Below are 55,076 nucleotides of genomic sequence, written 5' to 3' on the forward strand. Positions count from 1 at the left end.
GCCCCGAAGGGCGACTCCACGCCGGTGGATGGCGGCGCACGGCCGGGGTACCCGGGGCACATGCCCCACGAGAGTCACGAACCACTGCTGCCCCCCGCCCGGGGGCCGGTCTCGGCAGCCGTCGCGGAGTACCTGCGGGGCGCCGGACCTCTTCCGGACCACGAGGAGGTGGCGGGCGCCGCCGTGTACGGCGACGACCTCCAGCTCGCCCTGTACCTCTGCTACGAGCTGCACTACCGCGGTTTCGAGGGCGTCGCCCCGGACCGCGAGTGGGACCCCGACCTGCTGCGCACCCGCGCCGCGCTGGAGCACCGCTTCCTGGCCGCACTGCGCGCCGACACCGCCGTACACGAAAGCGTCGACGACGCGCTCGCGGAGCTGCTGGTCGAACCCCTCGACGGGACGGGCGTCAGCCACTACCTGCACAAGGAGGGCGAGCTGTGGCAGCTGCGCGAGTACGCCGCGCAGCGCTCGCTGTACCACCTCAAGGAGGCCGATCCGCACGCCTGGGTGCTGCCGCGGCTGTGGGGCCGGGCCAAGGCCGGGATGGCGGCGGTGGAGTTCGACGAGTACGGCGGCGGCCGCCCCGACCGGGTGCACGCGCGGCTGTTCGCCGACCTGATGACCGACCTGGGCCTCGACACGACGTACGGTCACTACCTCGACGCGGCCTGCGCTGAGCTGCTGACCACGGTGAACCTCATGTCCTTCTTCGGTCTGCACCGATCCCTGCGGGGTGCCCTGGTGGGCCACTTCGCCGCGGTCGAGATCACGTCGTCGCCCGGTTCCCGGCGGCTGGCCGAGGCGATGCGGCGCACGGAGGCCGGACCGGCCGCCGAGTTCTTCTACGACGAGCACGTCGAGGCGGACGCCGTGCACGAGCAGGTCGTACGCCACGAGGTCATCGGCGGGCTGCTGGCCGAGGAGCCGCATCTGGCGGCCGACGTGGCCTTCGGTATCGACGCGACGGAACACGTCGAGGGCCGCCTGGCCGCCCGGCTGCTCACCGACTGGCGGGCAGGGCGATCGTCGCTGCGCGCACCCCTGGTTTCCGAGATGCGCCATATCTCCTGATTGTCGGGGTACCCGAGCGACGTGAATCCTTTGGTCTTTCCGCTGGTCCTCCCCGGTGTCTACGCCCCTCAGGAGGACACCGCCCTGCTGGCCGGGGCCCTGTCCGAAGAACCGCTTCCGCCGGGCGCGGACGTCCTCGACGTGGGCACCGGCTCGGGTGCGCTGGCGCTGGAGGCCGCGCGCCGCGGCACGCGGGTGACCGCGGTGGACGTGTCGTGGCGGGCGGTGGCCACGGCCCGGCTGAACGCCTGGAGGGCGGGAGTGCCGGTACGCATCCGGCGCGGCAACCTCTTCGGCCCCGTAAGGGGCCAGTCCTTCGACCTGATCCTGACCAACCCGCCCTACGTGCCGGCACCCATGATGCGGTTGCCGCGCGGACCGGCCCGGGCCTGGGACGCCGGCCGTGACGGGCGGTTCGTACTGGACCGGATCTGCCGGGAGGCACCGGAGCTGCTGCGCCCAGGAGGCGTCCTGCTGATCGTGCACTCCGCGCTGAGCGACCCCGGCCGGACGCTGGAGCATCTGCGCGGGGCCGGGCTCAAGGCGTCGGTGACCCGCCGTCGCCGGATCGCGTTCGGTCCGGTGCTGCGCGGGCGGGAGGACTGGCTGCGGGACCGCGGGCTGCTGCCCCCCGCCGAGAAGCAGGAAGAGCTGGTGGTCGTCCGTGCCGAACTCCCCGTCTGACACACCTCGTCGGATCACCGTGCAGCGCCGGGGTCCGCTACTGGTGGAGGGCCCGGTGGAGGTGGAACTGGAGGACGGCACCACGGTGCGCTCCGACCGCTTCCGGGTGGCTCTGTGCACGTGCCGACGCAGCCGGCGATATCCCTGGTGCGACACCAGCCACCGCGATCGGAGCCAGAAACAGACGGACAGCCGGAAACGGACGGACGGCCAGCAGCAGGAAGACCGGAGAAGAAAGTGACCCAGGGGGTCGGCAGGCGGCCCCACTCCGCCCGCCGACCCCCCGGTGCGGGATCACAGGTCTCCGCGAAAGCGGCGCGCACTCCCCATCTGCGGGCCCCTCGGGACATTCCCGGAGAACGTGCGATCCCGGTCCCTCAGAACGTGAAGACGCTGCTCCCCTGGAAGCTCTTCACGCACTCGTTGGCGAAGGTGCGCTCGTAGGAGACGCGTTGACCGCGCCAGACGCCGTCGACGGTGACGACCACGGGGTCGTACTCCTTGGTGCACAGGACGCCGTCTCTGACCGCCAGGGCGTCGAAGTCCCCGTCGGCGGCGCGCAGTTCCGCGCAGGCGGACGCGGCGACAGGGTGGGTGCCCGAGGCGGTGGGGGCGCAGGTGAGGGTGACCGCCCGTTCCGGGGTGACGGTGGCGGCGCTTTCGCCGTGACCCATGGTGAGGACCAGGGCCGAGGGCGCGTAGAGCGCGGTCGGGGTGGTGGAGGGTTCTGCGAGGGCGGCGCCCGTCAGGGGTCCACAGACGGCGGTGGCCGCAAGGCCCAGGGTCGCTGCCCAGCGCGCGGTGTTCGGCATTGTGTGCATCCTTCCGCTCGATTCGACGAGATGTCGGTATGCCGCGATCCGGCTCGGTCGGTGCCGGTGCGGCGAGCGCGAGTCTGCCGAGTCCAGCCCCGAATCTCACATCGACCCCACCGGTTTCAGTAACCTTGCGTATTGAATCAGTGGCGCGAAGTAACGGAATTCGAACGCGCCCGCCCTGCAATCGCACGGTGCTCGATCTCCCGTTCCGGCCGGATGGCCGGATTCCCCCCGCCCCTTAATAGGCCTGAAACATTCCGCTTCAGCCCTCGGCGCACTCCCCCTTCCGTCCCTTGCGTTCCCGCTTCAGCGGAGTAATGCTGATTACATGATTACAACAGAGCAGCAAGAGAAGCTGCGCGGCTGGTTCGCCGGCCGACTGCCGGACGACCTCTTCGAGGCACTGGTCGAGGTGACGGCCGACCGCGAGGAGATCACCGTGATCGGCCGCATTCCCGAACCCCGGCTGGCGGAGGACGTCTCGGCCGCCGAACGGGAGGCTGCCGTCCAGGGCCGGGTCCAGGAGTTCCGGGAGCGCACCCGGGAGACCCGGATCGCGGTGGCGGGCGAGGCCGAGCACCGGTTCCGCCGGAAGGTGTCCTGGGGCGTGGAGTGCGGCGGGGAGCGGGTCCTGTTCACGCATGTGGCGGCGCCCGTGATGACCCGGCTGCGCCAGCCCGAACGCCAGGTCCTCGACACCCTCGTGGCCGGCGGTGTCGCTCGCAGCCGCAGTGACGCCCTCGCCTGGTGCGTCCGCCTGGTCCAGCGCCACACCGACGACTGGCTCGCCGAACTGCGGGACTCCCTCGAACACGTCCAGCGGGTGCGGGCCCAGGGGCCCGACGCCGGGCCGGAGGACTCCTCGGCGGACGGTGAGTGACCGGGAGGTGGACGATTGCTCCAGTCACGCTCCGAAGGATGGATGAACCGTCCTCTGGTGCGGATCTCGCGCACGGCCTTATGGTCGGCAGATCCCGAAGAGGACGGCATCCGCTCGCATCCCCCACCCCGGCGACAGCGAACGGCCGTCCTCGCCCCGCGCACCACGCGCCGCACCGCGGTCGCCGCGGCTTGAGCCCTCTTGCGATGCTGCGGCGGTTTCCCGAACCGCGGTCCGCGTACGGCCCCGAGGGGCGGCTCGCCCGTCCCGTCGGCACCCCCGGTGCCACCGATCACCGGCCCCGACGGGCGGACTGCCGTTCTCGCCGACGAGGTGGCGTCGGCGGATCCCTCCGGCCATGTCGCGAGCGTGACTCATCTTCTTGATGCCGGTCCGGCCGAGCGGCCCCGTGCCGGAGGCGATCGCCGCGCGCGACGGCTTCCGCCCGCCGCTGGCCGGGCTCGCGCACGCATTCAGGGGCCGGAGCTGGTCGAGACGGGCACCGGCCGCCGGCCGACGTCCTCGCAGCCACTCCACCTGGTCCGCCCCGCACGAGTCGCGCCGACGGCCTGGGCGGCCGCTCGTACCGGCCGAGGCACTGGACCCGGCGCGGGGCGCCGAGGCGGTCGCCGCGCAGGCACCGGCCCGGGAGCCCGGGCACGGACCCTGACACCTCGTCCGCCGCGGCGGGCGGAGCTTTGCCTACTCGCCGGTATCGTCGGGGCGACGCTGCTCGACGAGGAGAGGCGGGGCCGTACTGATGGGCAAGCACTGGGCCGACTTCCAGTACGAGATCTACCTGAACGGGATGTCGGGCGCCGTACCGCGCCTCCCCACCGATCTGACCCGGCTGGAGGAGCTGACCGAGCAACGGCTCGGCCCCGGCCCGGTCGGTTATGTGGCGGGCAGCGCGGGCGACGGCAGTACGGCCCGCGCCAACCGGGCCGCCCTGGAACGTCGCCGGATCGTGCCGCGCATGCTGCGGGACGTCCACGAACGGGACCTGTCCGTCGAGGTGTTGGGCCGCGCCCTGCCCGCGCCGCTGGCCCTGGCGCCGGTCGGCGTGCTGTCGATCATGCACCCGGAGGCCGAGCCGGCCGCCGCCCGGGCCGCCGCCGCGCAGGGCGTGCCGTACATCCTGTCGTCGGCGTCCAGCACGCCGATGGAACAGGTCGCCGAGGCGATGGGCGACGCCGAGCGCTGGTTCCAGCTGTACTGGCCGAAGGACCCGGAGGTGGCCCGGAGTTTCCTGCACCGGGTGAAGGCGGCCGGTTTCACCGCGCTGGTCGTCACGCTCGACACGCCGCTGCTGTCCTGGCGTCCGCGCGATCTCGACCAGGCGTATCTGCCGTTCCTGCACGGCGTGGGCACCGCCAACTACTTCTCCGACCCGGCGTTCCGAGCCGGCCTGGCCAAGCCGGTGCACGAGGACCCGAACGCGGCCGTGATGCACTTCGTCGGCATGTTCGCCGACCCCGGCAAGACCTGGCCGGACCTGGCGTTCCTGCGGGAGAACTGGGACGGCCCCATCGTCCTCAAGGGCGTGCTGCACCCGGACGACGCCCGCCTCGCGGCCGACGCCGGGATGGACGGCGTGGTGGTGTCCAACCACGGAGGCCGTCAGGTGGCCGGATCGGTCGCGGCGGCCGACGCGCTGCCGCGGGTCGCGGAAGCGGTCGGCGACCGCCTGACCGTCCTGTTCGACAGCGGCATCCGCACGGGCGACGACGTCTTCAAGGCCATGGCCCTGGGCGCCCGGGCGGTCCTGGTCGGACGGCCGTACGTCTACGGCCTCGGACTCGACGGCCAGGCGGGCGTCGAGCACGTGATCCGCTGCCTGCTCGCGGAGCTGGACCTCACCCTGGCCCTGTCCGGACACGCCACACCGGCGACCGTGGGCCCGGCCGACCTGGTCGAGGAGCTGGCATAGGAGCCGGGGAGCCTCCGCCGGTCAGGCCCTAGGTGTGCTGCCGGTGGCTTGGGGGGCTTGGGGGGCTTGGGGGGCTTGGGGGGCTTGGGGGGCTTGGGGGGCTTCCAAGATCTCCCACTCTGAGCATCGTTGCAGGTCAGCGACTCGCGAGCTCCGTTGAGTCACCGGCATTGGTGCTATTTGCGGTAGCCGAGGATGGTCATCATCCCGGATTCGGAGTGGTACTGGTTGTGGCAGTGGAGCATCCACAGGCCCGGGTTGTCGGCGTTGAAGTCGACGACGAGCTTGCGGTGCGGCAGTACCAGGGCGGTGTCCTTGCGGGCTCCGGCCGCGTCGATGCCGGTGAGGGCGAAGGTGTGGCCGTGCAGGTGCACGGGATGCCACATGTCGGTGGCGTTGATCAAGGTCAGGCGGACCCGTTCGCCCTCTCGGAGCGGGTGGCGTTGTTCGATGGAATAGGGCCGGTGGTCGAAGCTCCAGTCGAACTTCCCCATGGTGCCGGTGAGTCTGAAGCGCAGCTCGCGGTCAGGGGCGCGGTCGCAGAGGGCTACGGATTCGTCCGGCACGAGCCGTCTGGCCGGAACGACCCTGCCGTCGAGTTCCTCTGGATGCGCGGAGGGCCCAGGGAGGCCTCCGCTGGCGGTACGCAGGACTGCCAGGGCCCTCGCGTTCTTGCCCTCGGCCAGCGCGACCAGTGGGAACACCCCGTCCTTGGCGGTGATCAGTACGTCGTAGCGTTCGCCCATTCCCAGCAGCAGCGCGTCCGTCTCCCTGTGCTCGACCGGGTAGCCGTCCGTGTGCGTCACCGTCATCTCGTGGCCGCCCAGTGCCACCCGGAAGGCCGTGTCGCCCCCGGCGTTGATGATCCGCAGCCGGATCCTCTCCCCGGGACGGGCCCAGAAGACCGAAGGGGCCTGCGAGAGTCGGCCGTTGACCAGGTAGTACGGGTAGTCGACATGGCCACCCTCGCTGCGCAGCATGCGGCTGTGCGAGTGCCGCAGGACGCGGGAGGGGCCGGCGGGCTTTCCTGAGGCCGAGTCGTGCGCGCCGGCGGACATGTCGTGGCCGGAACCGCCGTGTGCGGTGCCCTCACCCATGTCCATCGGCACACCCTTGCCGTTGTGCAGCTGCGCCAGCACGGCGTCCGGGGTGGAGCCGCCCACGCCATCCACCCAGTCGTCCAGGACGACGACCCACTCCTTGTCGTAGGACAAAGGTTCCCTGGGGTCCTCAACGATCAGCGGGGCGTACAGGCCGCGGTCGAGCTGCATTCCCGAGTGTGAATGCAGCCAGTACGTGCCCGGATGCGACACGGTGAAGCGGTAGGTGAAGTCCGCGCCGGGCTTGATGGAGGCCTGGGTCAGGCCCGGTACGCCGTCCATGTCGCAGCGCAGACGGACACCGTGCGAGTGCAGCGTCGTCGCCGCGGGCAGGTGATTGGCGAGCGTGATACCGAGAACGTCGCCCGCGGTGACCCGGACCTCCCTGCCGGGCAGCATGTCGCCGTACGCCCATGACCTGACGGTCCGCCCGCCCAGGTCGAGGGACGTCTCGGTGGCGGTCAACGTGAACGTGCGGAGGGGGCCGGACCCGCGTTCCTTCTCGGCGGCGACGACCTCAGGATCGGACGGGTTCACGTATCCAGTGGGCCCTTTGGGGACGAAGCCGCTGCCGCTGTGACGGTCGGCCCCGAGAGCCGCCGGGTGGGGGCCGGACTCGGGGCGCGAGCCGGACACCGATTGCGAGCCGGACTCGGAGTGGGAGCCGGAGCCGGAGTGGGAGCCGGAACCGGAGCCGGAACAGGCGCCCGGGACTCCCGAGCCGGCGGCCACGATCGAGGCCCCGAGCAAGGTACGCCGTGTATGTGTGTGCATGACTGAATAACACATGACTTATATTCATATATGGGAGAACTTGGGGCGGCGCGTCTCACGATCGCGTGCGCCACACCCGACGAGGCTCCCGCTGAAACCCGGGCGGTCGAAGCCCTGAAGGACGGGCGCCGTATGCCAACGCCGGTACCGCTCTTGCCGCCCGCACCACCGACGACCTGCGCCCCGCCCGACTGTCTTTCGTGTGGCGAGGGGGTCAGGGTCAGGGCGCCTGCGGGCGAGGGGCTGGGCGGCTGTCGTGGCGTGTGCCGACGACCGCCCAGATCGGCCGGGCAGGCCGACGGCTGGGCGTTGAGCCGTATGAGGGCGCTGTTCGATCCTGGGGAAGCACCGGCGCAGGAGCCGGCGGCCGCGCTCTACGCCCAGCGGTGGGAGATCGAGACCATGCTGGACGAGATCAAGATCCACCCCGGGCACTGGCCCGCACCTGGCGGAGATCGCCGAACGCCTGCTGCCCGCATGCCGCCACCGGACCTGCCCCCGAGTGATCGAACGCAGGATGTCCAACGGGCCGCCCAGACGGGCCGAGGTTCACAACCGGACTCCACCCGCACCAGACACCGTCACCATCACTCGGCAGGACAGAACCCAGGTCACCGGCACCGGCCCTAGGTCCGGTCCGCCAGCCCCACCACCCTCGCGCCGGGTGTCTGCGCCCCGGTGACCGACAGCGAGCCGGGGGTGGCCGTCGACGCCGGGTCGGTCAGCCAGTTCTGGTCGGTGGAGCCGTCACGGACCTTGACGACGATGTCGGCACCCGGTTCGGCGGTGGTGAAGGTGAGGGCCAGCTGCTCGTCCCAGCGGGGCAGCAACTCGCCCTGCACGGTGAGGTCGTAGCGCACGTCGTCGGCCCGCTTCGCCTTCTCGCCCGCGCACGTGCCGAGAATGACCACACCGGCGTCGGCGTGCGAGTCGAGACACAGATCGGGCTCGGCCACGCTGCGCAGCAGCCCGTCGCTCTCGTACGACCACTGCTGCGTGGGCACGGACGAGCATGCCGCCAGTTCGGTCCCGGCTCCGGATCTGGGTTCGCCCGTGACGTCGAGGCACAGGTCGGCGCCGATGTTGCGCAGCCTGATGCGGCCCGGCGCGACGGGAAGTTGGGCGGTGCCGGAGGACGCCGTCGGCGGGGCCTGGCTGCCGGCTCCCGGTGCCGCGCCCACGCCGCCGTTCGCGCTGGTGGAGGCGGCCGGGTCGACGCCGTCCTCGTCCGACCACAGGCTGGCGACGAGCACGGTCGCGAGCAGTCCGGCGGAGGCGAGGCCGACGCCCGTCAGGAGCGTCCTCGAGGAGCGCAGCCCGCCCAGGGGCCGGCGGCCGGGCGCGGGGATCCCTGGCAGCAGCCGACGGCGTCCGCCGCCGTGCCGGGAGGAGCTGCGCGTGCGGGGCGGCTCCTGCGCCCGGTTCGGCCGGGACTCGAGATAGCGCCGGGCGCCCCAGCCGAGCACCGCCTCGGCGAGCAGTACGCCCAAGCCGCCCTCGAAATGGCTCAGTTGTTCGGCGGCGTTTCGGCAGTGCCGGCACTCCCCCAGATGGTGCTGGACATCCGGCAGCAGGGCACCGCCACGTCGAATCGGAACGTCGAGGAGACGGTTGTAGAAGCGGCAATCCTTGGTCGGTGCGAGTTCCCGATGGGCATGTACACAACCCTCACGGAGTTTTTCACGCGCTTGTTCGAGAGCTGCCGACGCGGTGTCGGTATCCATGCCGAGGAGGGCGGCTGGGACGGCTATCCCCTCCGCCTCGACCTCGACGTGCCACAGCAAACACCGGGCGAGTCCGGGAAGCGCGTGGAATGAACGCTCGGCCAACTTGCGATTTTCGGGCGTCAGCGACTTGGCCGCACGCATACCGCGGCCTCCGGAGGGTTTTCCCAACTCCGGCAGTACCCCGGATATGTGCTCGTCGGCCGACCACTGTCCGACGGTGTCCCGCACTGTCACGAGTAACCGCGGACGCAAGGCCACGGCCGGCTCGCCGAGGGTGAGCCGGTCGAACACCTGGTGGAAGGCGGCAGCGGTGACCATGGAGGCGGTGCCCTCGGGAGAGGCGAGACAGATCCCCGCGTACTCGTGGACCGGCTGCCAGTGCCGCGCCATGAGCAGCGCGACGGACTTGCCGACCTCGACGTCCGAGCGGCCTCTCAGCGCGGCGCCGAGACCCTCGTCGGATTCTTCGGGAACGCCACCGACCGGGGGATAAGGCGGGCGAGCGGGGTGGGGGGCTGGCACTGAGCGGATTCCTTCCCACGCACATGGGGACACAGAAGTTCTTGCCGCCGAAAAGAAGCCCGGACCGGCGCTCACCTTTCGGGTGCGGACACGAGGAGCATGAATTCACCGGCTTCCTCCGCCCCGGTTCCCCACGGGACGAATGCGAGCCGACCCTTACCCCCCACACGGTTGTTCACCCTCGCACAAGTCACTCACGGCCAACAAGACACTTGGGAAACCTGGACATCATTGAAAGAAAGTCAGATACGGCCGTGGAGCAGACGCCAACTCATCGCGCCCGCACCGGTTTTCGCCTTCGCATGCGCCCCGTGTGATTCCCGCGCACGCGCCGGAGCGGTACGCACGCTCCCGGCGCACACCGCCGCGTAGTGCACTGGAACCGGCCTTTCCTCCGAGGCCCCCGCGCAGGACGGCGGCTCTCCCGCGCGCAGACGGCCGCCGACCCCGTTCCTCCCGCCCTCGGTCGGCGGCCCCGGGGGTTGGCGGTGGTTCGACGCCCGGGGAACGTCAGATCTGCCAGGAACGCAGCCGGTCGGCCGCGCCGTAGACGTCCGTCTTCCCGGAGATCAGGTCGCGGGCGAGGTCGACGAGGGCTCCGTAGGGCGGGTCGATGCCGACGCCGCTGACGAACATGTAGGCCACGGCCGTCGCACAGGCGAAACGGGCGTTGGCCGACGGCAGCGGCTTGAGCAGGGCGACGGTGTGCAGCAGGGCGGCGGCCCGCCAGGCCGGGTCGGAGTCCACGCCGAGGCGGGGCGGGTCGACGCGGTGCCGGGCCACGGCGGCGACCAGGGCGGAGAAGTCGTTGATCGTGGGCTGGTCGGGCAGAACCTCTTCGTGCCGCTGGAGCAGCCAGGGCACGTCGATGTGAACGACGGGAGCCATGGGTCAGGCGACCCGCCCCTCGCCCTTGACGGACGGTTCGTCGTCCGGGAAGGCCTCCGCGAACTCCTCGGCGTGGGTCGCGAAGAACCGGCGGAACGCCTCCGCGCCCTCCTGCAGTGCTCGGTGCCGGGCGATGTCGGCGGCGGCCGCCTCTCGCACGAGGGCCTTCATGGACGTACCCCGCTCCTTGGCGATCTGCCGCAGGTCCTCTAGCTCGCGGTCGCTGAACTCCACGTTGAGAGCTGGCATGTCCTCACGGTACCGCGTGGGTACTTACTCGTAAATATCCCCAGGTCAGGAAGGTATCGCAGCGGTACCGGAGGAGGCATACGACGGTGGCCGGCCCGCTGTCCCGCCGGGCCGCGGTCAGCCGCCGCCGGGAGACGTACGTCGTTCCGGCGACTCCGTGACCGGGAGCTGGTGCTGCACGGCCGGGAGGCCGGCGTGATCAAGCGGCTGCCGCACGGTGAGTACGTCGAGGTGCGCCAGCCGCTCGATCAGGCCCGGCTCCACACCCTGACCGCCCATGAGCGGCCGGGGGAACTCGTGGAGCACGAGCCCGCCCACTCCTATCCCTGGTCCGCCACGAAGGACGCCATCCGGGTCAGGGCCGAGTTCCAGTTGATGGTGTGCTCGTTCGTCGACCAGGACTGGATGTCGTCGATGTAGCAGAACTGACCGACGCAACCCTGGAGTTTGCTCTGTGCGTAGGGGTCCTGGATGCTCGAGTTCGGTCCGCCCGCGAGAGTCCCGTCGGGCGGGGCCGGCAGGCTGGGGTCGAGCTGGCGGGCGTACCAACGGCTGTGCTGGTTGTGGGAGTCGACCTCGCCGTAACCGGTCACGTACGACATGTTCAGCGCGTTGCGGCCGAGGATGTAGTCCATGCTCTGGACGGCGCCGTCACGGTACTTCGAGGCGCCGCCGATGTCGTACGCGGTGGCGATGACGACCGCGTTGTGCAGGATCTGGTGGTTGGAGCCCCAGTCGTAGAGGTTGTCGGCGGGGGCGTACGGCATGCCGTACGGATGGGCCTTGAGGGTGGCCAGGTAGCGGTCCGCGCCCTTGATCACGGACTGGCGCACCTTGTCCCGACCGGGCAGTTTGCTCGGTACGGTCGCGAGGTCGAGGCGGGCCGCTGCCGCCGTCCTGGCCCAGTCGTAGCCGAGGGGGCCGAAGATGTCGGCCGTGTGGACCGGCGAGGCGATGACGTGGTCCGCGAAGGTCTTCTCCCCCGTGGTCAGGTACAGCTCGGCCGCCGCCCAGTAGAACTCGTCGGTGGCGTCGGAGTCGGCGTAGGCGCCGCCGCCGATGCCGTCGTTCGGGTCGGCGTACATCGAGGGGTGGGCGAGGGCCGCCGTCCAGGCCTTGCGGGCGGCGGCGAGGGCCTTCGCCGCGAAGGCCTTGTCGTAGGGCGCGTACAAGCGGGCCGCCTGCGCGGCCGTCGCCGCCAGGTTCAGCGTGGCCTGGGTGCTCGGCGGGTGCAGTTCACGCTTCTGCGGGTCGTCGCTGGGCAGCAGCGGCAGGCCGGTCCACTGTTCGTCGTGCATCTTGTGGTGGGCCATGCCGGCCAGCGGCTGCCCGTCCGGCACCTGCATCTTCAGCAGGAAGTCAAGCTCCCAGCGGACCTCGTCGAGGATGTCCGGCACCTTGTTGCCGCTCTCCGGGATGGTGAGCGAACCGTCGCCGAGCTTGGCCGGCTGTCCGGTGCGGGCAGTCAGAGAACGCTCGTGGGTGCTCAGCAGCTCCCAGGTGGAGATACCGCCGTTGACGACGTACTTGCCGTGGTCGCCTGCGTCGTACCAGCCGCCGGTGACGTCGAGCGTGTAGTCGCAGACGCCCGGCTGACAGGGCACGTTCGAGTCGCCCTGGTTGGGCGCCACGTCGACGTGGCCGGCGGGGCGGGCGTAGCCGGGGCGCAGGTCGTCGCGGATCGCGAGGCCGCTGCGCTGCGTGTAGTAGTACTTCGCGGCGTCCAGGCGCAGTTTCTCGTAGGCGCTGGTGCCGATGTCGAAGGGGCGGCTGGTCTCGCCGTCCGCGACCAGGGTGAGGCCGGTGCCCTGCTTCCTGTAGGCGCCGAAGTCGACCGAGTGGACGTTCTGGCCGGAGGAGGCGTCGGTGCCGCGCGGCACGGTCCAGCCCCGGGCGACGACCGTGCCGCCGGAGTTCCTGAGCTGCCAGGGAAGTTTCGCGGTCGCGTCGGTGACGAGGGTCGCGTTCTTGGGGCCCGCGGGCAGATAGGCGACCTGGTTGACGCGCACCCGGGGCCCGGTGTCGGGCTCGTAGACCTCGGGTGGCACTCCACCCAGCAGCGACACGTCGTCCATGCAGAAGCGGAACGGGTCGGCGCTGCCGCCGAGTTGGAAGCCGACCTGTCCCTGGGCGGTGTCGACCGGCGAGGTGAAGGTGTAGGAGTACGAGTTCCCCGACACGCTCAGCTGCGGGCTCACCTCGAAGTAGGTGTCGTACGGGGCCGCCGACAGGCCCACGATCGCGCGCAGGACGTGTCCGTCGGGCGAACCGTTGGCGGTGAAGGAGAACCTGTACGACTCTCCCTTGACCAGGGTGAGGTCGTTCTGGCCGACGGCGGCGTCCCAGCGGTTGGCGGTGCCGCCGGGCACGTCCGCGCACAGCTGTCCGTCGGACAGGCCCGCGGTGACGTTGCTGGTGGTCCACCAGGGGGCGGTGGTGGTGTCGAAGGTGCCGTTCCTGACCTGCTCGACCTCGTCGGCGGCGGCCCCGGGCGCGGGGAGGCCCACGAGTGCCGCCCCTAGCAGGGTCGTCAGGGAGAGCAAGGCGGTTCTGCGTCGTTTCACGTCTGGGCTCCTCGGGGGGAGGTGCGGGTGACGCTCGGCATGGGAGCGCTCCCAGATGCGGACGCAGGCCATGTTTGTTGGAGGCATGACACCGAGTCAACGGTCCGGACGGGACTGGTTCCCGTCCGGACCGCACGACCATGGCTCAGCCGGCCGGAACCTCCAGCCTGCTGATGCGCACCGCACCCCGGGCCTCGCCGGGGTGGGCGCTGGTCAGCGTCAGTCGCAGCCGGGAGCCGCGGACGGCGTCGAAGGTGATGGCTGTCGGCTCGTCCGAGGCGGTGCCCCAGTCGACGGCCGCCCCTTCGACGGGCACGTACCGGCCGCCGTCCCACACCTCGGCCTCTACGGAGGCGGGCAGGCTGTGGGTCGCGCTCAGGGTGAAGGAGACCTCCACACGGTCGAAGGTCCGCGTCCGGCCGAAGTCCACGAAGACCCAGTCCTCGGCCCTGGCGCCGCTGAACGCGGGCAGCAGGGCGGTGGCCGCCTTGGTGAAGGCGTTGGACCAGCCGGTGGCCGGGTCGCCGTCGAGCATCGCGGCGGGAAGGGTGTCGGGCCGGCCGGAGTAACTGGCGTCCGCGTAAGGGTGGTTCGAGGGCGCCGGATGGTCGGGCCCGAAGGCCGCCGCCGGGGTGGCTGCGGCGGACCGGACGGGCGTGGTGCGCACGGTCGTGGTGTCCGAACGCAGTCCTTCCACGCGCGCGGTCACCTTCAGGAACCCCGGCTCGGTGCCGGACCGCACGATCGCGAGTGCCTTGCCTTGGAAGGCGGTGCGGGTGCTCGCCTGGTAGCGCTCGGCGCTCTCCTGACGGCCGTTGTCGAGCCCGGCGAGGGAGCCGCCCCTCACGTCGAAGGAGATCAGGTGCTCGGCGCCGGGCACGACGACCCCACGGGCGTCCACGATGTCCGCGGTGACGAAGGCGAGCGAACGGCCGTCGGCGGCCACGGACTTGCGGTCGGCGGTGAGGCGTACGGCGTGCGGCTTGCCCGCGGTGCGCAGGACGTCGGTGGCGACCACCCTGCCCCCGCGGCGGGCCACCGCCTTCAGCTCGCCCGGCCGGTAGGGCACTTTCCAGGTGAGGTGGAGTTTGCCCGCGCTGCCGTTCGGGCTGGTGTAGCTACCGGGGTAGGGGCCGTCGGTGAAGGTCTTGTCGTCGCCGGTCGCCTCGGTGGTCTCCAGGTACGCGCGGCCGTCGGTGGTCTTCTTCTCGTCGAACGTCCGGGTGCCGAGGGACTCGCCGTTGAGGAACAGCTCGACGGTGGCGACGTTGGAGTACGCCCACACCTCGACCGTGTCGCCCTTCTCGTGGTTCCAGGTCATGGGCAGCAGATGGACCATGGGCTCGCTGGTCCACTGGCTCTGGAAGAGGTAGTACATGTCCTTCGGGAAGCCGGCCGTGTCGACCGCGCCGAAGAACGACGCCTTCACCGGGAAGACGTCGTAGGGCGTGGGCTCGCCGATGTAGTCGATGCCCGACCACAGGAACTCCCCGGTGAACCACTTACGGTCCCGGTCCTTCTTGTGCCCGTACTCGCCGCTCATGGTCCAGGAGGCGAGGTTGTTGTCGTACGACGAGGTCGCCCGCTTGCCCGGCGTGTGGTTCTCGCCGGTGTTGAGGCGCTCGGGCTCCTGGTAGGTGCCGCGGGTGGAGGTCTCGGACGACGACTCCGACTCGAAGAGGAACAGGTGGGGGTAGCGGGCGTGCAGGGCGTCCACCGACTTGGCGGTGTTGTAGTTGAGCCCGAGCCCGTCGAGCTTGGCGAGGATCAGGTCGCCCGGGGAGCCCGCGGCGGGCACGGTGCGGTGCCGGTGGGAGCCGATCACGACCGGACGGGTGTCGTCGGACGCCTTGACCGCGGCGATCAGCCGGTCCGCCATGGCCAGGCCCGAGGTGGAGGTGAACTCGGAGATCTCGTTGCCGATCGACCACATGATGACGGCGGGCGAGTTGCGGGCGGCCAGCACCATCTCGGTGATGTCCCGGTCGGCCCACTCGTCGAAGAACCGGCCGTAGTCGTAGCGCGTCTTGGGGCTCTTCCAGCAGTCGAACGCCTCCACCATCATCACGATGCCGAGCTCCTCGCAGACCTCGATCATCTCCGGAGAGGGCGGGTTGTGGGAAGTGCGGAAGGCGTTGACGCCCATCGACTTCATGATGGTCATCTGTCTGCGTATCGCGTCGATGCTGACCGCGGCGCCGAGTGCGCCCAGGTCGTGGTGCAGGTCGACGCCCTTGATCTTGGCGTGGCGGCCGTTGAGGTGGAAGCCCTCGTCGGGGTCGATGCGGAAGGTGCGGATGCCGAAGGGGGTGCGGTAGGTGTCGACCGTCCTGCCGCCGACGCGGAGCTTGGTCTCCAGGGTGTAGCGGTGGGGCGAGGCGAAGTCCCAAAGCCTGGGTCTGGTGACGGTCAGCTCGTGGGCCTCGGCCGCCTCGGTGTCGACGGTGACCGTGGTGGCCGTACGGGCCACCGTGCGGCCGGCGGCGTCCTTGATCCGGGAGCGGATCTCGACCTCGCTCGGGGTGCCGGTCCCGTTCACCACCGAGGTCCGCACCTGGACGAGCGCCCGCTCCTCGGTGATGTCCGGCGTGGTGACGTAGGTGCCCCGGCGCGCCACGTGCACCGGGTCGGTGACCACCAGGCGGGCCTCGCGGTAGATGCCGCTGCCCGAGTACCAGCGGCTGCTGGGAAGCCGGTTCTGCACCTTGACCGCGATCACGTTCTCGGTGCTGCCGTCGGTGTGCACCAGGTCGGTGACGTCCAGGGCGAAACCGGTGTATCCGTAGGGGTGGCGGCCGACCTCCGTACCGTTGCAGTAGACGTACGAGTCCATGTAGACGCCGTCGAACTCCACCGAGATCCGCTTGCCCGCCAGGCCGGGCGGCAGCGTGAAGGCCAGGCGGTACCAGCCGAGGCCGCCGGGGAAGAACCCGGTGCCGCTGGTGGTGCCGTTCTGCGTGGTCGGGGCCAGCTCGATGCTCCAGTCGTGCGGCACCGCGACCTCGCGCCACCCGGAGTCGTCGTGACCCGGGGCGGCGGCGTCGGCGTACTCGCCCGTCGGGTCGGTGATCCCGCCGGGATTGACCAGCGCGAAGCGCCAGCCGTCGCGCAACGCGACCGTACGGCGGCCCGCGGCACTCCCGGCGGCCTCGGCGGCCCACGCCGCCGGGGTGCCCAGGAGCGCCCCGGCAGCCGGTGCTGCCGCGGAGGCGAGAAGAAGCGATCTGCGAGTGACCGTCATGGCGGCTCTCCCTCATTAGGGCCCAGAAGTACTCACAACTGATCGTGAACAAACAGATTCTGACGGTGTGCCACGTGAGCCCGTCAAGGGTGCGGTGGAGTGCTTCTGTCCCAGGCGTCACAACGGCCGGATTTCCCCCTTGACCGCGGCTCGATGGCGGCCTTTGCCGGCACCGGGGTTCCCGGTCCGCGAGTGGCCGTGACGCACTAGGCTGGGACCGATGTGGCGCGCCTGTTCACTGTGAGTGTCCGCGATGGAGTGGCGACGATGAGTCCGGAGTATCCGTTCGACGATGCCGCGACAGCGCGGGCCGTCATCGACGACGCGGGCACTGTGGTCGAGTGGAACGAAGGCGCCCGCCTGCTCCTGGGCTGGCCCACCGCCGACGTCGTGGGCCGCCCCGCCGCCGAGCTGCTGGCCGACCCGGGGGACTTTCCCACGCCGGGCAAGCACCGCTGGGACGGCACCCTCGCCCTGCGCCACCGCGACGGCTCGACGGTGTCCGTGTGGCTGCTCGCCCACCACAGGTTGCCGCAGGACGGCCCGGGCCACTGGCTCCTGGTCACTCCGCTGACCGGGGACGGCCCGCACGCGCCCGACGACCCGCTGGACAAGGCCGAGCTGGTCCAGTCCCCCTGCGCCGTCGCGGTCTACGACGAGCGGCTGCGGCTGCGCCGGATGAACGCCGCCATGGCCGAGGTGCTCGGGCTGCCCGAGGAGCGGGTGCGGGGCCTGCGGGTGCCCGAGATGAGCGGCAGACCGCAGAGCGAGGACATCGAGCGGCATCTGCACCGGGTGCTCGTCACCGGCCGGGGGCACGACGTGCGCACGTACGTGCCGATCGGCGGCGACGGCCGGATGAACGCCTGGCTGGCCCGCATGGCCCCGATCACCGACGCGAAGGGGCGGGTGCGGGGCGTGTGCGTCGCCGCCCACGACTTCACCGACCAGTACCTGGCCCGGGAGCGGCTCCAGCTGGTGAACGAGGCCAGCGTCCGCATCGGCACCACACTCGACGTCACCCGAACGGCTCAGGAGCTGGCGGACGTGCTCGTCCCCGCCGTCGCCGACTTCGTCAGCGTCGATCTGCTGGACCCGCCGGAGGCGGGGGGCGAGCCCTCCACGGCGAGGCTGACCGCCCCGGTCAGGATGCGCCGGGCGGCCCACCGGTCCGTGAGCCACGGCACCCCCGAGGCCGTGGCCAAGCCGGGCCAGGTCGACTTCTATCCCGTCCCCTCGCCCCAGGCCGACCCCCTCATGGTGGGCCACACCATCGTGGCGAGCACGGAGACCCGCGACCTCGCCGAGTGGCTCGCCTGGGACCCGGCCCGCCGGGATCGCGTCAAGGAGTACGGCATCCACTCCACGATGTCCGTGCCGATCCAGGCCCGCGGCCAGACCCTCGGCGTGGCCGTGCTGACCCGGTTCCGGCGGCCTGACCCGTTCACGCCGGACGACGTGCTGCTGGCGGAGGAGGTCACGGCCCGGGCGGCCGTCTGCATCGACAACGCGCGGCGCTACTCCCGCGAGCGCGAGACCGCCCTCGCCCTGCAGCGCAGCCTGCTGCCCCGGTCGCTGCCGCGCACCGCCGCCGTCGAAGCGGCCTCGCGCTACCTCCCGGCTGCCCGCGCCGGGGTGGGCGGCGACTGGTTCGACGTGATCCCGCTGTCCGGGATGCGGGTCGCGATGGTCGTCGGCGACGTCGTCGGCCACGGCATACAGGCCTCGGCGACGATGGGCCGGCTGCGCACCGCCGTCCGCACCCTCGCCGACATCGACCTGGCCCCGGACGAGCTGCTGACCCACCTCGACGACCTCGTGGTACGGCTGTCCACGGAGGCCGGCAGCGAGGGCCGCCCCGGTGAGGTCGGCGCCACCTGCCTGTACGCCGTGTACGACCCGGTGTCGCGGCGCTGCACGATGGCCCGGGCGGGCCATCCGGCGCCCGTGATGCTCCCGCCGGGCGGCGCACCCCGGGAGGTCGACATGCCCCCGGGGCCGCCACTGGGCCTGGGCGGCCTGCCGTTCGAGTCCACGGAACTGGAACTGACCGAGGGCACCGTGCTGTCCCTCTACACCGACGGGCTGATCGAGACCCGGGAGCGGGACGCGGACGCCAGCCACGCCCTGCTCTGCGACGCCCTGGCGGTGCCCTCCGCCTCGCTGGAGGAGACCTGCGACCGGGTCCTGCACGGTCTGCTGCCCTCGGGCAGCGCGCTGGACGACGTGGCGCTGCTGCTGGCGCGCACCCGAGGGCTGCCCGCGTCCCAGGTCGCCACCTGGGACATCCCGGCCGACCCGGCGCTCGTCGCCCCGATCCGCAAGCAGGTCGTCGCCCAGCTCGACCGATGGGGCCTGAGCGCGGCGCAATTCACCGCTGAGCTGGTGGTCAGCGAGCTCGTCACCAACGCCATCCGGTACGGCGCCCACCCCATCCGGCTGCGTCTCATCCACGACGCGACCACACTGATCTGCGAGGTGTCCGACACCAACCACACCGCCCCGCATCTGCGCCGGGCCAAGACCTGGGACGAGGGCGGCCGCGGTCTGCTGCTGGTGGCCCAGCTCACCGAGCGCTGGGGCAGCCGGCACACCACCGACGGCAAGACGATCTGGTCGGAGATCAGCCTGGTCGACGAGGAGTGAGCGCCCTGCGGGGTGCCCTCCGCGCGCGACCTGCCCTCCGCGCGCGACCTGCCCTCCGCGCGGCGGGCAGGTCGCGGCGCACGCCGTCCTCGTGGGCCCGGTCGCCGTCGGCGCTCTCGCCTTCGTCCCGGGGCGTCCTGGCGGCGGTCGGGGTGCCACTGCTCCTCGGGCTGCTCCGGGCGTCGTCGATCGGCGCCCACGGTGCGGCGGCGACCGCGTCCTGGATTCCCGTACGGCTCGACGAGCGGCGTGGTTCCCTGGAGTGACGGGCGAACGTTTCGGCCCCGGTCGCATCGGACCAACGTGACGGGGCACCCGGCGCCGTACGCCCGTGTGCCACGCGCGGTGGAGTTTCCGGGAGTGTGGACGACATGGCGAGAACGTCCCAGAGCCTGCCACGGGCGGCCCGGCTCGCGAGCGCGGCCGCGGTGCTCGGCCTGCTGACCGCCTGCGGCGGCGGTGACGGCACCACCAGTGCTCCGCAGACCGGCACGGCCGCGCCCGCGACCGACGGTCGTACGACCGCCTCGGCCGTGCCCTCCAGCCCCGGCCCGACCCCCACGCCGAGCCCCGCCCGGAGCGCCACGGCGTCGTCGCCCGCGGCCGGGGACTCCCCCACCTCGGTGAGCAGCCGCTGTCACACCTCCGAGCTGCGTGCCTCCGTCGGGCGCAACGATCCGGGGGCCGGGCAGGAGAACTTCCCGATCGTCCTGACCAACGCGTCCGGCCGTACCTGCACCGTGCGCGGGTACCCGGGCGCCGCCTTCCTCGACGCCTCCGGGAAGCAGCTGGGACCGGACCCGAGGCGTTCCGCCGACACGCCCGCGACGGTGAGGCTGGCGCCGGGGAAGAGTGCCTGGGCCGGACTGACGTTCTCCAACCCCGAGGTCAGCGGGGCACGGGCCGCCACTCCGAAGTCGCTGCTGGTGACCCCGCCGGACGAGCGGGACCCGCTGAAGGTGACGTGGACGGCCGGGCCGGTGCCCGTGTCCGGCAACGCGTCCTCGGTGCACCTGACGGTCTTCGCCGCCGGCACCGGCCCCTGAGCCGCCGACGGGAGGGCCGGTCGGGGCGCTCACCGGTCTCTTACCGGCGTCTGCTTCGATGGCGGGGCACCACCTGATTCGTTCCGAAGGATCCAGCACTGAACGCCCCGCTCGCCGAGACCCTGTCCGTCGCCCTGCTCGTCGCCGTCCTCGGCTGGGCCGTACTGCGCCCGCTGGGATGGCCGGAGGCGGTGCTGGCGGTCCCGGCGGCGGGAGTGGTGATCGCGACCGGGGCGATCTCGCTGGAGCACGCGCGGGCCGAGGCCGAGCGGCTCGGACCGGTGGTCGGTTTCCTCGCCGCGGTGCTGGTGCTCGCCCACTTCTGCGACGTCGAGGGGCTCTTCCAGGCATGCGGGGCGTGGCTGGCCCGACGGGCGGCGGGGTCTCCCGGGCGGCTGCTGACCGGGGTCTTCGTCCTGGCGTCGACGATCACGGCCGTCCTCAGTCTGGACGCCACCGTGGTGCTGCTCACGCCGGTGGTGTTCGCCACGGCCGCCCGGATGGGGGTCCGGCCCGGGCCGCACGTGCACGCCTGCGCACACCTGTCGAACACGGCCTCGCTGCTGCTGCCGGTCTCCAACCTCACCAACCTGCTGGCGTTCGCGGCGAGCGGGCTGAGCTTCACCCGGTTCGCGGCGCTGATGGCGTTGCCGTGGCTGGTCGCGATCGCTGCCGAGTACGCGGTCTTCCGGCGCTTCTTCGAGCGCGACCTGGCAGAGGTCACCCGCTCCCCCGACGCCGCCGAGGCGCCGGAGCTGCCGCTGTTCGCGCTCGTCACCGTCGCCTGCACGCTGGCCGGATTCGTCGTGACCTCCGCCCTCGGCGTCGAGCCGGCCTGGGCCGCGCTGGCGGGGGCGCTCGTGCTGGCCGGGCGCGCTGTCGTCCGGCGGCAGGCCGGCCCGCTGACCGTGGTGCGGGCGGCGGCGCCGGCCTTCCTGGCGTTCGTGCTGGCGCTCGGCGTCGTGGTGCGCGCGGTGGTCGACAACGGCCTCGCCGACGCGTTGCGGCACGCTTTGCCCGACGGGACCGGGCTGCTCGCGCTGCTCGGCATCGCCGCGCTGGCCGCCGTACTGGCGAACCTGATCAACAACCTGCCCGCGGTCCTGGTGCTGCTGCCGCTGACCGCCTCCGCCGGACCCGGCGCTCTCCTCGCGGTGCTGCTCGGCGTGAACATCGGCCCGAACCTGACCTACGCCGGGTCGCTGGCCACGCTGCTGTGGCGGCGTATCGCGCACGAGCACGGGCACGAGGTCGAGCTCGGGGAGTTCACCCGGCTCGGCCTGCTCGCCACACCGGCCGCGCTGGTGTCCGCCGTGGTCGCGCTGTGGGCGTCGCTTCAGGTCGTCGGGGTCTGAAGCGACGCCCAGACAGGAGAGTGGGCTCCCGTCAGTAGCCGTTGCGGCCGTCGCCGGAGCCGTACCCATAGCCGCCGTACCCGCCGCCGTACCCGCCGTACCCGCCGCCGTACTGGCCGTTCCCCGAGCAGTAGTAAGGGTTGTAGTAGCAGGGCCCGCTGGTGGGATACGGGTACGTGGGCGTCGGAGTCGACGTGGGCGAGGCCTTGGGGGTCGACGGCGTCGCGGACGGCGTGGGGGTGGGCTTCGGGGTCGGCGTCCTCGACGGCTCGGGCGTGGGGGCGGGTGCGGGCACCTTCGCCAGAGTGCTGTCCGCCCCCCAGTTGACCACCTCCATCTGGAGGTCGGTCTTCGAGGTGTCGATCACCCAGCGCTGCGCGGGGCTGTCGTCGCGGGTCTTGACGACCAGTGAGCCCGCTCCGTCGGTGGCGGCGGGGGTCAGGGCCAGGTCCTGGTCCCAGCGCGGCACCAAGGTGCCCTGGAGGGTGAAGTCGTAGCGGACGCTCTTGGCGGCCGCCTTGGCCGCGCCGGTGCACGGGGCCAGCCGCACCGAATAGCCGAGGTGGGAGTCCAGGCACAGGTCGGGGTCGTCCGCGTTGCGCAGCAGCCCGTCCGGGTCGTACGACCACTGCTGGGCGGCGGCCGAGGAGCAGTCGGTGAGCTCGGTCTCCGCGTTCTCGACGGCCTTCTCCCCCGCGACGCCGACGCACAGCCCGGAGGCCACGTTGTGCAGCCGGCCGCGCATGGTGCCCTGCTCTGCGTCGCCTGAGCCGACCCAGGACGGGTCGGAGGTCGCGGTGCCCGGGTCGCCGTCGGGCGCCTCGGAGGTACGGTCGCCGTCGGCCTGGGTGGTGTCGTCGGAGGAGCCGAGCGAGGACCACAGGACCAGCGGGAGGACGACCAGCCCGCTCACCGTCAGCACGGCCGCGGTCAGGTTGCGGCGGGACGCGCGGCGGGCGGCCTTGTGCGTGGAGCGGCGGGAGGCCGTGCGGGGGCCGACGGGGGGCGCCGATGCCGCCGGGGCGGACGCCTCGAAGGCCTCCCCCGGAGCGGGGGCCGGGTGCCGGACGTCCGTCGCCGGGACGAAGGACGCTGCCGGGGCGGCCTGGGGCCGAGCCGGCGTCGTCGCCATGAAGGACTCGCCCACCACGGCCGGGCGCTGGGCCTGCGCCTCCGCCTCGCGGGCGACGTCGTGCACGTGGCGGCGTGCCTCCACGTAGGCGTACGCGCCCCAGCCGAGCACCGCCTCGGCGAGTGCGCCGCCGAGGCCCGCGTTGAACTGGTGCAACTGGTCGGCGGTGTGCCGGCAGTGCTTGCATCCGTCCAGGTGTGCGCGCAGGTCGGTGTCGATGTCGGCACCGCCGCGCCGATAGGTCACGTCCAGCAGCCGGAGGTAGTGGCGGCATTCCTGCTCGGGGGCGAGTTCGCGGTGGACCTGGAGGCACTCCTCCCGCAACCGCTCGCGGGCGCGCCCCAGTTCGACGCGGGCGTCCTCCTCGTCCAGGCCCAGCAGTGCGGCGGGGGTGCCGAGCGGTTCGGCCTCGACCTCGGTGTGCCACAGCAGGCAGCGGGCCGACTGGGGCAGCCTCTGGAACGCCCCGGACAGCAGCCGGCGGTGGGCCGGCGGCAGCAGTCGGGTGGCGACGCGGTCCCCGCTGCCACCCGCGGTTCTCAGCTCCGGGTGCAGCATCTCGCGTCTGTGGTCGCCGTCCCACTCCGCCGCGATGCGCCGCACGGTGACGAGCAGCTGGGGGCGCCAGGCGGAGGTCGGCCCGTTCTGGCGCAGTGTTTCTCCGAAGAGCCGGGTGAATGCGGCGGTGGTGAGCATTCCCGCGGGGCGGGCGCCGTCGGTGCACAGCCGTGCGTAGGCGAAGGCCGCTTCCCAGTGCCGGTCGAGGAGTTCACCGACCGGCTGAAGGGCGGGTGTCGCCCCGCTCCACTTCTTGAGCTCGGCGCTCAGTTGCTCGTCCGTGGCGTCGGAGGGACGAGCGGGAGTCGGGGAATTCGACAGGCCTGCGTCTTTCACAGCGGCATTCCTCCGAGGGCGTTCTGTACCAAGTCCATACCAATGGGTATGCGGTGCCGCCGACGGGACGCCGAGGTTCATCCGCACAGGGTTCGGCATCTCGAACACCCGCCAGGGGCAACTCTTTTGAAGCATGGGGAGCGTACGGGAGCGGCCTCGTGCGCACAGGAGAGACGCTATTGTCCGTGCGCCGACAACGCACACCTTTGCACAGGTCAGCGAGTCGTAACAAGTGATCCCGCGGTTTTGTGCATTGCGTTCGGGTCGAGGGTATTTGACGACGGGTCAATAGCGTCCCCTTTGCGACACCTTTACAGATGCCGCGCTATCGCACTTGTAAATGGGAACGGTATTCACCTGGTTCCGCGTCGACTTCGCGCCAACCATTGAACGGCCACTCCACCGCACATCGGGCCCGCCTTACAGCTCACCTGCCAACCATTGGGACGCCGGTCCGGTAGGCGCCGGGCGGCATGCCGTAGCGCTCGTGGAAGACCCGGTTGAAGTGGAAGGGGCTGGCGAAGCCGGAAGCCGCGGCCACTCGTTCCACCGACAGGTCGGTGCTTTCCAGCAGCCGGGCCGCGTGGTGCAGCCGTACTTCGCGCAGGGCCCGCATCGGGGACCGGCCGAGCTGCTCGGTGAAAAGGTGGGCGAACCGGGAGGGCGACAACCGGACGCTCCCGGCGAGCGATTCGACGGTGTGCGGGGCTCCCGGGTCGGCCGCGAGCATCTCCTGGGCCCGGCGCACCCGCGGGTCGACACCCGGCGGCGGCGCGGTGGTGCGCGCGGCACCGGCGGTGAGCAGGACGACCTCCTCCAGCGCGCACAGGGCGAGCTCGCGGGCCGCGGTGCCGTGCGCCACGGCGACCTGCTCCCGGTCGGCGTCGGAGGCGGGCGGCGCCCCGGTGCCCGTCCAGCGGGCGTCGGTGAGCATGCGGTGGAAGGCCGCCTCGATCCGGGCGGATGAGCCGGGCGGAGTCGGGCTGACGACGTACATGCCGTCGCCGACGTCGTACGGGCGCAGCCAGGCGGGCCAGGACGGTCTGGCCTGGCAGTGCACCCACCAGAACCGCCAGTGCGGGGCGCCCGGTTCGACGCCGTAGTCGTGCCGGACGCCCGGGGCGAGCACGACCAGGTCCCCCGTGCCGGCCCGCGCCTGCGCCGATCCCTGACGCAGCCGGCCCTGTCCGCCGGTCGTCCAGGTGAACAGCCAGCTGTCGGCCCCACGGGGCCGGTGCACGCCGTACCCGGGCATCTGGTCGAAGTGTCCGACCACGACCAGGCCCGGCGGCGGTGCCGGATCGCCTGGTGCGGCAGTCTCGGGCAATCCGTCAGCGGTCACGGGCATCCTCCTCGGGGACGCGTCGGCCTAGCGTGTGGTACCGAAGACACCGAACCGAGGAGCGGATGCATGACAGCCACGGACATCGGCTCGACCGGCGCTCCCATCCTGCCCGACGACGGGCCGCGGCAGTTCGCCGAGGACGGCTTCACCGTCGTGCGCGGGCTGTTCCGACACGACGAGATCGACCGGCTGTGTGCCGCGTTCGCGGCACTGCACGCGGCCGGACCGGTGCCCGGGCACTTCGAGCCGCGCGCGTCGGCGGATCCGCTGCAGCGGTATCCGAGGGTGATGCACCCGCACGAGATCGACGAGCTGTCGCGGGAGGTGCTGCTGGACGCCCGGCTGCGCGAGGTACTGGAGACCCTGCTCGGCGAGGAGGTGCTGGCCGCGCAGAGCATGTTCTACTTCAAGCCGCCCGGGGCGCGGGGCCAGGCGTTGCACCAGGACAACTTCTATCTGCGGGCGGAGCCGGGCACGTGTGTGGCGGCCTGGATCGCCTGCGACGTCATCGACCGGGACAACGGCGGCCTGGAGGTCGTCCCCGGCACGCACCGGATGGAACTGTTCTGCCCGGAGGAGGCGGACGCCGAGTTGTCCTTCGCGCGGGAGTACGTGCCCCCGCCGCCGGGCCTGTCGCCCGTACCCGTCGACATGGAGCCGGGGGACGTCCTGTTCTTCAACGGCAGCCTGGTCCACGGCTCTCAGCCCAACGGCACCGCCGACCGGTTCCGCCGCTCGTTCATCGGCCACTACGTCGGCCGTTCCACCGAGCGCATCGGGCACTACTACCGCACGCTGTCGATGAGCGGCGACCGGGTGCCGCTGCCGATGAGCGCGGGCGCGGGTCCGTGCGGCACGGAGTTCGCACCGCTCGGACCGCACTGAGCGAAGGGCTCAGGAGTGACCCTGGATCGGGTGCGGGGAGTAGGGCCGCGCCAGCTCCTCGATCTCCTTGTCGCTGAGTTCGAGTTCGACGGCCGCCACGGCGTCCTCGATGTGCTGCGCCCTGGCCGCGCCGACGATCGGTGCGGCCACCGTGTCCTGGTGCAGCAGCCAGGCCAGGGCCACCTGGGCGCGCGGGACGCCCCGGTCGTCCGCGATGCGGGTGACGGCCTCGACGATGGTGCGGTCGCCCTCCGAGTAGAGGCGGCTCCCGAATTCGTCGTTGGCGCTGCGCTCGGTGACGGTGCCCCAGTCCCGGGTCAGCCGGCCGCGGGCGAGCGGGCTCCACGGCAGGACGCCGACGCCCTGGTCCGCGCAGAGCGGCAGCATCTCGCGTTCCTCCTCGCGGTAGAGGAGGTTGTAGTGGTTCTGCATGGAGACGAACTTGGTCCAGCCGTGGCGTTCGGCCGTGTACTGCATCTTGGAGAACTGCCACGCGAACATCGAACTGGCCCCGATGTAGCGCACCTTGCCCGCCTTCACCAGGTCGTGCAGGGCCTCCATCGTCTCCTCGACCGGGGTGTGCGGGTCGTAGCGGTGGATCTGGTAGAGGTCGACGTAGTCGGTGCCGAGGCGGCCGAGGCTGTGGTCGATCTCGGTCATGATCGCCTTGCGGGACAGTCCCGCGCCGTTGGGTCCGGGCCTCATCCGGCCGTTCACCTTGGTCGCGAGGACGATCTCGTCGCGGCGGGCGAACTCGGCGAGGGCCCGGCCGACGATCTCCTCACTGGTGCCGTCGGAGTACACGTTGGCGGTGTCGAAGAAGGTGATCCCGGCCTCCAGCGCCTGCCGGATCAGCGGACGGGACGCCTCCTCGTCGAGGGTCCACTCGTGCGCGCCGCGGTCGGGCAGGCCGTAGGTCATGCAGCCCAGACAGATCCGCGAGACGTCCAGGCCCGTCGAACCGAGCTTCACGTACTGCATCGTTGCTGCTCCTGCCTTCGGGATGGGTACGAAGGGGAGAGTACGACTTCGCCCGTGCTCGAAGTCCAGCGGCGACTTCGGCAGCGTCGGCTTCCCGCCGACCGGCACCGTCCGGCTCACCCCAGCAGGTCCAGCGCCCGCTCCCACGAGAACTCCGGGCGCGTGCCGTCCTCTCCCGGGTCACCGGAGTACGGTTCGCCGAACCTCACGCCCATGGCGCGCAGCCGTACGAGACTGTCCCGGTAGGCGGGGTGGGCGGCGAGCGCGTCGGCGACGCACGGCAGGGCCGCCACGGGGACGCCCAGGCCGTAGGTCTCGCACAGCGTCGCCACGGCGAGGGTGTCGGCGAGCCCGGCCGCCCACTTGTTGACGGTGTTGAAGGTGGCGGGAGCCACCACGACGGCGTCCGGCGGCGGGAAGGGGCGCGGGTCGCCGGGGCTGCGCCAGGCCGAGCGGACCGGCCGCCCGGTCTGCGCCTCGACGGCGGCGGTGTCGAAGAAGCCGTTCATCGCGACGGGCGTCGCGATCACCCCGACCTCCCAGTCGCGTTCCTGGGCGGCGGTGATCAGCTTGCTGACGTCCGCCGCGATCTGGGCGGCGCAGACGACGACGTAGAGGAAGGGTTTCCGGTCCGGTCCGGTCATCCCGGAACCCTACTGAAGCCGCCTGCCGGAGCATCGCCGAGGCCGGACGCGGGGAGCGTCAGCCCACCGTCTCGGACACCGTGATGGCGCTGACGGGACAGGCCCGGGCGGCCTCCCGGACCATGGGGTCGCCGCCGCCGTCCTCCCGGTCGGGCAGGAGGGCGCTGTAGCCGTCGTCGTCCTGGGTGAAGACGCCCGGGGCGGCCAGGGCGCACTGGCCCGCACCGATGCAGACGTCCTTGTCGATGTCGATGTGCATGACCGGAGCCCCTTACCAGGTCACGGGGAGTTCCAGCATCCCCTGGATGGTGTCGCCGGGCTTGAAGGGGATCTCGTCCGCGGGGGCGGCGAGGCGCAGGCCGGGCAGTCGCTCGAAGAGCGTGTGCAGGGCGATCTCCAGCTCGGCGCGGGCCAGGTTCTGGCCGAGGCACTGGTGGATGCCGAAGCCGAACGCGACGTGGTGGCGGGCGGACCGGTGCCAGTCCAGGGTGTCGGGGTCGGTGTACACCTCCTCGTCGCGGTTGATGACCGAGGTCGCGAAGACCACGCCGTCGCCCGCCCTGATCGTCGTGCCCGCCACCTCGATGTCCGCGGTCGCCGATCGCAGCAGACCGTCGGCGATCGACAGCATCCGCACGAGTTCCTCGACGGCGGTGGGCACGAGTGCGGGATCGTCGCGCAACTCGGCCAGCCGCTCCGGGTGTTGGAGGAGTGTGTAGGTGCCGAGTGAGATCATGTTGGCGGTCGTCTCGTGGCCCGCGACCAGCAGGACGATCGCCAGGGAGATCGCTTCCTGGCGGTCGATCTCGCCGTCACGCAGCTGCCGGTGGACGAGTTCGTCCAGCACGCCGTCGCCGGGCTCGCGCTGTTTCTCCTTGCGGTCGATCAACTCGCCGACATACGACTCGAGTTGGTCGCGTGCGTCCATGGTGTCAGCGGGCGTCGGGCCGCGCAGCAGGCGCCGGGACTGCCCTTCGAAAAAGTCGTGGTCGGCGTACGGGATGCCGAGCAGGGCGCAGATGACCGTCGACGGCACGGGCAGTGCGAAGGCGCTCACCAGCTCGGCGGGCGGCCCCTGGGCGATCATCGCGTCGATCCGTTCGTCCACGACCTGCTGGATGCGCGGGCGCAGTTCGGTGGCGCGTTTGAGGGTGAAGCTGGGGATCATCATCCGCCGCTGGGTGCGGTGCTCGGGGTCGTCGACGCCCAGCAGCGCGGTCTTCCGGTCCCGTACGGCCGCGAAGCGCGCCGAGAGCGCGGGGAATTCGGGCCGGGTCCGGTCGGTGGACAGGCGCGGGTCGGCCAGCAGGGCGCGGGCGGCGGCATGACCGCTGACCAGCCAGGCCGGGCGGCCGTCGAAGAGGGTGATCCGGGTGAGCGGCCGGGCGGTGCGCAGCGGATCGTAGGCGGTCGGCGGGTGGTAGGGACAGGTCCGGCTCTGGGGGAAGGCGACCGGTTCCGTTTCCGTCATGGCAGACCTCGCAGACGAAGGGTGCGGCGTGCGGATTCATTAGATGCCCCGGGCACCTAAGGGTCGACGAGAAGTTCGGCCAGATCGGTGGCGAAGGCGATATGGCCGGGGATCACCGCTCCCCGGGCGCACATCGGACGGCCGGATTCACCGTCCGGCCGGGGACCGTCGTCGCACCTCGGAAATTCGGTTGTCCCCGCACGGCCGCCGCCCCCAGGATCTGGCCATGCTGAAAACCGATGCCCCGCTGCCGCCGACCGCCACCGCCGTTCGTCCGGTGCGCGTCCAGCAGCAGCCCGGCCGTCCCTGGAGGCCCACGCCTGCGCGCTCATGACCGCCGCGCTCGTCGCGGGACTGCTCGCGGGGTACGGCATCGCCGTCCCCGTCGGCGCGGTCGGCGCCTATCTGGTCTCCCTCACCGCTCGTACGTCCCTGCGGACCGGAGCGTGCGCCGCGCTCGGCGTCGCGGCCGCCGACGGGCTGTACGCGCTCGTGGCCACCCTCGGCGGCTCGGCCCTCGCCGGCACGCTGCGGCCGGTGCTCGGGCCGCTGCGCTGGGCCTCCGCCCTGGTCCTGGTGGCGCTGGCGGCCCTGGGCGCGGTCACGGCCCTACGGCAGTACCGCGGCCACCGGCTCACCACCCGTGTCGACCCCCCTCCGCCGAGCCCCGCCCGGGCCTTCCTGGCGCTGCTCGGGATCACCCTGCTCAACCCCACCACCGTGATCTACTTCGCCGCCCTGGTGCTCGGCACCCGTGCCGAGGAGGCCGTACGGCCCCTGGAACAGACCGTGTTCGTACTGGCGGCCTTCGTCGCCTCCGCGAGCTGGCAGCTGCTGCTCGCCGGGGGCGGCGCCCTGCTGGGCCGGGCCCTGACGGGGTCCCGGGGGCGGCTGGCGACGGCGTTGCTGTCGAGCGGGGTGATGACGGCTTTGGCCGTGCGGATGCTGGTGGCTCCCTCGTGAGCGGGCCGAGCTGTCGTGCGGTGCGGCCACGCCCTTCCGTACGCGGTCGGCGCGGGCGATCAGCAGGAGAGCAACGGCCGGGACGCACTCTTCGGGACCATCGGGGAACGCTGTACGGATGAAAACCGTTCGTACCGGTGTTCAGCGCGGTACGGACGAGCCGTAGTCGACGACGATGGGACGGATGCCATGCCTCTCGAGGGCGAGTACGAACCCAGCCCGACGGAATGGGTGCGCAAGCAGGTCGAGGAGTACGAGAGCTCCGGCGGCACGAAGGGCACCACCATGATGGGAATGCCCGTCATCCTGCTCACCACCGTTGGTGCGAAGAGCGGAAAGATACGGAAGACACCGCTGATGCGCGTCGAGCACGAGGGGCGTTACGCCGCGGTCGCGTCCCTGGGCGGGGCGCCCAAGCATCCGGTCTGGTACCACAACGTCAAGTCCGATCCCCGGGTGGAACTCCAGGACGGTCCGGTGAAGCAGGACATGACGGCCCGTGAGATCACCGGAGCGGAGAAGGCCGAGTGGTGGGAGCGCGCGGTCGCCGCGTACCCGCCGTACGCCGACTACCAGAAGAAGACAGAGCGGGAGATTCCGGTCTTCGTGCTGGAGCCCTCGGACGGGAGCTGAATCTCCCGGAGAAAAACTCTCGCCCGGGGACGCATGGACCCGCGTCCGCCGGGCACCCGAGCCTCAGGCCCCGCCGCGTTCCCCCGTCGCGGCGGGGCTTTCCGCTGCCTCGACGGCGGGCCGGTCGGTCACGTCGAGGAAGATCTGGCCGGCCTCCGGGACGGTACTGGCGATGGACCGCTTGATGCGCACCGCGACCTCCTCGACCCGCTCACTGTCCAGTCCGGGCACCAGGTCGACGCGGGCCGCCACCAGAAGCGAGTCCAGCCCCATCTTCATCGTGAGCAGCGCCTCTACGCTGTCGATCTCCGGCTGCGCCTTCAGCAGCGCCCGGATCCTGCCGCTGGACTCCGGGTCGGCGGCCTCCCCGATCAGCTGGTCCCGTGCCTCGCGGCCGAGGCGGTAGGCCACGTAGACGAGCAGGGCGCCGATCGCCAGCGACGCGGACGCCTCCCACACGACCTGCCCGGTGACCATGTGCAGCGCCATGCCGATCATCGCGAGGGTCACGCCGAGCACCGCCGTGCCGTCCTCGGCGACGACCGTGCGCAGCGCCGGGTCGCGCAGGCCGTCCATGCCCCCGCCCTGCCTGCGTACCTGGTACAGGGCCCTGACCAGCGAGAGTCCCTCGGCGATGAGGGCGACGCCCAGCACGACGAGGCCCGCCACATACCCGCCGAGCGTCTCCTCCGCGCCGTTCCTGAGGGCCTCGATCCCCTGGAAGAAGGAGAAACAGCCGCCCATCACGAAGATCCCGACGGCCGCGAGGAGCGACCAGAAGAACCGCTCCTTGCCGTAGCCGAAGGGGTGGCGCCGGTCGGCGGGGCGGCGGCTGCGGCGCAGCGCGGCGAGCAGGAAGACCTCGTTCATGCTGTCGGCCACGGAGTGCGCGGCCTCCGACAGCAGTGCCGGCGATGCCGCGAGGAGCCCGCCGACGGCCTTCGCGACCGCGATCACGAGGTTGGCCGCGAGCGCCACCAGCACGGTGACGCGAGTCTTCCGGTCTGCCGTCTGTTCTGAAGATGTCCCTGTCACCTCCGCCGACTGCCCCGGTCGGTACGGCTCACACCGTGCCGTCGGCGGAAAACGGGGAACGCGTTCACCAGGGCAGCCCGACAGCGGGCAGCCGCAGAGCAGGGAGGAAACATGGGTGCCGGGGACGACGGCAACAGCGCGTACGGCAAGAAGGCCTTCACGCGGTCCAAGAGCCACTTCTCGGACCGGATCACCGCGGACGGCCGGGACGGCTGGCCGGTGGAGGCGGGCCGCTACCGGCTGGTGGCGAGCCGCGCCTGCCCGTGGGCGAGCCGCTCACTGGTCTCCCGGCGCCTCCTCGGCCTGGAGGACGCCCTGTCCCTCGCCGTCGCCGACCCGATCCAGGACGACCGCAGCTGGCGCTTCACCCTCGACCCCGACGACCGCGACCCGGTCCTCGGCATCCGCTACCTCAGCGAGGCCTACGACCGGCGGGAGACCGACTACCCGGGTGGCGTGAGCGTGCCCGCGATCGTGGACGTGCCGAGCGGGAAGCTGGTCACCAACGACTACCAGCGCATCACCCTGGACCTCGCCACCGAGTGGACGGCCCTGCACCGGGAGGGCGCGCCCGACCTGTATCCGCAGGCCCGGCGCGACGAGATCGACGCGGTGATGGCGGACGTCTACCAGGACGTCAACAACGGCGTGTACCGGGCGGGCTTCGCCACCGACCAGGAGGAGTACGAGGCCGCCTGCGCGGACGTCTTCCGCCGACTGGACCTGCTGACACCCCGGCTGGCCCGGCAGCGGTACCTGGTCGGCGACACGATCACCGAGGCGGACATCCGGCTGTTCACCACGTTGGTCCGCTTCGACGCCGTCTACCACGGCCACTTCAAGTGCAACCGCTGGAAGCTGGCCGAGAACGAGGTCCTGTGGGCGTACGTCCGCGACCTGTACCAGACACCGGGCTTCGGCGACACCGTCGACTTCGACCACATCAAGCGGCACTACCACCAGGTGCACACCGGCATCAACCCGACCGGCATCGTGCCCCTCGGGCCGGACCTGTCGGGCTGGCTGACACCCCATCACCGGGAGGAACTGGGCGGCCGGCCGTTCGGTGACGGGACGCCGCCGGGTCCGGTACCCGAGGGCGAGGAGGTCCCGGAAGACCACCGACCCATCCGCTGACCAAGGAGATTCACGTGGCCAAGAAGAAGAAGCTGCCCCTCGCCTACAAGCCCGTCGGCTTCGTGCTGGGCTGGACGAGCGGAACGCTGGCGGGACTGGCCTTCCAGAAGACCTGGAAGGCGATCCGACACGAGGACGACGCACCCGACGCCCTGGACCGGGACCGCGGCTGGGGAGAGATCCTGCTGGCCGCCGCGATCCAGGGCGCCATCTTCGCCGTCGTGCGCAGCGCGGTGGACCGCACCGGCGCCAAGGCCATCGAACGCTCGACCGGCGTCTGGCCGGCCGACGGCAAGGGCGGCCGGGACTGACGGCGGCCCGCGGTGACGCCCGGGCGGGGCTCGTCCCCGCCCGGGCGGCTCGGTCTGTTCGTACGGGGCTCAGCCCTGTTTGGGTGCCGTCGACGGGATCAGGCGCAGCGTGAAGGAGTGGCCGGCCGGATCGGCGTAACCGCGTTCCTCGTACGGTCCGGCCGCGTCCTTGGTCTCCAGGGGCCGCCCACCGAGCCCGATCACCTTGCGCTCCGCCTCGTCCAGGTCCTCCACCACGAAGTCGATGTGGGCCTGGAGGGCGTTCTCCGGGCGGGGCCAGCTCGGCGGCGTGGCGTTCACGTCGCGGCGGAAGGCCATGCACATCCCGTCGGCACTCCTGATCTCGACCCGGTTGGCACTCTCGTGCGTCTGCTCGGCGCCCAGCAGCTCCTTGTAGAACACGGCGAGCTTCTCGGGCTCGGCGCAGTCGAGCACGACCACGCCCGCTTTGACCAGTGCCATGTCTCCTCCGAAGGTCCGGGGCGCGGAACGGTGGTGTCCCGCCGCCCTGTACCTAGCGGATATCCCGACCTGGCCGATTCAGTCGGCCGCCGGGGTCAATCCCCCGCAGGCGGGGGCGCGTTGACACGTGTGGGAGGGGAGGGAGTATACGCAGCTCAACTGGCCTGTGCAGTAACGGACATCACGGCCAGGTCACGGTGTAGATCATTTACGCTCTGGGCAGCCTCGTAGCGCTTCTCGGTTCAACTTTCGGCCATGGAAGTCCAGTTCGAGTGCTCGGGCGGTCGTCGTGACTGCCCGCTCGCAGGGGCGGGGGGCTCTGCGTCACGTCTCCCGAAAGGAAGCACATGCCTCAGGACGTCCGGTTCGACCTGCCCTTCGACACCCCCGTCAGCGAACACCTGGAGTACGCCCGGGCGCGACATCTGCGCTGGATCTGGGACATGGGCCTGGTACGCAGCCTGGCCGGGTTCGAGGAGTACAAGTCCTGGGACCTGCCGCAGGCCGCCGCCCGCACCTATCCGCACGCCTCGGCGGACGACATGGTCGTCCTGATGAACTGGTTCTCGCTTGCCTTCCTCTTCGACGACCAGTTCGACGCGAATCAGCCGGACCGCGCGGACCGCATAGCCGAGGTCGCGCGCGAACTCATCGTCACACCGCTGCGGCCGGCGGGAATCCGCCCCCGGGTGGTCTGCCCCATCACGCTGGCCTGGGCGGAGGTCTGGAGCCATCTCTCCGACGGCATGTCCCTGACCTGGCGGACCCGGTTCGCGGCCTCCTGGGGGCGTTTCCTCGTGGCCCACTGCGAGGAGGTCGACCTGGCGGCCCGTGGCCTCGCGGGGACCCTGGGGCTCGACGAGTACGCCGAGTTCCGGCGCCGTACGGTCGGCATCCACCACAGCATCGACGCGGGAGAGCGCAGCCGCGGCTTCGAGGTGCCGTCGCAGGCGATGGCACATCCGGTGATGGAGCGGATGCGCGATCTGGCCGCGGACACCATCGGGTTCATGAACGACATCCACTCCTTCGAGCGCGAGAAGCGCCGGGGCGACGGTCACAACCTGATTGCCGTGCTGCACCGCGAGCGGTCCTTCTCGTGGAAGGAGGCGGCCGCCGAGGCCTACCGCATGACGACCGCCTGCCTCGACGAGTACCTGGAACTTGAGGCCCGCGTCCCGCGGATGTGCGACGACCTCGGCTTCGACGAGGACGAGCGGGCCCGGGTGCGGATGGGTGTGGAGGCCATCCAGCACTGGATCAACGGCAACTACGAGTGGGCGCTGGTGTCGGGCCGCTACTCGGCGGCCAAGGACGGTCCCACGGCCGCCGCCGAACTGGCCGGACGGGGCTCGGTGGACGACCTGCTGGCCGTCTGACGGGACAGCGCTGCCCGGTCGGGGGTCCGACCGGGCAGCGGGAGTGCGCGGAACGCGCGCCCTACACGGGGAACTCGACCGGCAGGCTGTCCAGCCGGAACTCCCATGTGGAGGCGGTCGAGCCGAGCTCCTCCGCCGGTACGGCCAGACGCAGGCCCGGCAGCCGGTGCAGCAGGACGTCCACGCCGATCTCGATGATGGACTGGCCGATGCTCTGCCCGGGGCACTCGTGCGGGCCCGCGCTGAACGCGAGGTGCGACTGGTTGCCCTGGACGGAGACCCCCGGATCGGGCCGGACCTCCGGGTCGACGTTGCCCGGTGCGAGCCCGAGGACGAGCAGGTCGCCCTCCTGGATGTGGTGTCCGCCGAGTTCCAGGTCGGTGGCGGCGAAACGCCCCGGCATGACCGCCAGCGGCGGCGTGTTCCACATGACCTCCTCCACCACGGCGGAGATGTTCAGCTGACCGCTGACCAGGCCGGAGAGCCGGGAGGCGTCGGTGAGGACCAGTTCCAGCACCCGGGCCAGCAGGTTGCTGGTGGTGGTGTGCGCGGCGATCAGCACCAGACGCAGATGGCTGACGACCTCCTCCATGTCGAGTCCGGCGTGGTGTTCGAGCAGGGCGGTCGTGAAGTCCGAGCCCGGCTCGGACTGCTTGCGTTCGGCGAGTTCGCCGAGGATCTCGATGATGCGGTCGTTGTGGGCGAGTGCCCCCTCGCCGCCCTTGAGGACCTGGGCGCAGGACTCGACCAGGCTGCGGCCCTCCGCGGCGGGAAGGCCGAGGATGCGGGTGAGGACCAGCATCGGCAGGTGCTCGGCGTACTCCGCCACCAGGTCGGCCCGCCCGGTGTCCGCGAACGCGTCGATCTGCTTGTTCGCGAAGTGCGTGACGTGCCGCCGGATCCCCCGGCCCGCCGCCGCCTGCAGCCCGTCGGTGACGGCACCGCGCAGCCTGCGGTGCGGTTCGCCGTCCTGGGAGACACAGTCGGGGCGCCAGCCGACCATCGGGATCAGCGGTGAGGTCTCCTCGACGCGGCCGTCCAGCCAGTCCCGCCAGATCCGGGCGTCCCGGCTGAACTGGCGGGGGTTGTCCAGCACCCGCCGGTTGTCGCGGTAGCCGAGGACCAGCCAGGCGGCCACGTCGCCTTCGAGCAGGACGGGGGCGACGGAGCCGTGCTCCTTGCGCAGCCGCTCGTAGATGCCGTGCGGGTCGGTCGCCGCCTCCGGACCGTACAGCCGGGCGGGATCGGTCCCGCCGTGGGCGACGGGGCAACCGCGCGGGGCGTCGGTGCCGTCTAAGGTCTGATCGTTCATCGGGGCTCCAGTGCGACGGCGGAGCGTTCCTTCAAGTGACGTATCAGGGCCACGAGTACGTCACGGCTGGAGGCCCGGTCGCGGGCGTCGCAGGCCACGATCGGGGTGTGCGGGGAGATGTCCAGGGCGTCCCGGATCTCTTCGACCGGGTGGTTCCTGGAGTCGGGGAAGACGTTCAGGGCGATCACGAAGGGGACGTTCTGCCGCTCCATCTCCTCGATCGCCCGGAAGCTGGAGGCGAGGCGGCGGGTGTCCACCAGGACGACCGCGCCGAGCGCGCCCTTGAACAGGCCGTTCCACAGGAACCAGAAGCGCTCCTGGCCGGGCGTGCCGAACAGGTAGAGCACCAGCTTCTCGTTGATGCCGATCTTGCCGAAGTCCAGACTGACCGTGGTCTCGGTCTTGTCGGCGACGCCGATGAGGTGGTCGTCGTCCGCGCTGGCCTGGGTGAGGGTCTCCTCGGTGGTCAGCGGCTTGATGTCGCTGACCGAGCGGACCATCGTGGTCTTCCCGGTCCCGAAACCGCCGGCGATCATCACCTTCACCGAGCGGGTGCCCCCGGCATCCGGCCCGCCGGGATGGTCAAAGCCTTTGAAGTCCACTGAGTACCTCCTCAAGGAGCGCGAGGTCTGGCCCGCGACCGGCGTCGTGCGCCGGAATGGGGTCACGGGCTTCGACGCGGCCTGCCTCGAGCAGATCCGCCAGCAGCACCGCGAGAATGTTGAAGGGCAATCCGAGATGGGCGCCGAGTTCGGCCACCGACAACGGATCGCGGCAGCGCCGAAGGATCTCCTCGTGCTCGTGCTGCATACCCGGTACGGGGGCGGTGCGGGAGACGACGAGGGTCGCCACGTCGAGACTCGACGCCGAACCGCCCGGTCCGCTACGTCCTCCGGTGAGGACGTAGTAGCGCTCGAGACCGGACGGGTCCGTGGGCCGGCGGGGAGCACTCATCCAGAGTGCTCCTCCAGGCGCGGAGTGGTGCCGAGGAGCTCACCCATCCGGCGGGCCAGGTCCCTCATCTGGTGTCCGAGCAGCCCCTGGTCGAGGCCTTCCCTGGCGAGGACGCCGAGGTACGTCTCCACGCCGGCGCGTACCACGAAGAGGTGACCGCCGTCGACCTCGATCATCGCCAGCCTGAGCTGCCCCGCGTACTTGGGGAACTGCTCGGCGACCGGCTGGGCCAGCGCCTGCAGCCCGGCCACCACCGCCGCGAATCGGTCCACGTCGTCGGGGTCTTCGGCGCCGAAGGAGGTGATTGCCTTGCCGTCGCTGGAGGCCACGAGGGCGAAGCGGATCTCCGGGATGGATTCCACCAGATCGCGCAGCGCCCAGCTCACGTCGGTTCCCTGTTGCGTCATGGGACTAGTCGCTCTCTTCAGTGCGGTGCTCTGCGGACTCGCGGCCGTCGGCCGTGCCGGTCGCCTCGACGGACTCGCGTCCGGCGGTGGCGAAGGCGGCCAGGCCGGTGAAGGACGCGTCGGGCGGAACGGCCATGACGCCGGTCTCCTCGGTCCGCTCGGCGCGCTCGGCCGGCTGGTGCCGCTCCGACTCGTTCCGCTTGCTCCTTCGTTTGGGCAGCCCGCCGGGCGTGGTGTCCGCGGTGTCGGTCTCCTCCGCCGTGGCTGCCACGCCGACCGGGACCTGGGCCGAAGCGGCCGCGGCGGCCTGGGCCACCGGTGCCGTGGCCGCGGGGGTGACCGCGGGCAGCTGGCTGAAGTACTTGTGCGGGACCACGACCACCACCGAGGTGCCGAGCCAGGGGGAGTCCGCGAAGGTGACGCGGATGCCGTAGCGGCGGGCGAGGGCGCCGACGACCCGCAGGCCGAGGTTGGCGTCCTCCGAGACGCCGCCGAGGCCCGGTCCGGCCCCGGTGCCCGCGAGGGCGTTCTCGGCCTCGCGCTTCTTCTCCTCGCTCAGCCCCTTGCCGGAGTCCTGGATCTCGATGCCGACGCCGTTGGGGACCTCCTTGCCGGAGACGACCACCGGCTCGGTGGGCGGCGAGTAGCGGGCCGCGTTGTCCAGCAGGTGGGCGAAGATCAGCGTGAGGTGGTCGACCAGACCGCCGTCCACGCCGAGTTCGGGCAGGTGGCGCACCTGGACACGGTGGAAGTCCTTGATGCGGCCGATGCCGCCGCGCACCACGCTCAGCAGACGCTGCGGCTCCTGCCACTGCCGGCCGGGCCGGTCCGAACCGCCGAGCACGCCGATGCTGGCGGCGAGACAGTCGGCGGGGCCGATCTCCTGGTCGAGCTCCATCAGGCCGCGGGCGACGGCCGGCAGCCGGCCGTGCTCGCCCTGCATCTCGTGCAGGCGACCGCGGAGCTTGCTGGTCAGCACGTGGATGCGGTTGCCGATACTGATGACGGCCTGCTCGGCCGAGGTGGAGCGGTTGAACTCCTCCTCGACACCGATCAGCGCGGTCCTGAGGATCTTGCGGAGTTCGGCCTGGAGGTCGGCGCTGACCTTCGCGCACTGGTTGGTGCTGGGCAGCAGGTCGTCGATGGCGTCGCCGTCACGCAGGCGCTTCAGGGCGTCCGGCAACTGCTCGCCGGCGAGGCGGGCAACCGCGTCCTGCTGGTGCGTCAGCTGCTCCTTCCAGACCTCGGCCTGGTCGGCGAGCTGCGACTCGTAGGACGTGGCCTGGTCGGCGAGCCGTGCCTCGTACGCGGAGGTCTGCTCGGCGAGCCGTGCCTCGAACGTCCGTGACTGCTCGACCAGTTGCACCTCATAGGCGCCCGCCTGGTCGGCGAACTGCGCCTCCTGGGCGGCCCGCTCGGCCGAGAACTTGCGCTCCAGGCCGGCGACATGCTGCTGCCACTGCTGGGAGTGCTCGGCCTGCGAGGTGCGGAAGGAGCCCTCCGTCCGGCGCAGTTCGGTCCGGGCGCGGAGCAGGAGACGAACGCACACGGCGCTGGCTGCCGTCGCCGCGACGCCGGCGACGGCGGCGGTTATTCGCTCCGAGCTCATGAACGTGGCGGCAACCGTCCCGCCTCCTAAGGCCAGCGGCATCAGCCACCAGCTGTACCAGGCGACAGGGGCCCGCGCCGCCGGGGGCGGAGTGGCGAGTTCCATCTGCATCCTTCGAAGCAACACGATCCAACAAGGGGGGTGTTCAAGTTCAAGAGGGGACCGCACTCATGAGTACGCACCACGCGACGACCGATCGAAATCGCGTCAACTCGCAGCGCCGAACCGGAGCTTATCGGGTTTGATGCTGAAAGGATCAAACGCACCCGCCTGGCGGAGGTGAGGGTTCCATCACTCTCCGAACAAGAACCCACACATCGACAAATCCCTTTACGTACCTACGGGGTTGCCCCCCACCGCCCGTCGCAGTCCGACTTCTTGGACAGGTGTCCAGCTATAGTGGACACCCGTCCAAGAAACAGAGGAAGCGACTCATGGAGATCCTGGCGAGTGTGCTGGTCGGTCTGGTGGCCGCCCTGCACGTCTACATCCTGGTGATGGAAGTGTTCCTGTGGCAGAAGAAGCCCGGCAGGGCGCTGCACGGGTTCGACCGGGAGATGGCCGCGGCGACCGCGCCGATGGCCGCCAACCAGGGGCTCTACAACGGGTTTCTCGCGGCGGGGCTGGTGTGGGGGCTCATCGCCTCGGATCCCACCGGCTTCCGTGCGCAGGTGTTCTTCCTGGTCTGTGTCGTGGTCGCCGGCGTCTTCGGCTCGGTCACCGCGAACCGCCGCATCCTGTTCGCGCAGGCACTGCCGGGCGCGCTCGCCCTGGGTGCCGTCCTGTTGGCCCGGTGAGCCGGGACGCCCCGCAGGACCCGCGGGCCGCGCGCACCCGGGCGCGGCTGCGGCAGGCCCTGCTCGACGAGTGCGCCGAGCGGCCCCTCGCGGAGGTCGGCGTGGCCGCGCTGGTGCGCCGCGCCGGGGTCGGACGGGCCACGTTCTACGTCCACTACGACGGCCTGGAGGCGCTGGCGGTGGACGCCTGCGCGGACGTCGTGCGCGAGGCCGTGGACGCGCTGCACGCCTGGCGCGGCCGGCCCGACCCGGTGCACGCGCCGCCCGCGCTGGCGGAGTTCTTCCACTCGCTCGCCCCGCGGGCCGCGCTGTACCGCGTGCTGCTGACCCCGGGCGGCGGCGGCCCGCTGGGCCGGGTGCTGCACCGGGATCTGCGCGCCTACAGCCTGCGCGAGCGGGAACTCGCGGGCGCGGCGGACGCCCCGCTGGTCGCCTCGGCCGTCGCCGCCACCTTCGCCGGGGTCCTGGCCGACTGGCTGCACGGTCTTCTCGAAGCCGACGCCGGCGAGATCGCCGACCAGGTCTGGCGGTTGCTGGTCGCCCTGCACGCGAGCCGGTGAGGGGTCACTTGCAGGCCACTCCCCGTTCGGCCAGGGGCCAGGCCTCCACGCCGTCGGGGGTGCGGACGTACGCCCTGGACGGATCGTCCGTCAGCCACAACTCCCGCTCGTGCAGGCGGTATCCGGTGTCCCGGGCATCCTCGGGCATGAGCACGTCCCCGTCGTACGGGGCTGTGAGCAGGTCCCTGTCGAACACTCCGTCGGGATCGCGGACGTACTGCCGGCTGTCCTCGCCCCGGCCCAGTTGCAGGAAGTGCGCGCTCTGCCAGTCACAGTGTTCCGGACCGGCGCTGCTGCTCACGGTGGTGGTGGGGATCCGCTTCCCGCTCCGGTCGGTCCAGATCTCGAACTCCTCGGAGTCGGTGAAACTCGCCGGGAGCTCGGCCGGATCGCAGGAGGCGTTGGTCTCCGGGCCCCAGCCCGGCCGGTTCTTGTGGTCCTTGGCGACGACGACGGCCACCTTGGTCCTGCCCGCCACGTCGTAGGAGTAGAGGACGCGGCCGTTCTCCTCGCGCTCCTGGCGGTAACCGGACCGGGGGACCTCCGGCTGCTCGATGTCGAAGTACAGCTTCAGCCCCTCCTCGGGGGTCGAACCGCCGTCCCCCTTGCTCCACGTCTCGCCCTGGCCGCCCGAGTAGACCTCCCCGTCGCACTCCAGCGCCCGGCCCGCGGCGCCCGACTCGATGAGCGCGGCTTGCTCGGTGCTCTCGTCCAGGTCCTTCGTGGGCAGGTACAGCGGTCCGCTGTAGGGCGTGGCCGGGGCTGTGCCCTCGACCACCGGGTCCGCGTCTTCCCCGGCACCGCACCCCACGGCCGCCGTCGTCGCCAGCACCGACACAGCCACCGCCACAAGCCTTCTACGCATGCCGCCCCCGTCTTCGTCCGCCGTTCTCTGATCTTCCGACGCGGCAGCCGTACGGAACGTTCAGCGGGCCGCCGACTGGAACGTCCGCCGGTACGCCTGGGGCGAGACCCCGATGGAGGCGTGCAGGTGCTGGCGCAGGGAGGCGCCCGTGGCGAAGCCGACCCGTCCGGCGATCTGGTCCACGGACAGGTCGCTGCCCTCCAGCAGGTGCCGGGCACGGGCCACGCGCTGCTGGATCAGCCAGCGGCCGGGGCCGACCTCCTCGTTGAAGCGGCGGGCGAAGGTGCGCGGGCTCATCCGGGCGTGGCCGGCATCCGCGTTTTCCTGGGCGTGAGGAAACCCGCCCCCGCATCCCCGGACCACGGACACGACCCGTGCCGCCCGGGCGCGGAGTGAACGCGGGAAACCAGAACGCCCAACACCGTTCGGGGCGTTCGGCCGAGCATGGGTTCTGGCAACAGGACTCACTCCCGCTCAGTCTCTAGGAACGGTACGCACCCTCCAGGGCCAGCACCACGACCCGCTCGATCCGCTCGCCCCGTTCGATCCGTTCGATCCGCTCCACATCCGCCATGGCAGGATTCTATCGAAGGTTGGCAATCATGCCATTTCCCGGAGGGGCGGCTCCCGGCAGGCTGGTTCACCATGAGCACTGTGAACACTGCGAAGACGATGCGAGCCATCAGCCAGGACGTCCTCGGCGGTCCCGAGGTCCTGAAGGAAGTGGAACTGGACCGCCCGCGGCCGCGCCCGAATGAGGTCCTGGTCCGGGTCCGCGCCGCCGGCCTCAACCCCACCGACTGGAAGCACCGGGCGACCGGTGGCTTCTTGGGCGAGCCGCCCTTCGTACTCGGCTGGGACGTCTCCGGCGTGGTCGAGGCGGTCGGCATCGGTGTCGCCACGTTCCGGCCCGGCGACGAGGTGTTCGGCATGCTGCCGTACCCCTTCGGCGGCGGCTCGCACGCCGAGTACGTCATCGCGCCGGTCCGCGCCCTCACGCACAAGCCGTCCGTCATCGACCACACGCAGGCGGGCGCGCTGCCGCTGGTGTCCCTGACCGCGTGGCAGGCCCTGGTCGAGAACGCGGACCTGCGGCCGGGGCAGCGGGTGCTGGTCCACGCGGCGGCCGGCGGGGTCGGGCACGTGGCCGTGCAGATCGCCAAGGCGCGGGGCGCGTACGTGATCGGCACGGCGAGCGCGGGCAAGCACGACTTCCTGCGCGAGATCGGCGCGGACGAGGCGATCGACTACCGGCAGACGGACTTCGCCGAGGCCGTGAACAACATCGACGTCGTCCTGGACACGCTCGGCGGTGAGACCTCCGTGAAGTCGCTGCGCGTGCTGCGGCCGGGCGGGATCGTGGTGTCGATCCTGCCGGTCGGGTCGGACGACTTCCACGAGGAGGCGGAGCGGCTCGGCGTACGGGCCCTCAGGATGCTCGTCGACGCCGACCGGGCCGGGATGCGGGCGATCGTGGACCTCGTGGAGCAGGGGAAGTTGAGGGCCACGATCGCGGGCACCTTCCCGTTGGCCGATGCCGCCGAGGCGCATGCGCTGGGCGACACCGGCCGGACCACGGGGAAGCTGGTCCTCACGGTCGACTGACGCAGGGGGTCAGAACGTGAGCACGGGCTTGATCGCCTTGCCCGCGCGCATGTCCTGCACCGCCTGGTCGATGTCCGCGAACGGATAGGTGCTGATCAGGCGGTGCAGCGGGAGCCGCCCCTCCTTCACCAGCCGGACCAGGGCGGGGATGAAGGTCTGCGTCTCGGCGTCGCCGAGGGTGAGGCCGACGACCTGCTTGCCGCCGAGCATCCCGTTGACGTCCAGGGCGACCTCGGTGCCGAACGCCGGGGCGCCGACGATGACCAGGGTGCCGCGGGCGGCGAGCGCGTCGACGCCCTGGCGCAGAACGGCGACGTTGCCCGTGGTCTCGACGATGCCGTCCGCACCCTGGCCGCCGGTGATCTCCGCGAGGGCCTCGCCGAGGTCGGTCTCACTCGCGTCGACGGTGTGGGTGGCCCCCAACTCCCTTGCGAGAGACAGGCGTTCCCCTACCCGGTCGACGGCGACGACGTTGGTGGCGGGGCTGAGGGCGGCGGCCATCACGGCCGAGAGGCCGACGGCCCCGGCGCCGAGGACGACGACGGTGGAGCCGGTGGCCGGCTTCAGCACGTTCCACACGGCGCCGACGCCGGTCTGGACACCGCAGCCCAGCGGGGCGATCGACTCCAGCGGTACGTCCGGGTCGACCTTGACCAGGCTGCGCTCATCCACCAGGGCCCGCTCGGCGAACGAGGACTGGCCGAAGAAGTGCCCGCCGAGGGTTTGCCCGTCGCGGCTGATGGTGCTGCTGCCGTCGGCCCGGCAGCCGCCTATCAGGTTCAGCGGCAGCCAGGTGGCGCAGTACGCGGGGTGGCCGCCCCGGCAGTTGCGGCACTCGCCGCAGGAGGTGAAGGACAGTACGACGTGGTCGCCGGGCGCGACACCGGTGACGGCCGAGCCGACGGCCTCGACGACACCGGCGCCCTCGTGGCCCAGTACGCCGGGCAGCGGGAAGGGCAGACCGCCGCTCGCCACACCGAGGTCGGTGTGGCACAGGCCGGTCGCCACCATGCGCACGACCGCCTCGTGCGGGCCGGGCTCGTCGAGCTGGACGTCGCTGAGCGTGAAGGGTGCCCCGCCGGACTCGACGACGGCGGCGCGGGTGGTGATGGACATCTGGGAACTCCCTGAAGGACGCGCTCAGTCGAGCGAGACGACGACGGACTTGACCCTGGTGTAGGCGGCGAGCGCCTCGGTCCCGTACTCGCGGCCGTAGCCGGAGTCCTTGACCCCGCCGAACGGGACGGCCGGGTCGAGCATCGCCCAGTCGTTGATCCAGACGATGCCCGCCTGGAGCCGTTCGGCGACGCGGTGGGCGCGGGCGAGGTTCGTCGTCTGGACGCCCGAAGCCAGGCCGTAGGGCGTGGAGTTGGCGAGCTGGACGGCCTCCTCCTCGGAGTCGAAGGGCTGCACGGTGAGGACGGGACCGAAGATCTCCTCCTGGACGACCCGGGAGTCGTTCGGCAGGTCGGCGATCACGGTGGGCGGGTAGTAGTAGCCGCCGTCGAGGTCGAGGCGTTCGCCGCCGCAGACGATGCGGCCGCCCTCCTTGCGGGCGAGCTCGACGTACTCCTCGACCTTCTTGAGGTGCTTCTCGCCCGCCATCGGGCCCACGACGGTCTCGGGCTGCCGGGGGTCGCCGACCGGTACGCCGGGGACGGCCTCGGCGAGGATGCCGAGCAGGGTGCTGTACACCGGGCGGGACACCAGCAACCGTGGGCCGCCCATGCAGAACTGTCCGGTGTTGAAGACGAAGCCCTTGATGACGGAGCCGACCGCCTTCTCCAGGTCGGCGTCCTCGAAGACGATGTGGGCCGCGTTGCCGCCGAGCTCCATGGTGACGGGCTTGAGGTTCTCGCCGGCGATGCTCGCGGCGTGCCGGCCGACGGCGGTGGAGCCGGTGAAGGCGATCTTGTCGACGCCCTTGTGCCTGAGCAGGGCCTCGCCGGCCACCGGGCCGGCGCCGGTGACGACGTTGACCACGCCGTCCGGGACGCCCGCCTTCTGCAGCAGCCCGGCCATGTACAGAGCGCTGAGCGGGGTCTCGTCGGCCGGCTTGTGGACCACCGTGTTCCCGGCGGCGAGCGCCGGGGCGATCTTGGAGCCGGCCAGGATGAGCGGGAAGTTGAAGGGCGTGATCGCCGCGACCACGCCGAGGGGTTCGCGCCGGGTGTACGCGAGGGCGTTCATGGGTGTGTCGCGGACCGCGCCGTCCAGGGAGTACGCGAGGGCGGCGAAGTGCTCGTAGTCGTTGGCCGCGTTCGTCACGTCGACGGCCTGGCACAGGGTGATGGGCTTGCCCACGTCCAGGCTCTCCAGCGCGGCGAGCTCGTCGGCGTTCTCGCGGATCAGCTGGGCGACCCGGTGCAGGATCCGGCCCCGCTCACGGCCGCTCATCCCCGACCACTTGCCGCTGTCGAAGGCCTCGCGGGCGGCGCGTACGGCCGCGTCCACGTCAGCTGCGCCCGCCTCGGCGACGGTGGTGACGACCACGCCCCGGGACGGGTCGACCACGTCGGTGCGCGCGCCGTCGGCGGCTTCCCGCCACTGCCCCCCGATGAACAGCTGTCCGGGTTCGATCTCGATGGTGGTCATCGCCACTCCTCAGCCTCATCGCCAAGATTTCAACCAACAGGATTCCTGTTGGTTCGCAGTCTCATTACAGACAGGTTTCCTGTCAATGCTCTAACCTGAAGTCATGCTCGACATCCAGGCAGCCAAGACACCGCCGTCTCTCCTCTACATGGTGAAGCAGGTGGAGCTGGTCGTGCGCTCTCACCTCGATGACCTGGTCAAACCCTCCGGGATCACCGCACTGCAGTACACCGCGCTCACCGTGCTGGAGCGACACGACGGACTCTCGGCGGCCCAGCTGGCCCGTGACTCGTTCGTCACCGCCCAGTCCATCGCCGATCTCGTACGGTCACTGGAGAACCGCGAACTCGTGCGCCGGGAGCGCAATCCCCGCAACCGCCGCGAGCTGCTCATCCTGCTGACCGACGCCGGCCGCGAGCTGCTCGCGCTGCACGAGGGGCCCGTGCGGGAACTGGAGGAGCGGATGGTCCGGGACCTGACGGCACACCAGTCCGAGCAGCTCCGCCAGGCACTCACCAAGGCCTGGCACGCCTTGTCGTAAGGCTCCTCCGCAATTCGAAGACATATGTCAATCGAACATGCTCAAATTCATTCCATCGGGGGTAACTTGCAGGGCGGGGAACGGATTTGCACCCACCCCTGCCGCTTGAGGAGCCGGTTGGAGGCGAGGTCGTCGTGGAGCAGGTACCCGCACCGCTCACCCGGCATCTGCGCGTCCACCAGAACCAGGGACACACGGTGCTGGAGCTCCGCGGGGAGATCGACATCGCCGCGGCGATGGAGATCATCCCGTACCTGGACCGGGTGACGGGGCGGCCCGACGTCCGCCTGGTCATCGACCTCAGCCGGGTCGAGTTCTTCGACTGCTCCGGACTGCGGCTGCTGTACCGAGCCCGCAGCCGGGTGCTGGACAACGGCGGCCGGCTGCTCCTGGTCTGCACGCATCCGCTCACCCTGCGGGTCCTGCGCGTCACCGGCCTGGCCCGGCTGCTGCCGCCGATGCCGACGCTGGACGCGGCCCTGGGGCAGCCGGAGGCCACGTCCGGCTCCGTGTGACCGCGGCTATTCGGTTCGCGGCGCGTCGAACAGGGCGCTGACGGACTCACCGTTGTGAATGCGGCGTACGGCCTCGGCGAGCGCCGGGGCGACGGTCAGGATCCGCAGCTTGTCCGTGCGCTCCTGCTCGGGGACCGGCACGGTGTTGGTGCACACGATCTCCAGTACGTCGGGCTGCTCGCCGATCCGCTTGAGCGCCCCGTCCGCGAACAGTCCGTGGGTGCAGGCGACCCTGATGGAGCGCGGCCCCAGCTCCCGCAGCCGCTCCAGGAGTTCCAGGACCGTACTCCCCTTGGCGATCTCGTCGTCCAGCACGATGACGTCCCGTCCGGCGACCTCGCCGATGACCGAGTTGATGCTGACCCGGTCGTCCGCGAACCGCTGTTTGGCGCCGGCCGCCACCTGGGCGCCGATCAGCCGGGCGAAGGCGGCTGCCTCCTTGGCGTTGCCGAGGTCCGGCGAGACGACGGTGGTGCGGGACAGGTCGTACTGCCGGAAGTGCACGGCCAGCTCGCGCAGCGCGTGCAGGTGGTCGACCGGGACCGAGAAGAAGCCGTGCACCTGCGGCGAGTGCAGCGTCATCGCCAGGACGCGGCTCGTGCCGGCCGCCACCATCAGGTCCGCGACCAGCCGCCCGCCCAGTGAGATACGGGGAGCGTCCTTCTTGTCGGAGCGGGCGTAGGAGTAGTGCGGCATGACGACGGTGATCCGCCCCGCCGACGCCCCGCGCGCCGCGTCGCACATCAGCAGGAGCTCCACGAGGTGCTCCTGTACCGGCCTGACCAGCGGCTGGATGAGGTAGACGTCCCGCTCCCGGCAGTTCGCCTGGAGCTGCACCTCCAGGCAGTCGTTCGCGAACCGGCTGACCCGGGTGGGACTGAGCGGCACTCCGAGATGCGCACAGACCTCCTGGGCCAGCTCGGGATGGGCACTCCCGCTGAATACCGCGATGTCTCGCACGACCTGCTCCTCGCATGATCATTCCGGCTGCCGGGGCTCATGCTACGGGCCGAGCGAAAACCGGTTGCGAACCGTCCACGGGCGCGAGCCATGATGGGGACGTCCCGGTTCCCTCACGTCAGGATCCCTCGCATGCGCCGACTCCTCGACAACCCCCAGCGCCCCTACTGGACGACGGTTCTCGAGGACACGACCACGCATGCACACCCTGAACATCGGAATTCTGGCCCACGTCGACGCCGGTAAGACCAGCCTGACCGAGCGGCTCCTGTTCGACCACGGCGCGATCGAGCGGCTCGGCAGCGTCGACGCCGGTGACACCCGCACGGACGACGGGACGATCGAGCGACAGCGCGGCATCACCATCCGCTCCGCCGTCGCCGCCTTCACCGTCGGCGACACACAGGTCAACCTCATCGACACCCCGGGGCACTCGGACTTCATCGCCGAGGTCGAGCGCGTCCTGGAAGTCCTCGACGGCGCGGTGCTGCTGCTGTCCGCCGTGGAGGGCGTACAGGCGCAGACCCGGGTCCTGATGCGGACCCTGCGGCGGCTGCGGCTGCCCACGCTCGTCTTCGTCAACAAGATCGACCGAGCCGGCGCCCGCTCCGACGCCCTGCTCGCCGACATCCGGCACCGGCTGACCCCGCACGTCGCACCGCTCACGGACGTGACGGGCATCGGTACGGCCCAGGCCCGTGCGGTGCCGCTCCCGGCCGGCCGACGGCTGGCCGAGGCACTCGCCGAGGTCGACCCGGACGTCCTGGCGGCGGTCGTGGACGGCCCCGAACCGACCCCGGACGACCTGCGCGAGGCACTGGCCGCGCGCACCGCCGACGGCTCCTTCCACCCCGTCCTCTTCGGCTCGGCCCTCGGCGGCCAGGGCGTCGCCCACCTGGCCGAGAGCGTGACCCGGCTGATCCCGCCGGCCCCCACGACGCCGGGCCGCGCACCACGCGGCACGGTGTTCGCGGTACGGCCCGGCCCAGGCGGCGAGCGGACGGCGTATCTGCGCCTCCACGAGGGTGAGGTGACCCGGCGCCGGCGCCTCACGTTCCTGCGGCGCGAGGCCGACGGCCGGACCACGGAGGTGACCGGACGGGTGACGGGCCTGGACGTCGTCGGCGGGGCGGAGCAGCTCACCGCCGGGAACATCGCGGCTCTGACCGGCGTCGCGGGCATCCGGGTGGGTGACCGGCTCGGCGACGGCCGAGGTGACCGCACCCCGCAGTTCGCGCCGCCGACGCTGGAGACCCTCGTCAGGGCCCGCCGGCCCGAACAGTCGACACCCCTGCGCTCCGCCCTGCTCGCCCTCGCCGACCAGGACCCGCTGATGCACGCCCGTCCGGCCGCCTCGGGCGCCACGGCGCTGCTCCTGTACGGCGAGGTCCAGATGGAGGTCCTCGCGGCGACGCTCGCCGACGACTTCGGGATCGAGGCCGACTTCGAGCCGGGCCGGGTCCGGTTCCTGGAACGCCCGGCCGGCCTCGGGGAGGCCCGGGACGAGCTGCCGTGGCACGACCGCACCCGCTACTGGGCGACGATCGGACTGCGCGTGGAGCCCGGCCCCCTCGGTTCCGGCGGGGTGTTCACGTACGAGACGGAGCTCGGCGCACTCCCCCGCGCCTTCCACCAGGCCATCGAGGAGACGGTCCACGCGAGCATGGCCGCCGGGCTGTGCGGCGCGTCCGTCACGGACTACCGGGTCACGCTGACCCGCTCCGGCTTCTGCGCGCCGCTCAGCACCGCCGCCGACTTCCGCGGACTCACGCCGATCGTGCTGCGCCGGGCCCTCGCACAGGCGGGGACCAGGCTGTACGAGCCGTACCACGCCTTCGAGGCGGAGGTCCCGCTGGACGCGCTGGCGCCGGTCACCGCCCAGCTGGCCGCCGCCGGAACCGAGTTCACCGGGACCACGGGCGGCGCCACGGCGTGGCTGATCACCGGTGAGCTCCCGGCCCGGCGGGTGCGTGAGGTCGAACTGCGGCTGCCCGGGCTGACGCACGGCGAGGGGGTGTGGTGGTCGCGGCCGTCCGGCGACCGTGAGCTCAAGACGCAGTAGCCCGATCGCCTACCAGGACACCGGCAGTCGGCTCGGACTGCGGGTCATCTGTCCCTCCCGCCACTCGATGGTCCCGGGGGTGAACGCGGCCCGCAGGCCCGGGAAGCGGGTGGCCAGGCGGTGCAGGGCGAGACCCAGTTCCAGGCGGGCGAGCCAGGCGCCCAGGCAGTGGTGGGGGCCGGCGCCGAAGACCACGCCGGGCGAGGTCAGAGGTGCGAAGAGGTCGGGCGGTCCCGGCGGGAAGACGTCGGGGTCGCGGCCCGCGGAGTTGGTCTGGACGGCGACCACACCGCCCGCCGGGATGGTCACACCGCCGATCTCCACGTCCTCGACGGCCCGGCGGATCAGGCCGGGCAGCACCCTGCCCTCGCTGAGCGGCACCGAGCGCAGCAGCTGCTCGACCGCGGTCGCCGCCGCCTCCTCGCTCTCCGCGAGTCCCGGCCAGGCCGCCCGCCCGTCGGTGAGGAGAAAGACGAGCATGTTGCCGAGTGCCGTCATGGTGGTCTCGTGTCCGGCCACGACCAGTCCCAGGACCAGGGTCACCAGCCGCCGTTCGTCGATCCCGAGCTCGTCGCCCGCCTCCACCAGCCCGCTGACCAGGTCGTCGCCGGGGTCCTTCCGCCGCTCGACGACCAGCCCCGCGGCGAAGGCACCGAACTCCCGCATGGCCAGGCCGACGTCCTCGGCGGTGTGCGCCCCGCCGGACAGGGCGTGGTCGGCCCAGTGCCTGATGCGCTCCCAGTCCGCGTCGGCCAGCCCCATCAGGCGGGAGACGACCGAGACGGGCAGGGCCCGGGTGAACCCCTCGACGATGTCGGCCGGCTGGGGGCTGCGCGCGAAGTCGTCGAGGAGGGACTCCACCACCGAGGCCACCCAGGGCCGCCAGCGGGCGATCGCCCGGGGTGTGAACGCCCGCTGGACCGTGCCGCGCAGCCGCTGATGGTCGGGGCCGTCCTGGTTGAGGAGGCCGTCGGGGGCGTCCAGCAGGTTCGGTACGACGAGCAGGGGCGGGGCGTCCTCGGCGCGCAGGGATCTCCGGTCGAACCGCGGGTCCATCAGCACCTGCCGTACCTCGGCGTACCGGGTCACGAGCCAGACCGGCGTGCCGGTGGCGAGGGTGACCTGGTGGGGCGGGCCGGGCTGGGGGAGGGTGACACGGTGCATGGGAGGAAGGGTGCGGGAGGTGCTGTCTGCGCTCATCCGGGTCTCCAGACGCGCCGGTCGGACGGGTTCTTCACGCTAGTGCGCCCTCCTTGCCTCCGTCAGCGGTGTCAATCGGCCAACGAGACGGTCTGCCAACGCCTTTGAGGGGAATTCGAACAGTAGGAAGGAGGGCCGTCGCCATGACGACTCCCATCAGGCGCGTGTCCACACGTATGCCGGGCTGGGCGAAGGCGGTGAGCGCCGTGGTGCTGGTGCTCGTCGTGTTCTTCGCCGGGATCCGGCTGAGCGTGCTGCCGGGTCTCAAGGACCTGTTCGGCACGGAGACGCACGACCGTTCGGGCCCCGCACTGCTCCAGTCCATCCAGGACATCAGCCGTTACGACGCCGCCTCCGGCAACTTCCAGATCGTCGTCGACCTGGAGAAGGACACCAAATACCTGCCCGACGCGATCCGCGGCTCCCGCACCCTGTACGTCGGGGCGGGCACCGTCGACGCCTACGTCGACCTCGGCAAGGTCGGCAAGAACGAGGTGACGGTCAACGAGGACCGAACGTCCGCCACCCTGCGGCTGCCGCACGCGCAACTCGGCAAGGCGTCCCTCGACGCCGACCGTTCCTACGCGGTCTCCAAACAGCGCGGTCTCCTCGACCGCCTCGGCGACCTCTTCTCCGACAACCCCAACAGCGAACAGGCCGTGCAGAAGCTCGCGGTACGGCACATCAGCGAGGCGGCGAAGGACAGCGAACTGACCAAGCGCGCCGAGACGAACACCACGAACATGCTGAAGGGCCTGCTGGGCTCCCTCGGCTTCAAGAAGGTGGAGGTCAGCTACGGCACCTGATCAGGCGCTTCGCATACCCGGCAGGGCGAGGGCGCCGAGCATCGTGGTGCCGACCGGCACTCGGGCCGGGTAGTCGCCGGCGTGCCCGGACCGCGGACGCCTGAGCGGCTGGGCCCGCCCCGGCACGGCGAGCAGCGCCGGTCGAGTGACGGCCGCGGCCGCGAGGCCCATGGCCGGCGCGGCCGCGGCGAGACCCAACAGGATGCCGACCGGGGTCCGGTGCACGAAGGCGACCACGGCGCCGCCGGACCCGGCTTCGTTCCCGGCGTGGGCCACCACGTCGGGACCGAAGCCGGGTGCGACGCCGACAGCAAGAGCCCCGCCGAGCAGCACCGCGGGCACGGCCGTCATGGTGTCCGGGATCCGGCGCAGCCGGCCGGGTCTCGGGCCGCTCGCCGAGCCGGTCGTCTCGAAGGGAAACGGCGGGCGGGTCGGCCCGAGGCTGCTCGGCCGCATTCTCGGCCGGTTCGCGGGTAACCGCCCTGTGACGCAGGCAGGTTGAAGACCGGAGGACCGCATGGCCCGTACAGCCTCAAGTCCACGTACCGCTTTTCGCCTGCGCTCCGCCAGGTCCGGCAGAGCCACGAAGCCGGAGAAGACCGCCGAGCCCGCCAACGGCAAGACGGGAAGAGGCAGCAAGACCGCCAAGGCCGGGCGTGGGTCGCGCTCGGCCCGGCGCGAGCGGCATTCGGTGCCTTTTCCCCTTCGTCTGCTGGCGATGCTGTGCGCTTTCGCGGTGATGGTGGCGTTCGCCGTCGTCCTGGCCCGGCTGACTCTGGAGCCCTCCCCCGCGTCGGAGGCGCTGACGCACACCAACATGCGGCCGGGGCGCTCCCTGCGGGCCTACCTGGACCAGCCGGCGCTGCGGGACGCCGTCAAGCAGATCGGCGGGAACCTGCTGCTGGGCGTCCCGTTCGGTGTGCTGGTGCCGGTCGTCGCTCCGCGGACCCGCGGAATCCTGCGGGTGCTCCTGCTGACGGCGACCGTCATGCTCCTGGTGGAGTTCGCCCAGGGCGCGCTGATCACCGGCCGGGCCTTCGACATCGACGACGTCATCCTCAACACGACCGGGGCGCTGGTGGGCTACCTCATGCTGGGGAGGCGGCTGAGCCGGGCCGTGCACAGCTGAGGCCGAAGGGGGAGGGCGGCGGGAGCCCGAGTGGGCCTCGCCGCCCTCCCCCTCCCAACTCCTCGTCCTGCTTCCTGATCCTGAACCTCGCGGTCGGCGGCCACCGGCCCGGCGCCCCCGACGGCTCCGCCGTCTTGCCCCGCTGCTGGGGGTGGACCACGTGTCGGTGACGACCGGCGGCACGGCCACCGGCGGCGCGATCAGAGGGCCGGCCGGCAAGTGCGTCGACGTGGCCGTGGCCGACTCCGCCGACGGCACTCCCGTACAGCTCTACGACTGCGACGGCAGCGCCGACCAGCAGGGGACCATCGGCACGGACGGCACGCTCCGCGCGCTCGGCAAGCGCCCGGACCTCACGGGCAACGGCACCACGGCCGGCTCGGCCGTCCACCTGTGGGACCGCACGGACGGCGCCGACCAGCGGTGGGCCGACTCCGCGGCCGGCGACGTCGTCGAGCCTCAGGCCGACAAGTGCCCCGACGTGACGGGAAACCGTTCGGCCGACGGCACCCGGCTGCGGCTCCGGACCTGCACCGGGGGCGCCGGCCGGAAGTGGACGGTCGGCTGAGCGGGTCGGTCAGTGCCGGGTCCAGGTGAACTTGTCGCCGCCCACCCAGCGCACCACGTCCGGATCGTCCAGGTCGTGGACGGTGATGCCGAAGGCGGCGGCGGCTTCCAGGACGTCGGTGACGGCCCTCGCCTCACCGACCACCTGGCCGTCGATCTCCACGATCCGGAAGGGCGGCGTGGTCGGCTGCACCCCGAGCACCAGGATCCGCGGGTGAGCGATGTAGGGGCTCTCGCTTTCGGTCATGTATAGAGCGTAGAGCGCGAGCCGTGGGAGAGCCGGGTTCGCGGCTCGCCGGACACGTCCCCGCAGCGGACGCCCCGGCCGTGGCGGACGCGGGCGTGGCGGACGCGGGCGAAGCCGGGACAGTCGCAGCAACCGTGCGCGGCCTCACGGGCGTGGTTTCAAGGACGGCGCCAGTCGTCGCTGCTCAGGTGCGAGCCGGCCTGCGGGCCCATCCGGAGCATGCCGCCGTCCACACTCCAGGAGGCGCCGGTGACGTACGAGGCGTCGGGGCCGGCGAGGAAGGCGATCACGGCAGCGACCTCGCGGGCGTCGCCGGGGCGGCCGAGCGGGACGCCGGGGCGGTCCTCGGTGTGCGGGTCGGTGTCCTCCTGGCCGGTCATGGGGGTGGCGATCTCGCCCGGTGCCACCGCGTTGACGGTGATGCCGTGCTCGGCGAGCTCCAGGGCCATGACCTGGGTGAGCAGACCGAGGCCGCCCTTGGCCGCGCAGTAGGGGGCGGCGCCGACCCGCGGCTGGTGTTCGTGGACGGACGTCACGTTGACGATCCGGCCGCCGCCGCCCTGCTGGATCATGTGCCGGGCCGCCTTCTGACCGCACAGGAACGGGCCGATCAGGTCGACGTCGATGACCTCGCGGACGTCGTCGAGTTCCAGGTCGAGGAACGGCGTCATGGTGCCCGTACCGGCGTTGTTGACCAGGACGTCGAGGCGGCCGAGCCGGTCGCAGAGCTCGTCGACGGTGTCGGCGGCGGTGGGCAGCCGGGTCAGGTCCATCTGGGCGACGGCGGCGCGTTGCCCGTGGGCACGGACCTCCTCGGCGGTCTCCTCGGCGCCCTTGAGGTCGCTGTTCCAGGTGATGCCGACGTCCATCCCCGCCCTGGCCAGGCGGACGGCGGTGGCCTTGCCGATGCCGGAGTCGGCGCCGGTGATCACGGCCACCTTGCTGCGGGGCTCGGTGGGGGCGGACATGACTGGCCTCCTCGTGAACGCGGGCGAGGGTGATGAGGCATCGCAGTACCCGGCCAGGTACCGGACAAACCGCCCGAGGGTCGGGCGGTCGCCCGTCTCGTCGTGCGACCCGCCTCGGCCTGGGGAACTCTTGAGGAGGAGGTGGCGATGGATCCCGTGGAGGCCCTGGAGCGGATCGGCTTCCTGCTGGAGCGGTCCCGCGAGCCGACGTACCGTGTGCGCGCCTTCCGGACAGCGGCCCGTGTGCTGGCCGCGCTGCCCGAGGGCGAGGTGCGCGAGCGGGCGGACGCCGGGACGCTGGAGTCGCTCAAGGGCGTCGGCCCGAAGACGGCGCAGGTGGTGCGCGAGGCGCTGGACGGCCGGGTGCCCGGCTACCTCGAGAAGCTGGAGGGCGAGGCCGCGTCCCCGCTGACCCTGGGCGGGGAGCGGCTGCGGGCGCTGCTGCGCGGGGACTGCCATCTGCACTCCGACTGGTCGGACGGCGGCAGCCCGATCGAGGAGATGGGCCGGGCGGCGGCGGAGCTGGGCCACGAGTGGGCGGTGCTGACCGACCACTCGCCGCGGCTGACCGTGGCACGCGGGCTGTCGCCCGAGCGACTGCGTCGGC

At 71.6% G+C, this 55,076-nt stretch carries 51 protein-coding genes and 4 pseudogenes (1 of these 55 running past the window's edge); 26 read left to right on the forward strand and 29 right to left on the reverse strand.

Features of this window, described 5'->3' with window-relative positions; translation table 11 throughout:
* The first annotated feature begins 60 nt into the window (after positions 1-60).
* From ACFWWR_RS24365 to ACFWWR_RS24375, 3 genes are read left to right on the forward strand one after another with little or no spacing between them, the layout of a single operon-like run.
* Positions 61-1,074 carry an iron-containing redox enzyme family protein gene (locus ACFWWR_RS24365; protein ID WP_383862944.1) on the forward strand — a complete coding sequence of 338 codons (1,014 nt, stop codon included), beginning with the start codon at positions 61-63 and terminating at the stop codon, positions 1,072-1,074.
* Between the two features lie 21 nt (positions 1,075-1,095).
* On the forward strand, positions 1,096-1,758 hold the full coding sequence (locus ACFWWR_RS24370) for a HemK2/MTQ2 family protein methyltransferase (RefSeq protein ID WP_383862946.1): 663 nt from the start codon (positions 1,096-1,098) through the stop codon (positions 1,756-1,758).
* The gene (locus tag ACFWWR_RS24375) at positions 1,739-1,999 is read left to right on the forward strand and encodes a CDGSH iron-sulfur domain-containing protein (RefSeq protein ID WP_384305269.1); all 261 of its coding nucleotides are present in this window, start codon (positions 1,739-1,741) and stop codon (positions 1,997-1,999) included. Before ACFWWR_RS24370 ends, ACFWWR_RS24375 begins: the two co-directional genes overlap by 20 nt.
* Positions 2,000-2,135: 136 nt before the next feature.
* Here the strand turns inward: ACFWWR_RS24375 and ACFWWR_RS24380 are convergent, their stop codons facing one another.
* Positions 2,136-2,570, reverse strand: a complete 435-nt coding sequence (locus ACFWWR_RS24380) for a protease inhibitor (RefSeq protein ID WP_383862953.1) — start codon at positions 2,568-2,570, stop codon at positions 2,136-2,138.
* Between the two features lie 334 nt (positions 2,571-2,904).
* On the opposite strand from ACFWWR_RS24380, the gene ACFWWR_RS24385 reads away from it, so the two are divergent.
* Both ACFWWR_RS24385 and ACFWWR_RS24390 read left to right on the forward strand, forming a co-directional pair.
* Positions 2,905-3,456 carry a hypothetical protein gene (locus ACFWWR_RS24385; RefSeq protein WP_383862955.1) on the forward strand — a complete coding sequence of 184 codons (552 nt, stop codon included), beginning with the start codon at positions 2,905-2,907 and terminating at the stop codon, positions 3,454-3,456.
* A 760-nt stretch (positions 3,457-4,216) separates the two neighbouring features.
* Positions 4,217-5,386 carry a lactate 2-monooxygenase gene (locus tag ACFWWR_RS24390; protein WP_384305272.1) on the forward strand — a complete coding sequence of 390 codons (1,170 nt, stop codon included), beginning with the start codon at positions 4,217-4,219 and terminating at the stop codon, positions 5,384-5,386.
* Positions 5,387-5,562: 176 nt separating this feature from the next.
* Here ACFWWR_RS24390 and ACFWWR_RS24395 read toward each other — a convergent pair whose 3' ends face one another.
* The 4 genes from ACFWWR_RS24395 to ACFWWR_RS24410 form a co-directional block, all read right to left on the reverse strand.
* Positions 5,563-7,260 carry a multicopper oxidase family protein gene (locus ACFWWR_RS24395; protein WP_384305274.1) on the reverse strand — a complete coding sequence of 566 codons (1,698 nt, stop codon included), beginning with the start codon at positions 7,258-7,260 and terminating at the stop codon, positions 5,563-5,565.
* A gap of 626 nt (positions 7,261-7,886) precedes the next feature.
* Complete coding sequence (locus ACFWWR_RS24400; RefSeq protein ID WP_384305277.1) at positions 7,887-9,509, reverse strand: RICIN domain-containing protein; 1,623 nt, start codon at positions 9,507-9,509, stop codon at positions 7,887-7,889.
* A 510-nt stretch (positions 9,510-10,019) separates the two neighbouring features.
* Entirely contained in the window at positions 10,020-10,397 is a 378-nt protein-coding gene (locus ACFWWR_RS24405; protein ID WP_383862967.1) for a toxin Doc, read from the reverse strand.
* Positions 10,398-10,400: 3 nt separating this feature from the next.
* A complete protein-coding gene (locus tag ACFWWR_RS24410; RefSeq protein ID WP_383862970.1) occupies positions 10,401-10,646 on the reverse strand; it encodes a hypothetical protein in 246 nt (81 codons plus the stop codon).
* Positions 10,647-10,796: 150 nt separating this feature from the next.
* Between ACFWWR_RS24410 and ACFWWR_RS24415 the strand changes: the two are divergent.
* Positions 10,797-11,022, forward strand: a pseudogene (locus ACFWWR_RS24415) (ubiquinol-cytochrome c reductase cytochrome b subunit); the annotation flags it as partial.
* On the opposite strand, the gene ACFWWR_RS24420 reads toward ACFWWR_RS24415, so the two are convergent.
* Positions 10,967-13,210, reverse strand: coding sequence for a glycoside hydrolase family 9 protein (locus tag ACFWWR_RS24420; protein ID WP_384305280.1), 2,244 nt, complete (start codon positions 13,208-13,210; stop codon positions 10,967-10,969). The pseudogene ACFWWR_RS24415 and the gene ACFWWR_RS24420 overlap by 56 nt on opposite strands.
* Positions 13,211-13,355: 145 nt before the next feature.
* Complete coding sequence (locus ACFWWR_RS24425) at positions 13,356-16,451, reverse strand: glycoside hydrolase family 2 TIM barrel-domain containing protein (protein ID WP_384305283.1); 3,096 nt, start codon at positions 16,449-16,451, stop codon at positions 13,356-13,358.
* 267 nt (positions 16,452-16,718) lie between these two features.
* Between ACFWWR_RS24425 and ACFWWR_RS24430 the strand changes: the two genes are divergently transcribed.
* From ACFWWR_RS24430 to ACFWWR_RS24440, 3 genes are all read left to right on the forward strand, one after another.
* The gene (locus tag ACFWWR_RS24430; protein WP_384305285.1) at positions 16,719-19,097 is read left to right on the forward strand and encodes a SpoIIE family protein phosphatase; all 2,379 of its coding nucleotides are present in this window, start codon (positions 16,719-16,721) and stop codon (positions 19,095-19,097) included.
* Between the two features lie 371 nt (positions 19,098-19,468).
* Positions 19,469-20,143, forward strand: a complete 675-nt coding sequence (locus tag ACFWWR_RS24435; protein ID WP_384305287.1) for a DUF4232 domain-containing protein — start codon at positions 19,469-19,471, stop codon at positions 20,141-20,143.
* Between the two features lie 98 nt (positions 20,144-20,241).
* The gene (locus tag ACFWWR_RS24440) at positions 20,242-21,498 is read left to right on the forward strand and encodes an arsenic transporter (RefSeq protein WP_384305380.1); all 1,257 of its coding nucleotides are present in this window, start codon (positions 20,242-20,244) and stop codon (positions 21,496-21,498) included.
* Positions 21,499-21,529: 31 nt separating this feature from the next.
* Here ACFWWR_RS24440 and ACFWWR_RS24445 read toward each other — a convergent pair whose 3' ends face one another.
* The gene (locus tag ACFWWR_RS24445; RefSeq protein WP_383862985.1) at positions 21,530-23,524 is read right to left on the reverse strand and encodes a ricin-type beta-trefoil lectin domain protein; all 1,995 of its coding nucleotides are present in this window, start codon (positions 23,522-23,524) and stop codon (positions 21,530-21,532) included.
* 427 nt (positions 23,525-23,951) lie between these two features.
* Positions 23,952-24,872, reverse strand: a complete 921-nt coding sequence (locus ACFWWR_RS24450) for a helix-turn-helix domain-containing protein (protein WP_383862988.1) — start codon at positions 24,870-24,872, stop codon at positions 23,952-23,954.
* A 63-nt stretch (positions 24,873-24,935) separates the two neighbouring features.
* Between ACFWWR_RS24450 and ACFWWR_RS24455 the strand changes: the two genes are divergently transcribed.
* A complete protein-coding gene (locus ACFWWR_RS24455) occupies positions 24,936-25,754 on the forward strand; it encodes a phytanoyl-CoA dioxygenase family protein (protein ID WP_383862991.1) in 819 nt (272 codons plus the stop codon).
* Between the two features lie 9 nt (positions 25,755-25,763).
* On the opposite strand, the gene ACFWWR_RS24460 is transcribed toward ACFWWR_RS24455, so the two are convergent.
* From ACFWWR_RS24460 to ACFWWR_RS24475, 4 genes are all read right to left on the reverse strand, one after another.
* On the reverse strand, positions 25,764-26,735 hold the full coding sequence (locus tag ACFWWR_RS24460; RefSeq protein ID WP_384305289.1) for an aldo/keto reductase: 972 nt from the start codon (positions 26,733-26,735) through the stop codon (positions 25,764-25,766).
* Between the two features lie 116 nt (positions 26,736-26,851).
* Positions 26,852-27,379: a flavoprotein gene (locus tag ACFWWR_RS24465; RefSeq protein ID WP_384305292.1), complete on the reverse strand. Its 528-nt coding sequence runs from the start codon at positions 27,377-27,379 to the stop codon at positions 26,852-26,854.
* A gap of 58 nt (positions 27,380-27,437) precedes the next feature.
* Positions 27,438-27,638 (reverse strand): ferredoxin, encoded by a 201-nt coding sequence (locus tag ACFWWR_RS24470; RefSeq protein ID WP_384305295.1) that lies wholly within the window; start codon positions 27,636-27,638, stop codon positions 27,438-27,440.
* A gap of 12 nt (positions 27,639-27,650) precedes the next feature.
* Positions 27,651-28,850 carry a cytochrome P450 gene (locus ACFWWR_RS24475; RefSeq protein WP_384305298.1) on the reverse strand — a complete coding sequence of 400 codons (1,200 nt, stop codon included), beginning with the start codon at positions 28,848-28,850 and terminating at the stop codon, positions 27,651-27,653.
* 330 nt (positions 28,851-29,180) lie between these two features.
* Here ACFWWR_RS24475 and ACFWWR_RS24480 point away from each other — a divergent pair, with 330 nt between their 5' ends.
* Positions 29,181-29,813, forward strand: coding sequence for a LysE family transporter (locus ACFWWR_RS24480; protein WP_384305300.1), 633 nt, complete (start codon positions 29,181-29,183; stop codon positions 29,811-29,813).
* A gap of 189 nt (positions 29,814-30,002) precedes the next feature.
* Positions 30,003-30,446 carry a nitroreductase family deazaflavin-dependent oxidoreductase gene (locus ACFWWR_RS24485; protein ID WP_384305302.1) on the forward strand — a complete coding sequence of 148 codons (444 nt, stop codon included), beginning with the start codon at positions 30,003-30,005 and terminating at the stop codon, positions 30,444-30,446.
* A gap of 63 nt (positions 30,447-30,509) precedes the next feature.
* Here the strand turns inward: ACFWWR_RS24485 and ACFWWR_RS24490 are convergent, their stop codons facing one another.
* On the reverse strand, positions 30,510-31,481 hold the full coding sequence (locus ACFWWR_RS24490) for a cation diffusion facilitator family transporter (protein WP_383863009.1): 972 nt from the start codon (positions 31,479-31,481) through the stop codon (positions 30,510-30,512).
* Between the two features lie 111 nt (positions 31,482-31,592).
* Here ACFWWR_RS24490 and ACFWWR_RS24495 point away from each other — a divergent pair, with 111 nt between their 5' ends.
* Together ACFWWR_RS24495 and ACFWWR_RS24500 are read left to right on the forward strand one after the other, a co-directional pair.
* Positions 31,593-32,618 carry a glutathione S-transferase family protein gene (locus tag ACFWWR_RS24495; protein ID WP_384305304.1) on the forward strand — a complete coding sequence of 342 codons (1,026 nt, stop codon included), beginning with the start codon at positions 31,593-31,595 and terminating at the stop codon, positions 32,616-32,618.
* 14 nt (positions 32,619-32,632) lie between these two features.
* Complete coding sequence (locus ACFWWR_RS24500; RefSeq protein ID WP_383863016.1) at positions 32,633-32,929, forward strand: DUF4235 domain-containing protein; 297 nt, start codon at positions 32,633-32,635, stop codon at positions 32,927-32,929.
* A gap of 69 nt (positions 32,930-32,998) precedes the next feature.
* On the opposite strand, the gene ACFWWR_RS24505 is transcribed toward ACFWWR_RS24500, so the two are convergent.
* Positions 32,999-33,391: a VOC family protein gene (locus ACFWWR_RS24505; protein WP_383863019.1), complete on the reverse strand. Its 393-nt coding sequence runs from the start codon at positions 33,389-33,391 to the stop codon at positions 32,999-33,001.
* Between the two features lie 347 nt (positions 33,392-33,738).
* Here ACFWWR_RS24505 and ACFWWR_RS24510 point away from each other — a divergent pair, with 347 nt between their 5' ends.
* The gene (locus ACFWWR_RS24510) at positions 33,739-34,770 is read left to right on the forward strand and encodes a 7-epi-alpha-eudesmol synthase (RefSeq protein ID WP_383863022.1); all 1,032 of its coding nucleotides are present in this window, start codon (positions 33,739-33,741) and stop codon (positions 34,768-34,770) included.
* Between the two features lie 61 nt (positions 34,771-34,831).
* On the opposite strand, the gene ACFWWR_RS24515 is transcribed toward ACFWWR_RS24510, so the two are convergent.
* The 5 genes from ACFWWR_RS24515 to ACFWWR_RS24535 are packed head-to-tail and all read right to left on the reverse strand — an operon-like array spanning position 34,832 to position 39,157.
* On the reverse strand, positions 34,832-36,082 hold the full coding sequence (locus tag ACFWWR_RS24515; RefSeq protein ID WP_383863025.1) for a cytochrome P450: 1,251 nt from the start codon (positions 36,080-36,082) through the stop codon (positions 34,832-34,834).
* The gene (locus ACFWWR_RS24520; protein WP_383863028.1) at positions 36,079-36,684 is read right to left on the reverse strand and encodes an ATP/GTP-binding protein; all 606 of its coding nucleotides are present in this window, start codon (positions 36,682-36,684) and stop codon (positions 36,079-36,081) included. The genes ACFWWR_RS24515 and ACFWWR_RS24520 overlap by 4 nt, the downstream gene beginning before the upstream one ends.
* Positions 36,665-37,036, reverse strand: a complete 372-nt coding sequence (locus ACFWWR_RS24525; protein ID WP_383863030.1) for a DUF742 domain-containing protein — start codon at positions 37,034-37,036, stop codon at positions 36,665-36,667. Before ACFWWR_RS24525 ends, ACFWWR_RS24520 begins: the two co-directional genes overlap by 20 nt.
* Positions 37,033-37,443 carry a roadblock/LC7 domain-containing protein gene (locus ACFWWR_RS24530; protein ID WP_030043913.1) on the reverse strand — a complete coding sequence of 137 codons (411 nt, stop codon included), beginning with the start codon at positions 37,441-37,443 and terminating at the stop codon, positions 37,033-37,035. Before ACFWWR_RS24530 ends, ACFWWR_RS24525 begins: the two co-directional genes overlap by 4 nt.
* A gap of 4 nt (positions 37,444-37,447) precedes the next feature.
* Positions 37,448-39,157, reverse strand: a complete 1,710-nt coding sequence (locus tag ACFWWR_RS24535; RefSeq protein WP_383863034.1) for an ATP-binding protein — start codon at positions 39,155-39,157, stop codon at positions 37,448-37,450.
* Positions 39,158-39,486: 329 nt separating this feature from the next.
* On the opposite strand from ACFWWR_RS24535, the gene ACFWWR_RS24540 reads away from it, so the two are divergent.
* Both ACFWWR_RS24540 and ACFWWR_RS24545 read left to right on the forward strand, forming a co-directional pair.
* On the forward strand, positions 39,487-39,849 hold the full coding sequence (locus tag ACFWWR_RS24540) for a DUF1304 domain-containing protein (protein WP_383863037.1): 363 nt from the start codon (positions 39,487-39,489) through the stop codon (positions 39,847-39,849).
* The gene (locus ACFWWR_RS24545) at positions 39,846-40,409 is read left to right on the forward strand and encodes a TetR/AcrR family transcriptional regulator (protein ID WP_384305307.1); all 564 of its coding nucleotides are present in this window, start codon (positions 39,846-39,848) and stop codon (positions 40,407-40,409) included. Before ACFWWR_RS24540 ends, ACFWWR_RS24545 begins: the two co-directional genes overlap by 4 nt.
* Before the next feature lie 4 nt (positions 40,410-40,413).
* On the opposite strand, the gene ACFWWR_RS24550 is transcribed toward ACFWWR_RS24545, so the two are convergent.
* Together ACFWWR_RS24550 and ACFWWR_RS24555 are read right to left on the reverse strand one after the other, a co-directional pair.
* Positions 40,414-41,274 (reverse strand): hypothetical protein, encoded by an 861-nt coding sequence (locus ACFWWR_RS24550; RefSeq protein ID WP_383863042.1) that lies wholly within the window; start codon positions 41,272-41,274, stop codon positions 40,414-40,416.
* A gap of 60 nt (positions 41,275-41,334) precedes the next feature.
* Positions 41,335-41,586 (reverse strand): annotated as a pseudogene (locus ACFWWR_RS24555) (helix-turn-helix domain-containing protein); the annotation flags it as partial.
* 11 nt (positions 41,587-41,597) lie between these two features.
* Here ACFWWR_RS24555 and ACFWWR_RS24560 point away from each other — a divergent pair.
* Together ACFWWR_RS24560 and ACFWWR_RS24565 are read left to right on the forward strand one after the other, a co-directional pair.
* Positions 41,598-41,759, forward strand: a pseudogene (locus ACFWWR_RS24560) (transposase); the annotation flags it as partial.
* A 160-nt stretch (positions 41,760-41,919) separates the two neighbouring features.
* Positions 41,920-42,879: an NADP-dependent oxidoreductase gene (locus ACFWWR_RS24565; protein WP_384305309.1), complete on the forward strand. Its 960-nt coding sequence runs from the start codon at positions 41,920-41,922 to the stop codon at positions 42,877-42,879.
* Positions 42,880-42,888: 9 nt separating this feature from the next.
* On the opposite strand, the gene ACFWWR_RS24570 is transcribed toward ACFWWR_RS24565, so the two are convergent.
* Positions 42,889-43,995: an NAD(P)-dependent alcohol dehydrogenase gene (locus ACFWWR_RS24570; protein WP_383863048.1), complete on the reverse strand. Its 1,107-nt coding sequence runs from the start codon at positions 43,993-43,995 to the stop codon at positions 42,889-42,891.
* Positions 43,996-44,019: 24 nt separating this feature from the next.
* Positions 44,020-45,474, reverse strand: coding sequence for an aldehyde dehydrogenase family protein (locus tag ACFWWR_RS24575; protein WP_383863051.1), 1,455 nt, complete (start codon positions 45,472-45,474; stop codon positions 44,020-44,022).
* A gap of 103 nt (positions 45,475-45,577) precedes the next feature.
* On the opposite strand from ACFWWR_RS24575, the gene ACFWWR_RS24580 reads away from it, so the two are divergent.
* Together ACFWWR_RS24580 and ACFWWR_RS24585 are read left to right on the forward strand one after the other, a co-directional pair.
* Complete coding sequence (locus tag ACFWWR_RS24580) at positions 45,578-46,015, forward strand: MarR family winged helix-turn-helix transcriptional regulator (protein ID WP_383863053.1); 438 nt, start codon at positions 45,578-45,580, stop codon at positions 46,013-46,015.
* A 134-nt stretch (positions 46,016-46,149) separates the two neighbouring features.
* The gene (locus tag ACFWWR_RS24585) at positions 46,150-46,530 is read left to right on the forward strand and encodes an anti-sigma factor antagonist (RefSeq protein WP_383863056.1); all 381 of its coding nucleotides are present in this window, start codon (positions 46,150-46,152) and stop codon (positions 46,528-46,530) included.
* 6 nt (positions 46,531-46,536) lie between these two features.
* On the opposite strand, the gene ACFWWR_RS24590 is transcribed toward ACFWWR_RS24585, so the two are convergent.
* Entirely contained in the window at positions 46,537-47,490 is a 954-nt protein-coding gene (locus ACFWWR_RS24590; protein ID WP_383863059.1) for a ribose-phosphate diphosphokinase, read from the reverse strand.
* A 199-nt stretch (positions 47,491-47,689) separates the two neighbouring features.
* Here ACFWWR_RS24590 and otr(A) point away from each other — a divergent pair, with 199 nt between their 5' ends.
* Positions 47,690-49,552: a tetracycline resistance ribosomal protection protein Otr(A) gene (gene otr(A), locus ACFWWR_RS24595; protein WP_384305312.1), complete on the forward strand. Its 1,863-nt coding sequence runs from the start codon at positions 47,690-47,692 to the stop codon at positions 49,550-49,552.
* Between the two features lie 9 nt (positions 49,553-49,561).
* On the opposite strand, the gene ACFWWR_RS24600 is transcribed toward otr(A), so the two are convergent.
* Complete coding sequence (locus ACFWWR_RS24600) at positions 49,562-50,752, reverse strand: cytochrome P450 (protein WP_384305315.1); 1,191 nt, start codon at positions 50,750-50,752, stop codon at positions 49,562-49,564.
* A 143-nt stretch (positions 50,753-50,895) separates the two neighbouring features.
* Between ACFWWR_RS24600 and ACFWWR_RS24605 the strand changes: the two genes are divergently transcribed.
* Positions 50,896-51,558 (forward strand): DUF4230 domain-containing protein, encoded by a 663-nt coding sequence (locus ACFWWR_RS24605; protein WP_383863067.1) that lies wholly within the window; start codon positions 50,896-50,898, stop codon positions 51,556-51,558.
* On the opposite strand, the gene ACFWWR_RS24610 is transcribed toward ACFWWR_RS24605, so the two are convergent.
* On the reverse strand, positions 51,559-52,014 hold the full coding sequence (locus ACFWWR_RS24610) for a hypothetical protein (RefSeq protein WP_384305317.1): 456 nt from the start codon (positions 52,012-52,014) through the stop codon (positions 51,559-51,561).
* A 61-nt stretch (positions 52,015-52,075) separates the two neighbouring features.
* Between ACFWWR_RS24610 and ACFWWR_RS24615 the strand changes: the two genes are divergently transcribed.
* Together ACFWWR_RS24615 and ACFWWR_RS24620 are read left to right on the forward strand one after the other, a co-directional pair.
* Positions 52,076-52,687 (forward strand): VanZ family protein, encoded by a 612-nt coding sequence (locus tag ACFWWR_RS24615; RefSeq protein ID WP_383863073.1) that lies wholly within the window; start codon positions 52,076-52,078, stop codon positions 52,685-52,687.
* A gap of 71 nt (positions 52,688-52,758) precedes the next feature.
* Positions 52,759-53,255, forward strand: a pseudogene (locus ACFWWR_RS24620) (ricin-type beta-trefoil lectin domain protein); the annotation flags it as partial.
* Positions 53,256-53,264: 9 nt separating this feature from the next.
* On the opposite strand, the gene ACFWWR_RS24625 reads toward ACFWWR_RS24620, so the two are convergent.
* Complete coding sequence (locus ACFWWR_RS24625) at positions 53,265-53,501, reverse strand: hypothetical protein (protein ID WP_217237807.1); 237 nt, start codon at positions 53,499-53,501, stop codon at positions 53,265-53,267.
* A gap of 158 nt (positions 53,502-53,659) precedes the next feature.
* The gene (locus ACFWWR_RS24630; protein WP_383863076.1) at positions 53,660-54,469 is read right to left on the reverse strand and encodes an SDR family oxidoreductase; all 810 of its coding nucleotides are present in this window, start codon (positions 54,467-54,469) and stop codon (positions 53,660-53,662) included.
* A 147-nt stretch (positions 54,470-54,616) separates the two neighbouring features.
* On the opposite strand from ACFWWR_RS24630, the gene ACFWWR_RS24635 reads away from it, so the two are divergent.
* A protein-coding gene (locus ACFWWR_RS24635) for a PHP domain-containing protein (RefSeq protein ID WP_384305320.1) crosses the window boundary here: on the forward strand, positions 54,617-55,076 show its 5' end (the start). Its footprint extends 578 nt past the window's final position; the window shows 460 of its 1,038 coding nt (coding positions 1-460); it begins with the start codon at positions 54,617-54,619; its stop codon lies beyond the right edge, outside the window.

The sequence above is a fragment of the Streptomyces sp. NPDC058678 genome (assembly GCF_042714835.1).
In the GTDB taxonomy this organism is placed as follows: Bacteria; Actinomycetota; Actinomycetes; order Streptomycetales; family Streptomycetaceae; genus Streptomyces.

Bases quoted from the DNA above. Each gene is read 5' to 3' on its own strand.
- ACFWWR_RS24465 (WP_384305292.1), bottom strand. From the start codon at position 27,379: ATGACCGGACCGGACCGGAAACCCTTCCTCTACGTCGTCGTCTGCGCC.
- ACFWWR_RS24625 (WP_217237807.1), bottom strand. From the start codon at position 53,501: ATGACCGAAAGCGAGAGCCCCTACATCGCTCACCCGCGGATCCTGGTG.
- ACFWWR_RS24455 (WP_383862991.1), top strand. From the start codon at position 24,936: ATGACAGCCACGGACATCGGCTCGACCGGCGCTCCCATCCTGCCCGAC.
- ACFWWR_RS24565 (WP_384305309.1), top strand. From the start codon at position 41,920: ATGAGCACTGTGAACACTGCGAAGACGATGCGAGCCATCAGCCAGGAC.
- ACFWWR_RS24575 (WP_383863051.1), bottom strand. From the start codon at position 45,474: ATGACCACCATCGAGATCGAACCCGGACAGCTGTTCATCGGGGGGCAG.
- ACFWWR_RS24505 (WP_383863019.1), bottom strand. From the start codon at position 33,391: ATGGCACTGGTCAAAGCGGGCGTGGTCGTGCTCGACTGCGCCGAGCCC.
- ACFWWR_RS24410 (WP_383862970.1), bottom strand. From the start codon at position 10,646: ATGCCAGCTCTCAACGTGGAGTTCAGCGACCGCGAGCTAGAGGACCTG.
- ACFWWR_RS24630 (WP_383863076.1), bottom strand. From the start codon at position 54,469: ATGTCCGCCCCCACCGAGCCCCGCAGCAAGGTGGCCGTGATCACCGGC.
- ACFWWR_RS24495 (WP_384305304.1), top strand. From the start codon at position 31,593: ATGGGTGCCGGGGACGACGGCAACAGCGCGTACGGCAAGAAGGCCTTC.
- ACFWWR_RS24365 (WP_383862944.1), top strand. From the start codon at position 61: ATGCCCCACGAGAGTCACGAACCACTGCTGCCCCCCGCCCGGGGGCCG.
- ACFWWR_RS24385 (WP_383862955.1), top strand. From the start codon at position 2,905: ATGATTACAACAGAGCAGCAAGAGAAGCTGCGCGGCTGGTTCGCCGGC.
- ACFWWR_RS24475 (WP_384305298.1), bottom strand. From the start codon at position 28,850: ATGACGGAAACGGAACCGGTCGCCTTCCCCCAGAGCCGGACCTGTCCC.
- ACFWWR_RS24480 (WP_384305300.1), top strand. From the start codon at position 29,181: ATGACCGCCGCGCTCGTCGCGGGACTGCTCGCGGGGTACGGCATCGCC.
- ACFWWR_RS24580 (WP_383863053.1), top strand. From the start codon at position 45,578: ATGCTCGACATCCAGGCAGCCAAGACACCGCCGTCTCTCCTCTACATG.
- ACFWWR_RS24435 (WP_384305287.1), top strand. From the start codon at position 19,469: ATGGCGAGAACGTCCCAGAGCCTGCCACGGGCGGCCCGGCTCGCGAGC.
- ACFWWR_RS24405 (WP_383862967.1), bottom strand. From the start codon at position 10,397: ATGGCTCCCGTCGTTCACATCGACGTGCCCTGGCTGCTCCAGCGGCAC.
- ACFWWR_RS24600 (WP_384305315.1), bottom strand. From the start codon at position 50,752: ATGAGCGCAGACAGCACCTCCCGCACCCTTCCTCCCATGCACCGTGTC.
- ACFWWR_RS24615 (WP_383863073.1), top strand. From the start codon at position 52,076: ATGGCCCGTACAGCCTCAAGTCCACGTACCGCTTTTCGCCTGCGCTCC.
- ACFWWR_RS24570 (WP_383863048.1), bottom strand. From the start codon at position 43,995: ATGTCCATCACCACCCGCGCCGCCGTCGTCGAGTCCGGCGGGGCACCC.
- ACFWWR_RS24530 (WP_030043913.1), bottom strand. From the start codon at position 37,443: ATGACGCAACAGGGAACCGACGTGAGCTGGGCGCTGCGCGATCTGGTG.
- ACFWWR_RS24470 (WP_384305295.1), bottom strand. From the start codon at position 27,638: ATGCACATCGACATCGACAAGGACGTCTGCATCGGTGCGGGCCAGTGC.
- ACFWWR_RS24425 (WP_384305283.1), bottom strand. From the start codon at position 16,451: ATGACGGTCACTCGCAGATCGCTTCTTCTCGCCTCCGCGGCAGCACCG.
- ACFWWR_RS24535 (WP_383863034.1), bottom strand. From the start codon at position 39,157: ATGGAACTCGCCACTCCGCCCCCGGCGGCGCGGGCCCCTGTCGCCTGG.
- ACFWWR_RS24380 (WP_383862953.1), bottom strand. From the start codon at position 2,570: ATGCCGAACACCGCGCGCTGGGCAGCGACCCTGGGCCTTGCGGCCACC.
- ACFWWR_RS24460 (WP_384305289.1), bottom strand. From the start codon at position 26,735: ATGCAGTACGTGAAGCTCGGTTCGACGGGCCTGGACGTCTCGCGGATC.
- ACFWWR_RS24540 (WP_383863037.1), top strand. From the start codon at position 39,487: ATGGAGATCCTGGCGAGTGTGCTGGTCGGTCTGGTGGCCGCCCTGCAC.
- ACFWWR_RS24605 (WP_383863067.1), top strand. From the start codon at position 50,896: ATGACGACTCCCATCAGGCGCGTGTCCACACGTATGCCGGGCTGGGCG.
- ACFWWR_RS24485 (WP_384305302.1), top strand. From the start codon at position 30,003: ATGCCTCTCGAGGGCGAGTACGAACCCAGCCCGACGGAATGGGTGCGC.
- ACFWWR_RS24390 (WP_384305272.1), top strand. From the start codon at position 4,217: ATGGGCAAGCACTGGGCCGACTTCCAGTACGAGATCTACCTGAACGGG.
- ACFWWR_RS24610 (WP_384305317.1), bottom strand. From the start codon at position 52,014: ATGCGGCCGAGCAGCCTCGGGCCGACCCGCCCGCCGTTTCCCTTCGAG.
- ACFWWR_RS24515 (WP_383863025.1), bottom strand. From the start codon at position 36,082: ATGAACGATCAGACCTTAGACGGCACCGACGCCCCGCGCGGTTGCCCC.
- ACFWWR_RS24510 (WP_383863022.1), top strand. From the start codon at position 33,739: ATGCCTCAGGACGTCCGGTTCGACCTGCCCTTCGACACCCCCGTCAGC.
- ACFWWR_RS24395 (WP_384305274.1), bottom strand. From the start codon at position 7,260: ATGCACACACATACACGGCGTACCTTGCTCGGGGCCTCGATCGTGGCC.
- ACFWWR_RS24550 (WP_383863042.1), bottom strand. From the start codon at position 41,274: ATGCGTAGAAGGCTTGTGGCGGTGGCTGTGTCGGTGCTGGCGACGACG.
- ACFWWR_RS24450 (WP_383862988.1), bottom strand. From the start codon at position 24,872: ATGCCCGTGACCGCTGACGGATTGCCCGAGACTGCCGCACCAGGCGAT.
- ACFWWR_RS24430 (WP_384305285.1), top strand. From the start codon at position 16,719: ATGAGTCCGGAGTATCCGTTCGACGATGCCGCGACAGCGCGGGCCGTC.
- ACFWWR_RS24525 (WP_383863030.1), bottom strand. From the start codon at position 37,036: ATGAGTGCTCCCCGCCGGCCCACGGACCCGTCCGGTCTCGAGCGCTAC.